Origin of the sequence: Enterococcus dispar ATCC 51266, assembly GCF_000406945.1 — a bacterium.
Lineage (GTDB): Bacteria > Bacillota > Bacilli > Lactobacillales > Enterococcaceae > Enterococcus_C > Enterococcus_C dispar.
In genome coordinates, this window is sequence record NZ_KE136354.1 from 654,064 (window position 1) to 711,734 (window position 57,671).

The following is a 57,671-nucleotide window of genomic DNA, read 5'->3' on the forward strand; positions in this document are numbered from 1 at the left end:
AATAAATAAAAAAATTCTTTTCAATTTTTATTTATGGTATGACATAAATAAAGTAAAGTTATTCTTCTAGGTTAATCTTATTAATGCAAGGCAAGACATTTGGTAATTGAAGAATAACAAGCAAAAAAATAGCAGTCAGGTCTCTTGACAAAGTATAGTTGCTATTCTTTTTTTAGGCCCTACTTTAATGAAATTTTTGTTTGGAGGGAACGACTTCATTCCTTTGATTATTTCAGTTGAATTTAATAGAGAAGCCTGGCGTCTATTAAGAAATACTTTTCTTGATGAGCGTCAATTTTTTTAACGGAAATCTATCCTATACTAAATTCAGTAAAGAAAAAGGAGGAATCAAAGAAAGCTATTTTAAACAAACCAAAATTATAGGAGGAATAAATTATGACTGAAAATAAAGCTACTCAAGAAAGAACACCCCAAGAAAGATTGCAAGAAGAACAAGAACACAAGGAACATGTTCATCATACGAAAATTAATGCAGCGGCCATTGCGGATCATCTTTTAGGCAATATGCATACATTACATGTGAAACTGCACCAATATCACTGGTATGTAAAAGGAGCCAATTTCTTTACGTTGCATGAAAAATTTGAAGAGTTGTATAACGAAAATGAAAAATGGTTCGACAAACTTGCGGAGCGTCTAATTACTTCTGGGCATAAACCTGCTTCGACAACGGTTGAATTTGAAAAATATTCGATGCTTTCGGAAGATGCAGTTAATAAATACGCTAAAGCAGAAGACATGGTTGAAAATATTATCGAGGACTTCAGAAGCACTCGTGACCTAACTATTCGCGCGATTCGTTTAGCTCAAGACGAGGGTGACGATGCTTTAGAAGATACATTGATTGCTTTTAAAAATGACTTAGATAAAAACATTTGGATGCTGCAAGCGTTCATTGGCAAAGAGGCATTGGAAGACGACGATGCGTTTGATGAGGATGAAGATTAGGTTTTTCGTAAACATACATTTAAAAATTAAAGATTTTGGGGTTGGGACTCTTTCCAGCTCCTATTTTTTTGCCGTTAAAAAGACTTTTCTTGATGAGAGTCAATTTTTTTGAGGTAGGGGGCCTTTATACTAAATATAGGAAAGTTAAAAAAAGGACAATAAACTGATAAAGGGGAAGAACGAATTGACTCAATACACCCAACCACATGCAGCAGGAGACCACTCAGCTTGTATCCGCTTAGTCCCGATATTCAATCATTTGGAGGAAAGCTCGATGGATCGCATTGCTGGAAAAGCTCACACGAAGCACTATCAAAAAGGGGAGTTTCTGTTTCGCTCGCAAGAAAAAGATGATGCCTTGTATATTGTGAATCGCGGAAAAGTCCGCATCTATCGCTTGTCTGATTCTGGCAAAGAGCAACTAGTGCGTATTTTGAATCCGGGTAACTTTACGGGAGAATGGACGTTGTTCAATCCTGATGTTGTGCACGAGGAATACGCAGAAGCTACTCGAGATACGTCTGTCTGCATGATTCAACAACATGATGTACAAGAGTTTCTAAAAGAGTATCCTGCAATTTCGTTAAAGCTGCTAGGAGAGATGTCGCAGCGGTTAGAAAGATCCGCACGTCAAACCGCACAAGTAGCCGTGGAGAGTGTCATTACCCGTTTAGTTTTGTTTTTAGCAGAAAATGTGGAACCTGAAATGGGCAACTCTCCCACCATCACCCTGCCGATGGCAAAAAAGGACATTGCTTCCTATTTAGGAACGACACCTGAGACCATCAGTCGCAAATTTGGAGAATTGGAGAACGAGGGATTGATTCAACAGCTGTCTGGGAAAAGGATCAAGATTCAGGATTTAGATGATTTATTGCTTTACAGCGAATAATCGGACACGGAAAAGTGGCGTATTACGAAGCGAGTGACCAGGGAGCTAAAAGTGTATTCATTGTTTGGTTTCCATGGAGCTTAGCCGGAATCTTGTTCAGCATCACCATGACTAGAATGACGCGAAAAATTGAAGAAATGGAGCAAATGGTACCTACTACCATCCGACTTTTTTATACGAGTCATTGTGGAGTTTGTTGGGCTTTGTCCTCATCGTCACTATACGGAACCGAAAAATAGCTTTTGCGTCAAGAAGAAGTCGCTTTGAGTTACGTTTTGTGGTACTCAGTGGGTCGGTTCTTCATTGAAGGTATGCGAACGAACAGTTTATGGATTGGCGAGTGGATCCGCGTTTCGCAAGCCTTGTCTCTGGCCCTGTTTATTGGCGCGATTGTAGTATGGTTTATACGCAGACAAGATTATCCACCAATTTCTTATTATTCTGATGGCAATAAGGGGCAGAAAAAGACTATTAAGATGGTGAATTGAGCAAAAAGATAAAAAGAAGTACCGAACTTGATATGCGTCAATTTTCGTTTGCTAAAAGTGAGCTATACTACAGTTGTAAAGAGGAAAAGGCAGTGTTCATTAATCTGCTGCCGATAAAATAAAAACACATAAAGGAGATAGGAATTATGGAAAAAGCTATATTGCAATTAGAAACGTTGTCTTGTCCAAGTTGTATGCAAAAAATTGAAGGTGCCGTGAAATCAGTTAACGGTATTGATAAAGACAGCATTAAAGTATTATTCAACTCCAGCAAAGTCAAAACCAATTTTGATTCAGCTGTCACTTCGATTGAAGAGATTCAAAAAGCTATCGAAAACGTAGGCTATCCGGTCCTTAAAGCAAAAGTCAAGGCCGCTTAACAGATTAAATGAACTAGGCAATTCTGGAAGAAAAGCTATTTTTCCAGGATTGCTTTTTTTGTTGCAATCCGATTCGAGGTGCTTAGAAACGATAAAAGAGAACTTTCTAAACTTGATAGCCGTCAATTAATTACTTAGGCAATTATCTTATACTGTGTTTATCAATAAAAGAGAAATTAAATTTGGAGGGAAAAAGCATGCAACAATATATATTAAGCAAGAAAAATGTTATCACCGTCATCAGTGGATTGTTAATCGCACTCGGTTTCTTCAGTCATTTTGTTTTAGAAAATGTAGGACTTTCAGAGTGGTCTTTGATCATCGCCTCTGTCTTTGGGATTACGCCAATTGCCATTCAAGCGTTTCAAGCAATGAAAGTCAAAGTCATCAGTATTGATGTCTTAGTCAGTATTGCAGCGATTGGTGCGCTTTTTATTCAAAATTATGAAGAATCGGCTATTGTCACGTTCTTATTCTTATTCGGACACTACTTGGAACAACGAACATTGAACCAAACGCGATCTGCTATCAAAGAATTGACTGAAATGGCACCCGAAAGCGCCTTGAAACAAATGGATAATGGCGAATTTGAAGAAGTAGAAGTGGATGATGTAGATGAAGGGGATATCTTGCTCGTTAAAACGGGTGCGAAAGTTCCAGTAGATGGTACAGTCCTTACGGGTGAAGGGCATATCAATGAAGCTAGCATTACAGGTGAAGCTGTTCCGGTCAACAAGCTAGCTGATGCAGAAGTTTTTGCAGGAACCATTTTAGAAAACGGAACGATTCAAATCAGAGCTGACCGAGTTGGTGAGGACACCACATTTGGAAAAATTATTGAACTCGTGGAAGAAGCACAAGATTCTAAATCCGAAGCGGAACGGTTCATTGATCGCTTTTCTAAATACTACACACCAGCTGTCTTGGTTCTGGCAATTGTTGTATGGGCGTTCAGTCAAAATATTGAGTTAGCAATCACCATCTTGGTTCTAGGTTGCCCAGGCGCATTAGTTATCGGAGTGCCTGTCTCAAACGTTGCCGGTATTGGGAATGGTGCTCGTAACGGTGTTCTTTTAAAAGGGAGTGAAGTCATTCAAGACTTCAGCAATGTGGATACAATTGTATTTGATAAGACAGGTACTTTAACTGTCGGAAACCCAACCGTTGCAGCGACTGAACTGTATGAAAAAGATTCTGCTGAAACGCTTGGCTATCTGGCCAGTGTGGAACGGGAATCAGATCATCCATTAGCAAAAGCGGTCTTAAATCAAATTGGAGAAACAAACTTTTATCCTGTTGAAGAAACTGAAGTCGTGAAAGGCGGCGGAATCGTTTCAAGTGTAGCTGGACATAGAGTGGCTGTTGGGAATGTGGCCTTGATGGAAAAAGAAAATGTTACTCTCAGCAAAAATGTGCAAAAAGATGTCAAACGGTTTGAACAACAAGGGAATTCTCTCGTTTTGACAGCGGTCGACGGTGAATTAAAAGTACTGATGGGCATTCGCGATCAAGTCCGTCCGGGTGTGAAAGCTAATTTACAGGAATTAAAAGACTTGGGCGTGAAAAATCTAGTCGTTCTTTCAGGAGATAACCAAGGAACCGTTGATGTGGTCGCCGGCGAACTTGGTTTGACCGAAGCTCACGGCCACATGTTGCCGGAAGACAAATCGGCTTATATCGGAAAACTTCAACAACGTGGTCAAATTGTAGCCTTTGTTGGAGATGGCGTTAACGATAGTCCGTCCTTAGCTTTAGCAGACATTGGAATCGCAATGGGAAGCGGAACGGACGTAGCGATTGAAACATCCGATGTCGTTTTAATGAACTCGAACTTCAGCAACTTGCCTCACGCATTAGGATTAGTAAAAGCCACCGCAAATAATATGAAACAAAATATCGTGATTTCAATTGGAGTAGTGTTGGTCTTGTTGACCAGCGTCTTCTTCAGCGAATGGATGAATATGTCTATCGGAATGTTGGTTCATGAAGGTAGTATCTTGGTGGTAATTTTCAATGGCATGAGATTAATGAAGTATAAGTTGAAAGGTCGAAAAGAACAAAAAGAAGTATCAGCACCTGCAGAGAAAGTAAAAATATCTTAAGAATAAATTAGAAGAGGCTGAGACAATAGTCCATCCTTGAAATGACAAAAGCGGAAACTCAGATTTTTAAATCTGGGATTTTCCGCTTTTTTGAGTTCTTAAAAAAAAAATAAAAGTATAGAGTATGTTCTTTATAAAATTAATTTTCGTGAAAATGATTAAAAAATTTAATAATAAAATTTAAATTCCTATTAAGTTGTAACACATGAAATTGCTTATAATAGTGTATTGGAATTAAGATAGATTGACAAAAGAGTGATCAAATAGGTATAATTCATTCAAATAATCGTTTGAATGTGAGGTGAGATGAATGGGAAACGTTTGCCAAGTGGCTATCGTACATAAAGAAAAAGTAGCTAGTGTTAAAAACAATTTAAAAGATAAAGACCTTTCAACTTTACTTATATTAGGAAAATGTTTTAGCGATTCTTCTAGGATTAAAATTTTTTATACTTTAGAAACTTATAAGGAGATGTGCGTTTGTGATTTAGCGGCGATACTTAATGCTAGTATTGCTACAACGTCACACCATTTACGTTTTTTGAAAAAGAACGAAATAGCAAAATCACGTCAAGATGGAAAAGTAGTTTATTATTCTTTAGCGAATGAAGAGATACTTTCCGCTGTGCAGGATTTTCTAAAGTTGTCAGAAAATATATCTATGAAAATTTAGTTTGGAGGAAGTTATTTTGTTACAAAGTATTTTATCAGCTCTCGCTGTTTACGTTTCTACCAGCATTGATTATTTATTTATCTTGCTGATTATTTTTTCTCAAAGTCATACAAAAAAAGGGCTCCGTCAGATTTTTTGGGGTCAATATCTAGGAACAGGTATCTTAGTAGCCGTAAGTTTATTTGCAGCATATGTGCTGAATTTCATTCCGCAAGATTGGATCATTGGGCTTCTCGGTCTAATTCCGATTTTCTTAGGAATCAGAGTGGCATTGGTTGGCGAAGAGGAGGAAGAAGAAGAGGAAGTCGTTGAAAAGCTTGAATCAAGAGGAACAAACCGCTTCTTTTGGACCGTTGCCTTAATAACAATTGCTTCTGGTGGCGATAACTTAGGGATTTATATTCCTTACTTTGCCTCGTTATCTTTTTCAGAGATTGTCACCGCTCTAATCGTATTTGCTATTTCTGTTGCGGTTCTTTGCTATATCAGTTACAAATTAGCCAAGATTTCTTTTGTTTCCGAAACCTTAGAAAAATATGAACGAATCCTTGTTCCTATAGTGTTTATTGGCTTAGGAATTTATATTTTGATAGAAAATGGGACGATTCAAACACTATTAAATTTTATATAAACAACTACGATAGTGAAGTTCAAATAAAAAAAGACAGCGAGATTTTAACTCGCTGTCTTTTTTTATTTGAACTAATGAATTGTAAAATCATTTTAACCTTGTAGTTTGTCTTTATTTTTCTTTTTCTTGTTCTTCGATATGAGTTGAAACTTGCTCAAGAATACTAAAAATATGAAGATCGTCAAGGCTATAAATCATATTTTTACCAGCTCTTTTTGATTTTACTAATCTTGAAGTCTTTAAAGTTTTTAACTGGTGAGAAATTGCTGATTGTTCCATACTCAAAGAATGCGCAATAGCTCCAACGCTAAGTTCTTCTTTCTGCAGAAGAAATAAAATTGAAAGTCGGGTAGGGTCACTGATCATTTTAAATATTTTACTTACCTCTTGGATAGATTCATTTTTTAATGGAGAAGTTGATAATGAATTCATAAGAATTTCTCTCCTTCATATGTTTGTTTATTCACATTTAGATTATCATAATATTTTTATAAAGCAAGATTTTTTGTATAAGGGTAGCTATTTTAGAGTCCTATTTTTTTTATCACCTAAATAAGATAACTATTTTTTTGACAAATTAGATAGAGCGATATAAAATGAATGTATAGACATATGAATGTTCGTTCAAACGTAATTCGTAAGCATTACGATTTCTAAAAAAAAGTTTTATTAAGAAAGGTGATAGAAATGAAAGAGATTCAAGAGCAACACTCACACGAAAATAATAGTCACGATCATGGGAAAATGCCAATTATTTTGTACTTTATTGGTTTAGCATTGTCGCTCATTGCGTTATTTGTAAACGGAGAAAATAATTTAATCCAAAACACTTTGTTTTCAATTGCTTCAATTAGTGCTGGTTATCATGTCATTATTCTTGAAGGAATTGGAGAAACGATTGAAAACTCAAAAAGACAACACAAATTTACCCCTAATTCTCATATTTTAATGGGAATAGCTGCAATAGGTGCTTCTCTGATAGGAAATTTTTGGGAAGGAACGTTATTGGTTCTTATTTTCTCTGGAGCACATTTTCTTGAAGATTATGCTGAAGGAAGAAGTAAAAGAGAAATTACCAAGTTATTAGAAATGAATCCAACAACAGCTAGGCTAATCATGCAAGATGGCAATACAACAATCGTTAATGTTAGTGAGTTGAAAGTAGGAGATCAACTTCAAGTGTTAAACGGTGACCAAGTACCGATTGACGGAGTAATAGTATCAGGCTCTACTTCGATTGACGAATCTTCTATTAATGGTGAGAGTATACCTAAAGAGAAATCAAAGGGAGACGGAGTTTTTGGGAGTACAATTAATGGAACGGGTACCTTTACTATGGAAGTCACAAAAGAAACTAACGATACTGTCTTTTCAAAGATTTTACAACTAGTGAATCAAAATCAAGAGAATCAAACAAAAGCGTCTAGTATTATCCAAAAGTTTGAGCCTAAGTATGTTAAATTTGTTTTAATTGCAATCCCACTCTTCATTTTACTTGCTCCTATGCTGTTTGATTTGACATGGTCACAAAGTATTTATAGAGGATTAGTCCTTTTAGTCGCAGCTTCTCCGTGTGCTTTAGCAGCAGCTACCGTATCCGTAACATTGTCAGCCACTTCTAATCTAGCAAAAAGAGGCGTACTTTCAAAAGGAAGTGCCTATTTGTCCCAATTAGCGGATATTCAAGCCATTGCCTTTGATAAAACAGGAACATTAACTAAAGGGAAACCGGAAGTAACCAATTATTACTTTTCTGATTCTGTGAACGAGGAAAATATGATTGATATCGTAGTGGCTCTTGAAAAAGAATCAAATCACCCGTTAGCAAGTGCTATTTTAGACAAGTTTGAACCAAAAAATAAACTAGCTATTGAAGTGGAAAATCAGATTGGAAAAGGTTTAATAGGCGATTATAACGAAAACACTTATCGTATAGGTAAACCAACTTCTTTTGAGGCTGTATCGGATGACTATACACGTTTGAATAAAGAATGGGCTTCAGAAGGTAATACGGTTGTATATGTATCAGAAAATGAAAAAGTAATCGGCCTGATAGCATTAATGGATATTCCAAGTGAACATGCGAAAGCAACTATAGATTACTTTAAGAAGTGTGGTATCCATACCACTTTAATTACTGGGGATTCTGAAATGACAGGGCAAGCTGTTGGTAAACAATTAGGAGTAGATCAAGTAATTGCAAACGTCATGCCAGAAGATAAATCTAACATTATCAATGAACAAAAAGAAACCTATGGTATAACCGCTATGGTGGGAGATGGTATAAACGACGCACCTGCTCTTGTGAAGGCAGATGTTGGAATTGCTATGGGAGAGGGTACGGATGTTGCAGTAGATGTATCTGATCTAGTATTAATGAAAAATGATTTGTCTAAATTGGTAAAAGCTCATGAAATTTCTTTAAAAATGAATCGAGTTATTTGGCAAAATATTATTTTCTCAATGGTAGTTGTCGCTTTTCTAATTACCGTAAGCTTAGTAGGATTAACGGATATAGCCATTAGTGTGATTGTTCATGAAGGAAGTACCTTAGTCGTGATATTAAATGGTCTTCGATTATTAAAGTCTAAATAAATACATGAAATTGGATAAAATCATGTATAAAGAACCCTACACCCATAGGGTTCTTTTTTATGACCGCCAGAAATAAACGATTATATACCATAATCGGATAAAATCATGTATCGAAAATAGAAGCCTACGTTTTTTCTTTAATTATGTCTAATTTGGGTGTACCCAAAGCAGACACATGTAAAACATTGATTTTATTGGATGTCATTTTTATATTTAATTGGCACAGTTTTTTCTAATTATTTGTCATATTCATAGTCAACTATAGCTACAAAAGCAACTAATTTTGGAGATAGATTGAGATATTTAAAAATCTATCATGAAAAATTAGTTGCTTTTGTCACTTAGCGCTGAAAATTTATGCCATTTATCTAAAAAAATGACAGAGTATTGACTATAGTTTTCAGTTCCAGTAAAATCAAGGGGTTCAGAGGTGTCAGAACTAATGGTCAAAAGTAAAATAGGAAAAGAGGTTGAAAAACATGAAATATGGCTATGCACGGGTGAGTACACGTCACCAAGATTTGGAAGGGCAGATGCGACAGCTGGAAGAGGAACGGTGTGATAAAATTTTCTTCGAAAAAATAACAGGGACAAAAAGTGATAGACCAGAATTCCAAAAAATGCTTCAGAGGATTCAACCTGGCGATGCGTTAGTAGTCACAAAATTAGATCGGTTTGCGCGAAGTACACAAGATGCCTTAAATACGATTAAGTATCTTTTTGAAAAGGGCGTTCAGATTAATGTCCTTAATCTAGGTATAATTGAGAACACTTCGACGGGAAGATTAATTTTTACAATCTTTAGTGCATTTGCTGATTTTGAACGGGACTTAATTGTGGAAAGGACACAGGAAGGAAAGGCGATTGCGAAGCAACGTCCCGGATTTAAGGAAGGGCGACCAAAAAAATATTCAAAACAACAGTTATCTTTGGCAATGCAGCTACTTGAAGAAAATTCTTATACAGAAGTAGAAAAAATGACTGGTATTAGTAAAAGTACTTTGACACGCTATAAGAGAAAATACATGTCACAACACTAGCGATTTTTATATAAATTTCGTTTGTCAAATTGAAAAATCTCACTCCTACATCTCGTTATGCGATAGCGGTCTTTAATCAGTGCACAAAAAAATATCGATTCAGTCAAAGAAGAACGTCTGATTTATGAGAAAGAACGCATCCATTTATGATTCTCTCGATGTACTTTTGAATAAGTCTTTAGCCACTTCATTGAGCTGTTTATTCTCTCTGTTTTAACTTTACTTTATAAAGGACTGATATGATTGATAATGGATAGATTAAATGATGTAATAAATTCCTATAAAAAAAATTCGACATTCTATATATTGAGTTTATTCTTTCAAGAACATATTCACGAGATTCCTTATATTACAATGGATGAGGTTGCTAGTAGAACCTTTGTATCAAAAAGCCAAATTTCTAAATATGTCAGATATTTAGACTATAAAACTTACATTGAGTTTAAAGACGCTTGCGTAGAATACCTCGAATCCTTAGAGAGACGCCGTCACGATTCGAAAGCATCTAACAATATGAAAGATAATAGTTTAATCTTTGCAGGTACTATGATTCATTTTCTTAACTCTTTAACAAGTTCGTTAGATTATAATCAACTGGAGTTATTAACTGAACAGCTTACTTCCGCAAATACTATATTTGTCTTTGCTCAAGGCGATGCGCGCTATCTCTGCCATCAGATCCAAACAGAACTACAAGTGATTAACATGAATGTTATTATTTGCGATGTTGGTTTTCAACATTCCTACGATATTAACGACAATGATTTATTATTAGTACTCAGTATTGACGGCAATACTTTCAAGTACGACAAACGAGTAGTGAAGAGACTCGAAAAAATGAATGGAACAAAATGGCTTATAAGTTGTCAAAGTAATATAAAATTCAAAGGGTAACAGTTACATGTTCCCATACAATATGGAAAGTTCAATGCCTACTTCTTCAAATATGTTATTGATTTATTAATCCTCAATTTAAAGCAAACCTATTAAGCTTATTCGTCAAGGAAGTTTCTTTTAAAGAAACTTCCTTTTTGATTAGCAACATATACCTTATACTTTGTGATAAGAACAAGGAGGAATATACATGTCATTTCCAAAGAATTTTTTATGGGGCGGAGCAACTGCTGCGAATCAAACAGAAGGGGCTTACAATATTGATGGACGAGGTCCTTCAAATCTAGATTATATGCCTTACGGGGATTTACGTTTTCAAGTAGGTACAGGAAATTTGGACCCTAAATCTTTACCAGAGGATACTTTTTTTCCATCAAGAGTCGCCATTGATCATTATCACCATTACAAAGAGGATATTGCACTGATGGCCCAAATGGGATTTAAAGTCTATCGATTGTCAATCTCTTGGTCAAGGATTTATCCTAAAGGAGATGAATCACAACCTAACCAGTTAGGTTTGGACCACTATTTGAATGTCTTTAAAGAGTGTCGAAAGCATAATATTGAACCCTTAGTAACCATCAATCACTTCGATATCCCTATGTATTTGGTTAATGAATATGGGGGTTGGAAGAATCGTCAAACTATTGATTTTTATTTAAAATTTACCGAAACATTATTTAATCATTATAAAGACTATGTCAAATATTGGCTCACTTTTAATGAAATCAATATGGTCTTACATTTTCCTTTTGTAGCAGCAGGCCTAACTTTCAAGCCAGAGGATGATAGAGAGCAGATCGTAACTGATGTGATTCATCACCAATTAGTCGCCAGCTCGAAAGCGACCCAAATTGCTAAAGAAATAAACCCAAATTTTCACATTGGATGTATGTTGGCTGCTGGAAGCTACTATGCACAGACACCACATCCAGAAGATGTCTGGAAATCTATCCAAGATTCCCGTGAAAGCTATATGTTTTCAGATGTCCAAGTAAGAGGATACTACCCTAATTATTACTTAAAACAAATCGAACAACGCGGTCTCACTCTTCCTGTTAAAAAAGGCGATATTGAAGCTTTAAGAGATCACACTGTAGATTTTATTAGCTTTTCTTACTACTCTTCAAGAGTAAGCAGTGCCCAACCTGATGCTGCGAATCAAACCGAAAGTAATATCTTCGCTTCAGAAATTAATCCTTATTTGGAAACTAGCGAATGGGGTTGGCAGATTGATCCATTGGGGTTTCGCATTACAATCAATGAAATTTATGATCGTTACAACAAACCCATGTTTGTTGTCGAGAATGGTTTAGGGGCTGTCGATAATTTAACAGAAAATGGTGAGATTCATGATGATTATAGAATTAAGTACCATAAAGAACATATCAAAGCCATGTCGGACGCAATCACTCTAGATGGTGTCGAATTAATCGGTTATACATCATGGGCGTGTATTGATTCTATTTCTAACGGAACCGGTGAAATGGCTAAGCGCTATGGTTTTATTTATGTTGACCGAGATGATTCCGGGAAGGGAACATTCCGGCGTATTCCGAAAAAATCTTTTTATTGGTATCAAGAAGTAATTAAGAATAACGGTGAAAATTTAAATGATAAATAAATTTAATCTAACCTCATTATTCCGTTTATTTCTTCTTTTATTCGGATCTTTAGTTATGGGCTTAGGAGTTTCATTATCCATATCAACAGGTTATGGGAGTGATTCTCTTTCTTGGGTCTGGCAGGGTATTTCACTTCATACTAATTTAACTTTAAATCAATCCAATATGATTATCACTTTACTAATGCTGATTCCACCTTTAATTTATGACCGCGCTCAATTAGGTATTGGGAGTATTCTCCAACCTTATATTGTTGGAGCAACTGCCGAATATATATTAAATCAAGGACTCAGTAATCCGGGCAACTTTCTTTTCTTAATTATGGGTATTTTATTACTTGGGATTGGAGCCGGTATCTATACAAGTGCAAATTTAGGGAAAATGCCTTATGATGCATGTGTTTTTTGGATTAGTAAGGTCACGAAGCGATCAATTGGGTTGATTAGAAGTTTAGGGGATCTGTGTCTCTTTATTATTGCTTTGTTGCTTAATCAGCATCTTATTATTGGTCCTTTAATCTCCGTATTTCTGATTGGTTACATTCTAAACACTACGTATAATCTAATTAATAAGTTTATATTAAAAAAAAGTTGTCTCTAAAGCACAATTTTAGGAGGAATCGGAATGAGTAAACATACACAACTCGCTGAGAACATAATTAAACTAGTGGGTGGTCAAAAAAATATTAAAAGCTTACGTCATTGTATTACGCGCTTGCGATTTGAATTATATGATGAATTAAATGCAGATACTGACGCTATTAATTCGCTAGATGGAGTAATCACTGTCGTTAAGGCGAGCGGCCAATACCAAGTGGTCATAGGTAACGAAGTTGCTGATGTGTACGAAGAAATTAATAATCAACTAAAAAGCAACAAAGTCGTCGAGCATGAAGATTATGAAGATAGTACGAAAGGTAATAAAGTAAATATTCTAGACAAATTTATTAACTTTATTTCAAGTCTATTTCAACCATTTTTAGGTGCACTAGCTGCAGCTGGGATGATCAAAGGACTTGTTGCTATTTTTGGATCTTTTGGACTAAATGTTGATAATAGTGGTTTAGTCGCCATATTGAATATTGCTGGAGACGGATTTTTTCAGTTTCTCCCTATTATGCTAGCAGTCACTGCAGCGAGGTCATTAAAACTTAATGTTTTCAGTGCATTAGCGATTGCTAGTGCGCTTCTATACCCAACTATTGATAGCTTAGCCAGTGGAAATTCAGCTTTTATTTTATTTGAAAATACAATATTCCAGTCTGACGTCTATCAGACTTTCCTAGGGCTCCCGATTATTTTACCACCTGGTGGATATTATGCAACAATTATACCGATCATCATCGCAATTTGGTTCGGAGCTAAGATAGAAAAAATAGCAAAAAAAACTATCCCTAAGTCTGTTCAAACATTTTTCGTACCATTTGCTGTACTGTTAATTGCTATTCCAATTTCTATACTAATTATTGGTCCAGCCGCTTCATGGTCATCAGACTTGGTTGGAGCCCTATTTAAATATTTATACGAATTGAATACAATTCTTTTTGGTGTATTAATTGGAGGACTTTGGCAGCTACTTGTTATGTTTGGTTTACATTGGGGACTGATTCCAATTGCTATATTACAAGTTGTTGAACAAGGATACTCTCCTATATTTGGTGCTAGTGATGTTGCTTGGGCGGGAGTTATGGGTGTATTGTTGGCTGTATTTTTTAAAGCAAAAGATACACAAACTAAAGAAATTACCTTACCTGCTACACTTTCATCTTTCTTTGGTATTACTGAGCCTGGAGTATATGGTACTTTACTGCCTCAGAAGCATTTATTTATCATTGCATTAATTGCAAGTGGGATTGGCGGGGGCTATTCAGGTTATTTTGATGTTGTTCCATATCGTATGGGTGGGCTTGGTATTTTCAGTCTAGCAAGTTATATACCTGATAGCGGAGAAATTACCATGAATGTATGGCATCGACTCATATCTTATATTCTAACATTCATCATTGCTTTCATCATTACTCTAGTCTATGAGCAGCGTAGAGAATTGAAAGCTGAAAAAAATATTCGCCCAGTGGAAGATGGAACAAGAACAAGTGGAAATGGTTGAATCATTAGCTCATGATTTAGAAAAACCCCTCTTTCCATTATAAGAGGATATTTCGAGGCAATACTAGAATCTAATATTGATGACAATGAAAAATTGCATAGATACTTAACAGTTATAAAAGTAAACTTAGAGAAAATCAGATAGAAATATCGGTTCTATGTTAACTTGGGTGGACAATTTTAGTCCCTTATTTAATTAAAAAATTTGAACACTTTTCATGGTAGTTATTAAACTGCTATGAAAAGTGTTTTTTCGTTATTTTAACTTTTGCAAAGTCATTACATCACCTTCGTTTATTCTCTTTATACTTTTACTTCTAATTCTTATTTATCGATATAATTATATATAAATAATTATTGGTTCGTAATTTCTAACACTTGGAGAGTGTAAAATATTTTGTGTAAATAGAAAAAAGGAAGTCCCTTCTGTAGAATAGAGTTACCACAACACATTCACAGAAAAGAGGACTTCCATATGAACGATTTTACTACAGAAATTCTAAAGACTCTAGCGAACAAAGGCGATTTGAATGAATTATTCCGTGTCCATTTGGAAAAAGCTGTCAATACGCTTCTCAAAACGGAGTTAACGGCTTTCCTCGATTACGAAAAGTACGATCGCATTGGTTTTAACACGGGTAATTCTCGTAACGGCTCCTATGACCGTACGGTCAAGACCGAGTACGGGGAACTTCATCTCCAGATTCCGCGCGACCGCAACGGCGAGTTCAAGCAACAGACTGTTCCTGCTTATAGACGGACGAATGATACCTTAGAGGAGACCGTCATTCACCTCTTCCGAAAAGGTATTACCATGTCGGAAATCGCAGACTTGATTGAGAAAATGTATGGGCATCACTACACGCCCCAAACCATGTCCAATATGACTAAATCATTTACGGAAGAAGTCACTTCATTTAAGGAACGTGAGCTTCATGACCGTTATGCCGCTATTTATATGGACGCAACCTATATCCCTTTAAAGCGGAAAACCGTCGCCAAGGAAGCCATTCATATCGCAGTTGGCATTCGCCCGGACGGTTCAAAGGAAGTGTTGAGCTATGCAATTGCACCAACTGAATCTATCACGATTTGGGAAGAGATTTTAATAGACCTCCATGAACGTGGCGTGAAAAACGTCCTCCTTTTCATCACGGATGGCTTAAAGGGGATGGCAGGGGCCGTGCAGCGGTTCTACCCCAAAGCCCGTTTTCAACATTGCTGTGTGCACGTTTCCCGTAATATCAGTCACAAAGTGCGTGTCGATGATCGTAAGGAAGTCTGTGATGATTTTAAAATGGTGTATCAAGCGTCATCTAAAAAGGCGGCATTGGAAGCACGTGGTGCTTTTGCGGAAAAATGGAAAATCAGCTATCCAAAAATGGTGGAATCAATTCTTTCGAACGATTACCTGCTCACTTTCTATGATTTCCCATTAGCCATACGCAAGAGTATTTACTCTACGAACTTGATTGAATCCTTTAATAAGCAAATCAAGAAATACAGCCACCGCAAGGAACAGTTCCAAAATGAAGAGTCGATGGAACGTTTCTTAGTCTCGTCTTTTGATACTCACAACCAAAAATTCCTAGGTCGCAGTCATAAAGGTTTCCAACAGGCCGAAGGCGAGCTCGAACAAATGCTGAGTCAACCGATGGAGAATTAGAAACAATCTACAGTAGGGAAGAACCATTTACACAAAATTATTGACGCTCCCCAGTCTTATGGCTATAGGCTATGTGATGGTTATATCAAAGCAGGGGAGCTTGGTGGTGAACCGAAGCATTATTTACCTCGGAATCATGATTTTTTTTGAGAGTTGTATAAAAGTTACTATTCGCTTATTATCTTTTATATATTGGCATTTTTCGTCTATAATTTGTAGATTGCATTTGTTTTAAACAGAATTCTTTATTAAACAGAAACCTACTATATCCTATTTCAACATATTAGATTAACAAGACAATGAATATGATCCTTAAATTTAAAAGTTATATCTTGTTTGATAGTATCTATACGATTTGTGTTTAACTGATACTATTGCTTCAAATAATTGAACGATAATAAAGTTTTTGTTACCTGAGTATTGTAAAAATTGGATTAAAAGTAATTTGAGTTTGAGTAAAAAATTATCAGTTGGAGCAAGTATAAATAAATATAAAGCATTCACAATGTTTATCAAAATGCTTATCAAAATGCTTATCAAAATGCTTATCAAAATGTTTATGGCTATAATAATTTCTCACAAAAGCAACTTTCTTTCAAAGAGAGTTGCTTTTTTTGTATCCTCAAATGTCTTTATTAGTGTAAAGAAAAATGACCTTTGAAAATTGAATACAAAATCTATCAGTACTTTCCATTTGCAAGAAGCATTTCTCAATTACGCCATGATGAGTAACCGGAGCGATAAATAATTGAGAGAAGAATTGTCGAATTCGAGCCATGATTTGCAAATGTAATAATGATACTTCCGTAATCAAATTGGCTCGCCATCACTGGGGAGAGGTGAAAATCCTATGTGCTTTTTGACATGAGCAGCTGGTAGATAAATAAATGTTTTTATAATTTGTAACTTATGTTTTTTCGTGAGGCGCTGACGTAGGAAAGAGAAGGCGGTAGAATGAAGACAGCCACTCGGCAAGATATTATCAAGTTGGGATTTTCACGGTATTACGCTGACAAGATCTTCAGGGAATGCAAAGCTCTTTTGGTCACTAATGGGTATTCTTTTTATCGCAATAGTAAGATTAAAAGGATACCTGTGAGTGTCATTGAAGAGGTCTTACACATTTCTTGGGAGGATGAATACTGATGAGAAGAGTTGCAAATGTGTACAAAGACGAGAAGAGAGGAACGTGGTATTTTTCATTAACTTTGGGTTATGATCGTTTCGGAAAGAGAATTCAACCCACTAGAAGAGGATTTAAATCACAAAAAGAAGCAAAAGATGCGATGGAGGAATTGAAAAAGAATTATTCTGATTCTCAAGAAATTTATTTACAAGGGATTACTTTTCGTGAGTTTTATAAGAAGTACTTTTTTCCATGGTATAAACTTGGGACGATTGAGAAAACTTACGTAAAAACCGATAAGACTTTAAAACGTGCTTTAGCTTATTTTGGAAACATGCAAATGGAAAAAATTCGGCCAATTCATATTCAAGAGTTTCAACAATTTCTTGTTCAAGAATGTTCTGTCACGAATAAAGAAGGAAAAATACGTCCGCTTTCGAACAATTATATTAAACAGATTTTTAATAAGTTACGGATTATTTTTAAACGTGCGGTAGTTTTGGAAGTCATTGATGAGAATCCGGTAGATACTATTGGGAAAATCAGAACCCAGCGATCGGTTGTGGCATTTTGGACTGTTGATGAATTTAAGAAAGTATACAATTGTTCATATCGATGTGATTTCCAAGAAGCCTTTTATAAACGAATGATGCGCTTTTTATTCGTGACTGGACTTAGAAGTGAAGAACTTTTTGCGTTACAGTGGCCAGATATTGATTTTCGTAAAGGAACTTGTAGTGTGAGTAAGTCACTCTATATCCGAACAAGAACGGATTATGATTTCTCAGATACTAAAAATACTTCAAGTATCCGAACGATTACCCTAGACAAGCAAACGATAGAAGACTTAAGGGAATGGAAAGAATCTCAAAAAACGATTGGGGATGACTTGGGCTTCATTTTTACCTTTGATGGTTTGCCGCCATCTCCAAAGACATTTTTAGGTCGAGTAAAAAAATTAGCTGAAGTTGCTGGTGTCAAACCGATTCACTTACATGGATTACGTCATTCTCATGTGGCATTTTTGATTGAGCATAATAACAATATCTATGCCGTTTCAAAGCGCTTGGGGCATTCTTCTGTTAAGACAACTTTAGATAAGTATGGGCATCTTTATCCCGATACCAATCAAACTTTAGCAGATGAATTTACCAAATTTGAAGTGTAATTTTTTTTGCGATTTACTGCTGTCAAATTACTGTCACGAGCCGTTTTTAGCCGATTTTTGAATTTCCGATGTTGATATACCGGTCTTTAGAGGCTAGTTGTCGGAATCGAAAATGGACGACGATGATGAACCTAAGAAATAGCAAGGGATTCTTGAAAACAAGTGAAAGGAATAGGCCGTTTTCATCAAGACTTCCGCCCAATCACCGCCCAGAAAAAAATTAGGGCGGAGATTTTTTATGAAAACATCATTTCTAAATGACCTGTATTTTTCTGATTTGCCTACGATTTGCCGACGTAAAAATTCATGATTTGGCAAATAAATTTTCGTAATAGTTGGGCAAAAAAAGTAAAAAATTCCATTATCAAATAAGTAAGCCCCCTAAAACTTGCCAATGGTAGTTAGTTTTAGGGGTCTTTTTCATTTTGAGACATATTATTTGAAAGCAAAAGATTCAAATAGGAGATTTTTATTAAATATTTTTGAGCAGAACACATGAAATAAAAAAACATAAGTATTATGCTATTAATGTATGGTAAAGGAAGCTAGTTTTACCATTAAAAGGAAGGGGAGAACAATATGAGTAAAAGCAAGGTTATTATCGTAGGTGCTTCACACGGTGGACACCAATCCATCCTTGAATTATTGTCAAGATATGAAGACGATGTCGAAATTACATTATTTGAAGCAGGTGATTATATCTCATTTATGTCATGTGGGATGGAATTGTATTTAGAAAACCAGGTTACTGACGTCAATGATGTGCGTAACTTTAGACCTGAAAATTTCCCAGAATCTAATGTGCATATTTTAAATAATCAACTTGTTCAATCCATTAATGCCGATAATAAAACAGTAACAGTTAAAAATAAATTAGACGATACCACAGCAGACTATGAATATGATAAATTGATTTTAAGTTCAGGGGTTACACCAAATTCACTTCCTGTCCCTGGTACAGAATTAGAAAATGTCTATTTAATGCGGGGATATGATTGGGCGACAAAAATTAAAGACAAGTTAACCAACCCTGAAATAAAGAAAGTAGCCGTGATCGGTGCGGGTTATATTGGGATTGAAGCTGCCGAAGCTTTTCAAAAAGCAGGTAAAGAAGTCATTTTGTTAGATATGATTGATCGGCCTTTAGGAACTTACCTTGATAAAGAAATGACCGATATATTAGCCACCCACCTGACCGAAAATGGGATTAAAGTAATGACTGGGGCAAAGATTGAAGCGTTTTTAGGGGATCAAAAAGTTTCAGCTATTCAAGTAAACAACGAAGAAATTTCGGTGGATTTAATTATCCAAGCAGCAGGGGTGAAACCTAATACAGAATGGCTAAAAGGCACTGTCGATTTGGATGACCGCGGCTGGATTATGACCAATGAATATTTACAAACCAATTTACCAGATGTTTATGCAGTCGGGGATGCAACTTTGGCTTATTCTGTTCCTGCTAATGCCAAAATGCCGATTGCGCTAGCGACAGTGGCTAGAAGAGAAGCGAGATATGTTGTGAAACATCTATTTGAAAAAGTACCAAGTAAACCATTTGGTGGCGTTGTAGGTTCTTCTGCATTGAGTGTCTTTGATTATCATTTTGCGGCTAGTGGCTTAAATAGTTTTACAGCGCAAAAAGCAGGTAAAAACCTTTACACTTCTTATTACGAAGATACGTTACGACCTAAATATGTGCCAGAAAAATTTGGCAATAAAAAAGTTTCAGTCCAACTCTTCTTTGATCCAATCACGCATCAAATCTTAGGGGGAGCAGTTTTATCTACCTATGATATTACTGCCCAAGGAAATGTTTTAGCATTGGCGATTCAAAATAAAATGACCATTGAAGACTTGGCAGAAGCTGATTTCTTCTTCCAACCAGGCTTTGACCGTCAATGGAGCTTGTTAAACTTAGCGGCACAACATGCATTGGGCGAAAAAGAATTTATTGAATAGCCACTAAAAATGATTTTTTAGAGTAAACTAATTTTTAAAGGGAATTTTTGTAATGCAATTCAGACGCGTATATTGTTAGCAGAATTTTAAAAATGATTAGCAGTGTTAGGCGTGCATTTTTGAAGATTGCAATGAATAATTAAAAAGAGAATCTGGTTTACAGGTAGACGAATTATATAGTCACCTGTAAGCCTTTTTTATTTGCCTAAAAGCCAAAAAGGCCTTAAAAAGCTGGTACCGATGAATGAGTGAGCGCTAACGATGATGTTAGTTTCTTTAGTAAGAATCCAGTAAGAAAACAACTTACCATATTCTTACGTTACTTGCTTTAAAGATTATCTTTGCTATGGTGGAGAAGTAGTTGTTCCTTTATTTGGGATTAGAGGAGGTGATAGTCTTGCAAGATGAAAGTACGACGGTGGGCTATTGCCGTCTTAACAAAATAATCAAATATTAAGGAGCAAAACAAAATGTACATGATTTACGGAAAACAACGGAAAATTACTCAAGTTTGGACGCATATTAAGCGGCAACATACCGGAGAAAAAATTGCAGTGGTGGGATTTCCTAAAAAGCTACCAGAAAATTATTTACGTAATAAACAAATCATTTTTTATGAAAGTTTGACAATTAAAGATAAATGGCTCGCGCAAGCAAATCAGTTTTTAGCAAAATTTGAAGACGAATACGATGGTATCATCTTTTATGTTGATTGTACCTCAGAAGAAGCAAATGAAATGAAAAAAATTGCTGCAAAATATCGTAGTCTCGTCACACTAACAGTAGCCAGTGACTCGCCAATTTCTATTGAACATCATCCTTTAAAGCAGGTGGCATAAGTGTGGCGTCCTGTTATTTCCGAAAAAGTAATTAAAAGTGGTATCTTAATCAGCGGGTTGCGTTTAATGCAAAATCCAGCTTGGCGCTCTAACAAAGAAAAAAGGGAATTAATGATTTTAGGAAATCAAATTTCTGATATTATGGCTTTGCATATGATTTCAGACGAATTAATTGTGGGGGTTCCATTAAACCGAGTGGAAGTGAAGCTTTTAGAAGTGCCACGCTATGAAAATGATCAAGGATTTCATGTTTTAAGCCAAATTAGTGAATCAATTGAGGGCTATTTTATTCGTATTGAAAAAATTGCTTAGATAGTCAAAATTTTAACTTTTTTATTTGTACGTCAGGTGGAAATGTTATAAGCGGCAAAAATCACTTTTTTTGCGGTTAATGGTTTGAGTGGTTAGAAAAATAATGACGTTATATTCTAAATCATTTAAATTAGATACGAAAAAAGTTACTAAAAGAGAGTTGTGGACACAACTCTCCTTTAGTTTGTTTTATTGAATTTAAAAATAAAGTTTTTGCCTTAACTTGTAATTCCTGCAAAGTATTAGTTACGATCAAATGGATGATTTATTGGCAGTAAGCCAAAGTTGAAGCAGGAACTTTTCCTAATCGCTTCGTTTATTTTTCCAATTCTTTAATTAAAGTTTTCATTTCGTCAATTTCTTTTTCCTGGGCTTCAATAATACTTTCTGCTAGCTTTTTAACTTCTGGATCGGTCAAATCTGCTCTTTTACTCGTTAAAATTGCAATAGAATGATGGGGAATCATCGCCTTCATCCATGCAACATCATCAACTGCGGTTTGGCTACGGACCATAAAGAGAGAGCCCAAAAACAGACAAATACTCGTAATTAAGATTGCTATATTTATTTTTTTATTGGTATACATTTTCCACATAAACAGCAACATTACAATAGCCATCGCAGCCCCCATCATAATAGCCATGAAAACTCGGGTTTGGCTAAAGAAAATATGGTCGATTTTATATACATTCAAATACATCATACCAAACATCAAAATTGTAGAAACCCCGATCATCACTAAAAATTTTACATACTTTTTCATTCTTACTACCCCTTTCTTTTATCAGATGTCAAATAACGTAAAAATTTTCTTATATAATTAGTATAACGAAAAAGGTAAATTACGAACAATTTTATAACTTTCCAACGGAGAAGAATATTTTTATTACTTAAAAAAGAAGATTAAATCCCTATTTAAAAAGCTGCTCAAAATAGAAAATCCCCATTTTTACAAGTCTAATAGATTAAAAATCTTCCCCTGTTAAAGATGTATTTTGGTATAAGGAGAGGGTTCAAATTTGCACTGACGCTGATTATTCTTTACTCTAAGATTAAGAATGTTCTTTTTACAAATTTCGATGGCGATTTTAAAGAGGACTGGAAATCTTTTTTACTAGAAAAGATATAAGGAGAAAGACGATGAAAAAAATTGCGATTATTGGCGCAGGACCATTTGGATTAATTGCACTAGCCAGTTTAGTTAAAAAAGCTAGGAATGTTAATGAAGAAACAGAGATTCTAATCTTTGATCCTTATGGGCCGGGAGGAAGTGTATGGCGGAGTAATCAAAGCGGCGATGTGATAATGAATACGGTTTTGCAACATGTGACTTTGTTTTCAGAAGATGAAGGACCAAATCTAGCAGAGTGGAGTCAAAATCATGCTTTAGCTTTTTTAAATTCACTACCGATAGAGGAGCAAAAAAAGTTTATCGCAGAAACGAAGTTAGTAAGAAACGACTATTGTTCCCGTCGATATTATGGTGTTTATCAACGATGGTTTTTTAATGAAATTGCAAAAAACTTACCTAAAAAAATCCATTTACAACTTATTCGAGAAAAAGTGACTGATTTAACTTACGAAAATGAAAAAATTATGGTGAGAGCTTCAAAAGAATATTTCGTCACCGACGTTATTTTAGCTACCGGCCACTCACAAAATGAAGCGAGCGAGGTAGAAAAAGAGAATGGGGCTTTTGCAAAAAAGAATCATTTATTTTATCAACGTCCCAGTAACCCCGCAGATGCTCCCCTGGAAAAATTAGTGGAAGGACCAATTATTATTCGCGGATTGGGTTTGAGTTTTTATGACTATCTACCATTGTTAATTAATCAATGGGGCGGAAAATTTCTGCAAAAAGAGGAAGAAATGATTTACATACCGTCAGGAAAAGAAGAAAAAATCATTGTGGGTTCGGGAAGAGGATTACCCTATCATGCGCGCCCAACCAATCAAAAAATGCCAGGTGAAGACGCCCAGCCACAAATTTTGACCAAAAAATTTATGACCCAATTTCAAGGATCTGTTAAAGAACTCGTTGCGTTATTAAAAAAAGAAGCAGAATTAGTTTATTATCAAATTGCTTTAGCGAATGTTAATTTGAATTTGTCGGCTTTTTTGGCAGAGTATCGTGAAAAAGATGCCAATAGTGTATTGGAAAAATATCATATTCCTAAAGCTGTTCAACTTGATTGGAACAAACTTTTAAAGCCAGCTCAAAATGTTTTGGCAACAGATTTTCCTACTTTCATTTCTGATTATCTGAAAGAAGATATTGCGCAAGCAAAATTAGGAAATAAAAAGGGTGCAATCGCAGCGGCAATTGATACATTTAAAGAGCTGCAGGCACCTTTTGATTATATGTTGGATCAGGAAAAATTTTCACCTAAAGAATACTACCAAGATTTTTGGGGTGATTTTAACCGGAGCTATAGTTTTTTAACAATTGGGGCTCCTGTAATTCGACAAAAACAACTATTAGCCCTCTTTAAAGCTGGATTTGTAACGTTTTTAGCACCAGATATGGTGGTAGAGCAAAAAAATAATGAGTTTATAGCCTATAGTAAGCAAGATAAACAGCGAATTTTTAAAGGAAAGAATTTAATTGAAGCACGGCTACCAGGAACAAATTTGTCTAAAACGAAAAATCCCCTCCTGCGTCAAATGAAAAACAAGGGCTATTTGACACCACATACAGTGACATTTGAAGGAGAAAAACATGAAACCGGTGCGCTACTGGTGAATCGCAAAACCCATCAGGTGATAGACAGTAGGGAAAACCTTCAGTCTCATCTCTTTTGTTATGGGATTCCCCTAGAAGGCTTAGACTGGCTTAATGCAGCCTCCCCACGGCCTAAAAGTGATGACCGCGTCTTTTATTTGGCCAATCAAATCAGTGAAACTATTTACAAAAAAAATCCATAAGTTGCTGCTTTTTTGAAATACTAAACAGCTATCTATATAGGTTGGATACAAAAAAACGCCTAAACGTGTTTAGGCGGATAAAGACTGCTTTCAAATTCTATTACAATTTGTGGTTTTCCCAGCACGCTATATTTTTTTACAACAAATTGTTTGCGTGTATTGTAGCCCCCAGCGAGACTAACAGTACTGCCGATTGTAACATCCGCTAAAAATTTTAAAGCATGGTTAGCAATTAAACAATGAACATTATCCAAACGGAAGTAGACAAGAGGATGTTCGGATAGATGGACAACTTTGATTTTTTGAATGGTTCCTTTTAAATTCATCATTGTTACTCCTCCAATGCAGACCATTTTGCAATATTAATGCATGCAACATGGCGAATTTCATCGTAATCAATTTTTTGATTATCAACATATATACCGCGAGAATCGTAGCCTTGGATTTTGCCTACAATATCAGGCGAGTATTGTCCCTCTTCGTTTACTTCTTCTTTTTGGATAGCGATATTGTAGTCTTTTAAACGCGCTTCATATAAAATTCGCTCAATCTCATCGTAATCCATAGCAATTTTGGCGGGCCAGACATAAGCTTTTTCTGCTTTCTTCGCGTTCATTTGGCGGGTATGTTCGGATAAATAAAAACCTTTCCACTTTAATAATTTACGATCTTGATAAGGTGGTGGGGTACGCATATCATCACTTCCAACTTTTTGATAATTCTATTATACGAACGTATGTTTGTTTTGTAAAGAGAGAAGTGAGAATTTGGTGTAAAATGGACAATAGCCCTCTCTATTACTAGAGAAGGCTATCTGACTAATCAATATTATTATTTAAGGTTGGATCAAGACTATTACTAAAATTCATGTTATTTCTCGTTTAAACAATGTATTCCCTAACCTCTAATACATCTCTGTAACTCTGTAGTTACGCCAAATGGATTAAATTCAACGAAATAAATCAATCTATCGCATAACAATATTTTTCGCGTAGCATTAAGTATAACAGATAGATGACCATAAAGACGGATAAAATATCAACTTATCAAAAACTTAATTTTTATCAAAAAGAGGAAAAAATCAAATTATTGGCACCTATAAAGTTTAAAAGATAAAGAAAAAAGACAATTGCATTCATAAAAAAAGAAAAAAGGATAATCGCAAAATGGATAGTAAGATAAGAATAACCTTTAGGTCGATAGTTGGAATAACGCTTGCCGTGATAAACAATGACTAATAATAATAGACAAATCGTCAGGATACCTTGCAAGATTAATCCAATAAAACGCCAAGTATGATTATCAGTATGTAACTGTAAAAAATAGGCTCCAAAAGTCAAAGCATCAATTAAAATCGCGATAAATGGCATAAAAGTCTCCTTACGGGTGGGTTTACTACTAGCGAGAACGCTTCTTCCAAGTGTATAAAAACAAGTTATCCTTTTCATTGTAAAATGCGGAGTAAGGGATTTGAACCCTCACGTCCGTAATGGACATATGCGCCTGAAGCATACGTGTCTGCCGTTCCACCAACTCCGCTTAAAAAGAAACCACGATTTATTCTAAGCCAAGGTTATTTTTATTTCAAGAAAAAGGACTGATGAAAAGAGAATTGGTGTCAGATGAAAGGCTACATAAATGTTTCTGTTTGTTTTCAAGACGACCATTTGCTAGGGTATAAGGTGAAATAAATTTACAGAAAAGAAGGAAATAGATGGATACTGTTTTAATATTAGGTGGTTTATTGGGCGTAATTATTGGGATTATTACCTTGATACAAGCCACTACTAAGCAACGTAAAAAAAAGCCTAGTTTCGTGTTAATTGTCGCCTCGATAATGGCCTTATTATCTGGAAGCGGCGTAATCAATACTCAAAATCAGCAGACAATATCAAAGAAGCGGCAAACTACCACAAGTTTTAGTAGTCAATCTGAAGCTTCTGAAAAGAATATGGAGGAGAACAAAACAGGTAGTGGCAGCCTTCAGCAGAGTCCTAAAAAATTGCAAGCTTTGAAAAATGAGTTGGCCCAACTAAATTATGCTGGAAAACAAACAATTGAAATTAATCATGGCCAACCTACTTTTTCAAAATCTGAGCTGAGTACTAAAAGTGGCGCATGGGAAAAATATTACCCATTGGATACATTAAATCGGGCTACTGGCGCTGAAGCTTTGCTAAACCAGAGTTTGATGCCTACAGAAAAACGGGGTAGTATTTCAAAAGTGACTCCTACTGGCTGGCGTAATAAAAAAATCGGAGGCAGCTATTTATACAATCGTTCCCATTTGATTGGTTTTGCATTAGCTGGGGAAAATGCTAACTGGCAAAATTTAATCACAGGTACCCGCCAATTGAATAATCCAGAGATGTTACGTTTTGAAATGGATATTAAATATTATTTGGAGCAGGATAAAAAACATTTTGTTCGCTATGAAGTGACGCCCATATTTCGTAGTGATGAACTTTTGGCTCGGGGGGTCCACCTGATGGCCCAATCGATTGGTAGTAATGCGATAAAAATGAATGTATATATCTTTAATGTACAAGATGGTGTGAAGTTAAACTATGCAGATGGTACGAGTCAAATCCTAAATACTAAAAATTCAACTTCAAAATAAACAACGATTAAAAAATACCCAAACTATCAGACTTCTGACTGCCTATTATTCAGTCAGTAAAAGATAGCTTGGGTATTTTTAGTTTAAAGCGAGTAAATTATTTGCTTTTTGATAGTGATTTAATTGCTTATCGACCTTATCCAAACGGCGAGTGATGCGTTGCAGTAATTCTTTTGGTGCATGATTTTTTTCCTGTGCTCTTTTGGCTAGGAGTAAAATACACCGTTCTTTATCTAAGCGACTTTGTGTGCGATATAATGTAGCGACACGTTCAATATACTCATAGCGCTGGTAACTGGTTACTTCACAAAGATAAATGAATAAATCTTCAGCTTGATCATATCTTTTTAAATAAAAGTAATTTAATGCTTCTCGATAAAGTTTTAATTCAAAATCTTCTTTTGTATCGTTAAAAGGATGGTTTTCTAGCCACTCTTTGACAGAAACTTTTCGTAAAACGTGGCCACTATCATCTTTAACAATAATCACGGGTTGTTGTTTTTGTTGGCTTTTTTCTATTGGCATATTTTCACCTCCTAATTCCTGGATAACAAAGGTATTATAAAGGAAAAAAATTAGAAAAAGCGCCCAAATTTTTTAAAAAGATTGTCATAATTGAAACTTTAAACATTTCTTAAACGGAAGAAATCCATTAGACGAGAGATACCCAAAATTACCAACAGTCCGCCAAAAATTTGAAAAACAAGTAATACGCTGCGGAATGGGTTAAATAATAATAAAGCCCCAGCAATAATTAATAAGATGCTAAAAACAAACCAGCCAGTCCGCGCTGCGTTTTCTTTTTTCAATTGCAATTCTTGCACCAATTGGGTAATGCCACTAATTAAAATAAAGACACCTAAGAAAATTGGGATAATAGAGACAAGAGCTTTTGCAAAAATCAAAATTAGAAAAGCAGCTACTAAAAGTAAAATACCAGTTGTTAACTGTGAACCAGAATACCCACGTTTTTGTGCGCGATAATTGTTAATCAAATTAATCACACCCATGATCCCAAAGAAAGCTGCAAAAATGTAGACAATCACATTGAAAAAGGGTTCAGGTTTAATTAAAATTAAAATCCCTAAAATGCCATAAGCGATACCACTTAATAATAAATTTTCACGAAATGTTTTAAAAAAGTTATCCATAATAAAAACTCCTCTATTTTTTTCTATCTTCTTTTTTATTGTAACGAAAATTGACGAATAAAGAAAATAGTAGGTTCATTTTTGTAGATAAGGTAAAGATACTGGCAATTTGGCTGATAGCGTTTTTATGGTAAGATAAAAAAGAGAGGGGGAGAACATTTGACACCATTTACTGTCTTAATGTTGATTTTTGTCATTGTATTATTTGCATATTTATTGCTAATCGAAAGAGAGCTTATTTTTAAATCTCGCCGTAAGTCGACCAGCTTTTATCTTATTTTGTTTTTGGGATTGGGCACAATTGGCATGGTTTTAATAAATCCAACTACTTTAGATGAAAATGTTCGGGGGGTATTAGCGGGTATGATTATCTTAAGTTTTCTAATGGATGCCAAAGGGTTTACGGAAAGTCATATTAGTGTTAATGCAATGGATAAAAAAGGAATTCCTTATGGTGAAGTTGATCGCATTGTTTTGTTAAAAACGAAAAACCAAGTAAAGGTCAATTTTTTTCGGCGGGGAATGCGAGGGCCATTGTTTGTTTTAAATGAACCTCTAGAAGAAATCGTGGAATTTTTGGCGAATCATTTAAAAGAAGGTACTCCAATGGATATTTTGTTAGATGAAAAAAAATAGACTAGTACTAAACAGAATGTTTAGATGCTAGTCTATTTTTGTTTACAAATTATTTAAAAGTTAGGAAACGTTCGTCATCGCTTAAGAAGTCTTTTTCACCAGCTTCAGCTTCTTTAGAACCAAATACTAATTGTGAGCGTAATTGCCAGTTGGCAGGAATATTCCATTCTTTGGCAACAGCTTCATCAATAACTGGATTGTAGTGTTGTAAGTTAGCGCCAAGTCCAGCTTCTTCTAAAGCAGTCCAGGCATTCGCAGTGGCAATACCGTTTGATTGTTCTGCCCAATCAGGGAAGTTGTCAGCATACAATGCAAATTCTTCTTGTAAGTTTTTAACTGTATCTGTGTTTTTAAAGAACAAAACAGTACCAAGGCCGGCTTTAAACCCAGCTAATTTGGCTTGTGTATTTGGAAATGCTTCTGCAGGAGTTAAAGGTTTTAATGCTTCTTCAGTCATTTCCCATAATTTTTCATGAGCTTGTCCAAATAAGATGACAACCCGAGGTGATTGTGCGTTAAAAGCTGTTGGGCTATATTTAACTGCTTCTTTAATAATTTCTTCAATTTCTGTTTCCTTAAGGTTAACGTTACGTCCTAAAGCATAGATTGAACGACGATTTTTGATTGTTTCTAAAAAGTTTGACATATAATAACCACCTTTGTTTAATTAAGTAACAACGTTAGTATACATACTTACATTTAGTTAGTAAACTAATATGCTCACTTAAGTTTTTCTTATTAATAGTCGTAATAGTCGCAAATTTTGGTGAAAAAAAGACTCTATGGTAAAATTAAAGTACGAAAATTGAGGAAGAAGGATAAGACGCTTGAAAAATAAGAATTATGAATGGCTGAAGTCGGCATTGTTTTTAATCGGCTTAGTGGTCATTTTAGTAGCGGTACGATTATTTATTTTTACCCCAGTAGTGGTAAAAGGTGATTCAATGGATCCCACTTTACAAGATGGCGAACGGGTCATTGCATTATTAAATACCAAGGTAAAACGTTTTGATATCGTTACTTTTCCGGCTCCTGATGAACCAGATAAGTACTATATTAAACGGGTCATTGGTTTGCCAGGAGACGAGGTAAGCTACCAAAACGACCAACTTTTCATTAATGGTAAAAAAGTAGCGGAACCCTATTTGGCGGAATATAAAAAGCAATTAAACGATGGTATGCCATTGACTTTGAGCCCCAATCAAGAACCAAACTTTAATTTTGAAAAAGTACCAGCAGGTAAAATTTTAGTTCTAGGGGATAACCGTCGTATTTCAAAAGATACCCGTTCGATTGGTTTTATTGATGAAAATACCGTTTCGGGCGATGTGAAGTTTATTTTTTGGCCTTTAAAAGAAATTGGATTTATTAACAAATAAGTAAAGTGATGAAAGCAAAATAAAAGTTGACTATTGAACGTACTCGTTCAAATTGTCGACTTTTTTTTGTTATACTATGCTAGTAACACGATAACTTCAAATGCTTTAGGCAAGAAAGGGAGTTTGATATGACTTTACAATTTTTAATTGGCAATGGTGCTTTAGATCATCGCCAAACTTATATAAAAAAAGCGCAGGAATGGCTTAATCAAGATGAAGAAAATAACGTTTTTTTTCTTGTGCCTAACTATAATAAATTTGAACAAGAGCAAGAAATTTTAAAAGCATTAAAACCTGCGGAGACAGTTTCTTTTTCGACTATTCGCGCGCAAGTTTTTAGTTTTTACCGCTTGGCGTGGTTTTATCTGCAAAAAACTGGGCAACTGGCCAATCAAACATTGTCTGAGGCAGGGAGACTCATGCTTTTACAAAAAGTATTGGAAGAAAGCCAGTCAGAACTATTACTGTATCGCGGCGAAGTTGAAAAAAAAGGATTTTCTGCCAAATTATTGGGGCTGTACCAAGAGCTAAAAGTTGGTAATCTCGCCCCAGAAGATTTAGTCGCTACGTTATCTGAACCAGGAGCAAATGCAGATCAAAGTTTAAAATTTGCGGAATTAAGCTTAGTTTTAAGCCGTTATGAGCAGGAATTAATGAAACGCCAATTACAAGTAGTCGACCCTTTAGCTTTATTGACGAGCTATTTAAAAGGAGAAAACACTGGCAGTCTGTTTGCGCCGCCTAATTTAAGTAAGACCTTATTTATCGCAACTGATTTTCAAGAACTATACGCCCAAGAACGCTGTTTATTAACCACTTTAGCCCAAAAAGGTCATGTATTGCTGGATTTGGTTTTGGATAAAGCTTATGTAGAAAATCCTCCTGAAGCACTAGACCTCTTCCATGATACTGGTAAAATTTATTACCAACTGTTACAAAGTGCGCGGGAAAATGGTACGAAAATTTTAGTAGATGTAAAAGCTGCTCCTTTGACAAAAGCTCCTTTGCAAGAAGCGGTTGAAAGCTTTTGGCGCCACACACAAAATGATAACAGTAAAACACTTCCTGCTTTGCCAAAAGAAAGTATTCATCTTTGGCAAGCTTTAAAGCCTACTGATGAAGTCAATCGACTGGCCTTTGAAATCCGTAAATTGGTAGCCTCAGGTCACTATCGTTACCAAGATATTCAAATTCTGACGAATGATCTGGAAACATATGGGCACTTAATTCCACCAGTGTTTCATGAATTAGAGATTCCTTTTTATTTGGATCAGCAAGTTTCAATGGCTCAGCATCCGCTGGTTGAATTTTTGCAAGCTCTATTTGCACTCGGAGAATATCACTATCGGTTAAATGATATTATGCGATTATTGAAAACGGAGCTATTTATTCCGGATTACTTTTTTGAAAATACGCAAACAGGGTTACAAGATTACCGTGATGTAGTCGATCAGACAGAGAATGTAGCTTTAAAATTTAATTTTCAAGGCCATTTTTGGACACGCTCAGAAGACTGGCAAATTGTTCAATATGATTTTGAAAATGAGTCCCAAGAAGACGCGGATGAATTAACTAAAAATAGCAATCGCTTGCGGCAAGCTTTTGCCAAACAGATTGCAGAATTTTTGCAGCGGCTGCAAAAAAGTAGAACAGCTAAAGAAGCCGTGGCACGCTTATATCAGTTTCTAATGGCTATTAAAGCCGATGAGCGTATTAAAGAATGGCGGGAAAAAGATATTGCAGCAGGTGACTTGGAATTAGCCCGTAATCACGAACAAACGTGGTCAGCATTAATGGCGCTAATGGATGATTATGTTGAAATTTATGGCGAAGATACTTTCAATTTGACCAATTTTAGCCTGCTTTTTACAACGGGATTAGACAGCACATTTTATGGTAAAGTGCCTTCTGCCATTGATCAAGTTCAGTTAAATCAATTGGGATTAGCACGAATTGGTCAAGCCAAAATTACTTTTGCTATCGGTTTAAATGATAAAAATTTTCCCGCGCCGGTTTCTGATGATAGCTTGTTAACAATTGAAGATAGGGAAGTTTTAAATACAGCGTTAAATGATGAAAAACAGTTACGGGACTTAAGAACAGAAAGTGTGGCAAAAGCGCCGTTTATAGCCTATAAAGTCTTTTTATCCGCTTGTGATGAACTGTTTTTGAGCTACGCTGCCAATCATGATACCGAGCAAAACTTAAGGATTTCACCGTACTTACAACGCTTTGTTAGTCGCGGTTCGATAAAAATGGTGTTATTAGAGGAATTATCTCTCACTAGTGAACCCGATAATTTTGTAACAACTTATCGTAATCTAGTCGGCCAATTAAATTTATTGTACCGTCAAGCAAAAGACGAGAAATTACACTTAAACACAAAATGGCGTACCTTAGAAAATCTGCTGTTGGAATCTTCTTATCGCAATTTGGCGCAACGCGCTTTTGAAAGCCGTGATTATGTAAATACGCCAGTAACACTACCAAAAGAAGTGGCAGAAAAACTATATGGAAAAGACTTATATTCTTCTATTTCCCAGATGGAGAGCTTTTATCAGTGCGGCTATCGCTATTTTGCCAATTATGGGTTGCGCCTAAAGGAAAGAGAACTGTTTGGTTTAGATTCACTAACAACTGGGACACTTTTTCATGATGCTCTGGATCAATTTTTACAGGCTGTTTTTGCCAAACAAAAATTATTAGTAGAATTGGATGAACATGAGGCACAACAGCTTATTGATACGGTTTTACAACAAATATTTGCAGAACCTCGTTTTATGATTTTACAAAGTTCAGCGCGGATGCATTATTTACGTTATCGTTTAGGGAAGACGATTAAAAAAGTAATTTGGGTGTTACACAAACAAAGTCAACGCACGAAAATGACACCACTGGCAACTGAAATTGTCTTTGGACAACTAGCTGGTACAAAGGGTATCAAAGGAATTGAAGCTCCCTTGTCAACAGGGGGTAAACTAGCAGTGCGGGGTAAAATCGATCGTTTGGATATAGCGCGTACCAATGCGCATACTTGGCTAGGCGTAGTAGATTATAAATCTGGCGCAAAAGACTTTAATTTGCCTGATGCGTACTTTGGGCTTGCGATGCAGTTATTAACTTATTTAGATGTGGCGTTAGTCAATGCGGCCGAGTTAGTAGGAAATACTGATGTTAAAGCAGCCGGGGCATACTACATGCGAATTCAAGATCCAGTGTTAAAAGCAGAAGAAGCCAGCTTAGCTGAAGTTTTAAAAGCTTATAAATATAAGGGTATCTTTACTGAAGACAGTGAATTATATCCATTGTTGGATGATACATTAGAGGTAAAAGAACGCTCGGTTATTTATCCGGTATTAAGCAATAAAGACGGCTTGTTAAACAAAGAAAGTAATTCAAAGTCTTTTTACAAAGAAGATGAGTTGGAACTATTGCGCCGTCATAATCGCAATTTAATGAAAAATGCAGCTGAAAATATTGTTACCGGCAATATTACGTTGAATCCTTATAAAAAAAGCAGTGGTGAAAAAGCTTGTACCTTTTGCCTATTTCGTAGCTTATGCACTTTTGATGTCATGCTAGCGCAAAATGAGTATCACGAGATTCCGACGCTATCCAAAGAAGAAATTTTAAATGAAATCAAGGAGGAAAACAGCGATGTCTAAAACTCACCCAGTTATTCCGATTAGACCAGAAAATGAACGCTTCACAGATCGTCAGTGGCAAGCTGTTTTTGATGGCGGCGAGAACTTATTAGTGTCAGCTTCAGCCGGTTCAGGTAAAACCACTGTTTTAGTGAGACGTGTGATTGAAAAACTAAAAAGTGGCAGTGATATTGATCGTTTACTTATCGTAACGTTTACCGAAGCGGCGGCTAGTGAAATGAAAGAGCGGATTGAAAAAGCGCTACGCCAAAGTATCAATGAAGAAGGCAATAGTAATTTGCGTGCGCACTATCTTAAACAACTTGTCCTTTTGCCGCAAGCCAATATTTCTACGCTGCATGCTTTTTGCATGACCGTTATTAAACGTTTTTATTATTTGATTGACTTAGACCCCGTCTTTCGGCTTTTAAGTGATGAAACAGAAAAACTGTTATTACAAGAAGAGGTGTGGACTCAGTTAAGAGAAGAATACTATGCCAGTGATGATGAAGTATTTTTTAAATTAACGGAAAATTTTGGGAATGATCGTTCTGATGAAGGACTGACCGATTTAGTCATGCGTTTGTATCAATTTGCGTGTGCCGCCCCTAATCCTACTGAATGGCTCGAAAAATTGTCGGAAAATTATCAAGCAAACGAAGGTTTTCAAAATACCACGTTGTATCAAGAAGGAATTAAACCTGCTGTATTGGCAGAGCTGGAATTGGCACTGGAAAACTACGCTAAAGCAGTCGCTCTTAGTCAAAATGAAGCCAAGTTTGTAAAAGATGTGGAACTGTTGACAGGACAGTTAAATCAAGTGAAGCGGCTCCAAGAAGCAATTTTAAAAGATGACATGGCAATGCTTTTTGCTCAGATCGAAGGATTGGACTTAAAAACGAACGTTCGCAAAAAAAGAGGGGAATTAGCCGACCTTTCTGCCAGTATTAAAGAATTTCAAAGCACTGCAAAAGAAAGTGTCGCACAAGTCGCCACCTATTTTCCTTATTCAGAAGCTACGATGAATGATTTGCTAACGGAATCGTATGAATTAGTAGAAAAAATGAGCGAAGTGACTAAAGCTTTTAGTCTGGCTTATACGCAAAAAAAATTAGCCAAAGGGGTATTAGACTTTAATGATTTGGAACATTATACTTTGGCAATTTTATCAGCTCCAGAAAGCCCGGCGGCAAACTATTACCAAGAGAAGTTTACAGAAGTAATGGTCGATGAATATCAAGATATCAATCGCTTACAAGAAGCAATTTTGCGTTATGTCAGAGACAATACAGAAGATGCAGGTAATATGTTTATGGTTGGCGATGTGAAGCAGTCTATTTATGCTTTTCGTTTAGCAGATCCAACTTTATTTATTGAAAAATACAATGACTACCAACTTAAAAAAAATGGCCGAAGAATTGTTTTAGCAGAAAATTTCCGTTCCCGTAAAGAAGTCCTCGATTTCACCAATTTGGTTTTTGAGCAATTGATGGATGAACGGGTAGGCCAAATTAATTATGATGAGGCGGCTACTTTAATAGCAGGTTTTCCTAATTTTCCTGCCAGTGATTCTTTTCAAACAGAATTACTTTTATTTGAAAAAGGTGGCAAAGAAGATGTCAAACATTTTGAAACGCGTCAAGCTGGTGAGATTCAGTTAACAGCTTTGAAAATAAAAGAATTAATCACCCAATCTTTTGAAATTTATGATAAAGAAAAACAAATGATGCGCCCACTTCAATATGGCGACATTGTTTTATTAACGCCAACTAAAGGCAATAACCAAATTATTGTAGATACTTTTTATGACCTCGGGATTCCACTGGAAATCACAGATGCAGAAAGCTATTTTCAAACTACCGAAATTCAAACGATAATTAGCTTATTGAAAATTATCGATAATCCTTATAACGATATTCCCTTAGCTTCTGTTTTGCGTTCTCCTATTGTTGGGTTATTAGAAGATGAGCTAGCACAAATTCGTTTGCAAGATAAAAATAGTTTTTATTTTGAAGCTTTACGAGATTATGGCGTTTATGGTTCAGACGAACAATTAAAAGAAAAAATACAAATTTTTTTAAGACAGCTGGAAAGCTGGCGCGCTTTTTCAAAGCGAAATGCTTTGCCCGATTTAATTTGGCGACTTTATGAGGAAACGGCGTATTTGGATTATTGTTTAGGATTACCCAATGGCATTCAGCGCCATGCTAATTTAATCGCATTGGTTGAACGGGCAAAAAATTATGAAAAGAGTAATTTTCGCGGATTGTATCAATTCATTCGTCTAATTGAAAAAATGCAGGAAAAAGATTTAGACTTAGCCGAACCAGCTACAAAATCGGTAGAAAATGCGGTACGGGTCATGACAATCCATGGGAGTAAAGGGTTGGAATTTCCTATTGTCTTTTTGTTAGATATGGCACGCGATATTAATCGTCTTGATTTTAATCGCAATTATATTTTTGAAGAACATTTAGGTGCGGGTATTAAATATATTGATCAAACCCGACAAGTAAGTTATGAAACGATGCCTTACCAAGGAATAAAACAAGTGCGCCTCAATAAAGCTTTTTCAGAAGAAATGCGCAAACTATATGTGGCCTTAACGCGAGCAGAACAAAAGTTATATTTAGTGGGATCTTATGAAAGTAAAGAGAAAGCACTGCAAGCATGGCAAGTCGCACTAACACAAGAAAAGAAAATCTTGAACTCAGCCCTGCGCTTAAAAGGTAGCCATGTGCTACTCAATTGGGTAGGAATGACACTAATGCGTCATCCCGATATGGAAGCTGTTTTTAGTGAAGCAAAAGATCGTAGTTATACCGTGGCAAGTCCGGCTCATTTTACAATTCAGTGGTTCAACCAAGAAAAAGTAAAAAATTGGCGGGAGAGTTATACCAGTCTGGCAACGGATGAGGCAGTAGTAGAGACACAAGTAAATATTCAGCCGGATTTAATGCGCGTAAAGGAGCGTTTAGATTTTGTTTATCCGTACGAAAAAGCGACAATGACCACCAGTTATCAATCTGTCACAGAAATCAAACGGGTATTTGAAGATCCAGATAATACGCAAGAAAACCGGTTAGATTGGCAAAGTAGCTTGGAAAAACAGCAGACAGTTAATCGTTATACAAATGAAAATCTAGCAATACCTAAATTTATTGCTGAAACAAAATTAGATGCGGCAAGTGTTGGAACGGCTACTCATATGGTGTTACAATTATTACCGCTAAAAAAAGCACCCACTGAAGCAGAATTGGCGCAGTTTATTGCGCAACTTGTCGCAGAAGGAAGTTTAACAACAGAATTGGCAGGAGAAGTCTCTATTCCCGATATTCTTTGGTTTTTTGCGACAGCATTAGGGCAACAATTGATTGTACAACAGGAGAAAGTACATCGGGAAGAACCGTTTGCCATGTTGCAAAAAACAACAAGTATTTTTAATGATTATGATAATGAATCAGATGAATTGCTTATTCACGGAATTATCGATGGCTACGTATTAGATGATGAAATTTTACTTTATGATTTTAAAACGGACCATCTGTGGGAAGGTAATGAAGCCGAATTGGTAAAACGTTATCAAGGACAAATCAATCTTTATCGTCAGGCGCTGACAGAAACTTATAACCGTCCTGTTACACAGAGTTATCTGGTTTTTTTAAAGGGGCGTAAAATAATTTCGCTTTTGTAATCTTTTGTGCTTACAAAATGTAAGAAGCGTGCTATAATGTGTCAAAAGAGGTGACCGAAAGTGGAACAAGTTGTAGAAACTGAATTTTGTTTGTGTCCGAAATTTGAAAAAGCTTTTTCAATTTTGGGAAAAAAATGGAACGGTTTGATTCTCGATGTATTATTAGAAGACGGGGCCCAACGCTTTGTCGATTTAGCTAATAAAATTCCGGAAGTAAGCGATCGGGTATTAGTGGAACGCTTACGAGAACTAGGTGCTGAGGGTATCGTGGAAAAAGAAGATAACCTATATCAGTTGACCAAAAAAGGACATGATTTGGAAGCAAGCCTGATTGCTGTCAAAGATTGGGGTAATAAATGGATTGATGCTTCAGAATGCAGTTGATTTTCTGACAAAAGTTTTGTACACTAGATACAATTGAATAAGAAGCAATGATGGAAACGAGTAATTTGGTTGATGCGAAAAAAGGGAGTCCTGTCACAGACTGAAAGCAGGGATCGTCATCGAAAAATGAAATTCACTTCCTAGCTTGCTTAGTGAAAACTAAGCCGGTTGTCTAGCAATCGTTATTAAAATTAAGTGCGTTGAATTTTAACGAATTAGGATGGTATCGCGAGACCTCGTTCCTTTAAGGACGAGGTCTCTTTTTTATTTGCTAAAGTCAAGATACAACCTCACTTTTTTGGATGAAGAGGCTAAATTCATGTGAGAGAATATCTTTAATTAAGGAGGAACAAAGATGTCGTTACAAGCCAAATTGGAATCGTTGAAAAATGAAACCATGGAAAAAATTGACAACGTCAGTGATTTACAGGCGTTAAATCAAATTCGAGTGGAAATATTAGGAAAAAAAGGTCCTATTACAGAAGTTTTGCGCGGTATGAAAGATTTATCAGCAGAAGAGCGTCCTAAAGTTGGGAGTTTTGCCAATGAAATTCGCGATGAATTGACAAAAGCTATTGAAGCGCGTAAACAAATATTAGAAGAGGCTGCTTTAACGGCTGCTCTAGCAGAAGAAAGTATTGATGTAACATTACCCGGACAACAAATAAATAAAGGAAATCGCCATGTTTTAACCCAAATTATGGAAGAAATTGAAGATATCTTTGTCGGTATGGGCTATCAAGTTGTCGAAGGCTATGAAGTTGAAAGTGACCATTACAACTTTGAACGGATGAATTTACCAAAAGATCACCCGGCTAGAGATATGCAAGATACTTTTTACATTTCAGAAGATATCTTAATCAGAACTCACACTTCACCTGTTCAAGCTCGGACAATGGAAAAACACGATTTTTCTAAGGGGCCATTACGGATGATCTCACCAGGAAAAGTTTTTCGCCGCGATACAGATGATGCAACCCATAGTCATCAATTCCATCAAATTGAAGGTCTAGTTGTCGATAAACACGTCACGATGGGGGACTTAAAGGGAACTTTAGAAGTGATGATGCAAAAAATGTTTGGGGAAGATCGCAAAATTCGCTTACGTCCAAGTTATTTTCCTTTTACCGAACCATCTGTTGAAGTGGATGTGAGCTGCTTCAAATGTGGTGGTGCTGGTTGTAATGTTTGTAAATATACCGGTTGGATTGAAATACTAGGCGCAGGAATGGTTCATCCAAACGTTTTAGCAATGTCTGGGATAAATCCAGAAGAATACGCTGGTTTTGCTTTTGGGATTGGACCAGATCGGGTTGCGATGTTGCGCTATGGTGTTAACGATATTCGTAACTTCTATCAAAATGACCTGCGCTTTTTAAGTCAATTCAAAGGAGAGTAAAAATTTATGTTAGTTTCTTATAAATGGTTAAATGAATATTTAGACCTTACTCAAATTTCTCCGCAAGAATTAGGAGATAAAATGTCTGTCACAGGCATTGAGGTAGAAGGTATTGAAGTCCCAGCAGAAGGGCTAAAGAAAATTGTCGTAGGAAAAGTTGAAAAATGTGTACCTCATCCAAATTCTGATCACTTATCGATTTGCCAAGTCGATATCGGAGCAGAAGAATTATCCCAAATCGTCTGTGGTGCCCCTAATGTTAAAGAAGGAATTAAAGTGATTGTAGCCTTGCCAGGTGCACGCATTGCCGATAACGTAAAAATTAAAAAAGGCAAAATGCGTGGCGAAGTTTCAAACGGTATGATTTGCTCTTTACAAGAACTAGGTATTTCCGAAAATGTTGTACCAAAAGAATTTGCCGATGGTATTTATTATTTGCCACAAGATGCCGTTGCAGGAGAATCTGTTTTTCCTTATTTAGATTTAGATGATAGTATTATTGAATTATCTATCACACCCAATCGCGCGGATGCCTTATCCATGCGAGGCGTGGCCTATGAAGTCGGTGCGATTTACAATCAAAAGCCTCATTTTAAAGATGAAAAAGTAGTTGAAAGTGATGAAGTAGCTCGTGATAAAATTAAAGTCAGCGTAGCAGATGAAAAAGATGCGCCATCTTATCAAATTCGCATTATTGAAAACGTGAAAATTGCCCCTTCACCACAATGGTTGCAAAATCGCTTAATGAACGAAGGAATTCGTCCAATCAATAATGTAGTCGATATCACCAATTATATTTTATTATTATTTGGGCAACCATTACATGCTTTTGATTACGCTAAATTAGGTAGTCAAGAAATTTTAGTTCGTCGTGCGAATGCAGGGGAAACTCTTATTACCTTAGATGATGAAAAAAGAAATTTAACTCCAGAAAATATTGTGATTACTAACGGAGATAAACCGGTAGCTTTAGCCGGTGTAATGGGTGGCTTGGATTCTGAAATTACAGATACGACGACAATAGTTGCGTTAGAAGCTGCTTTGTTTGACCCATTGTCTATTCGTTTAACCTCAAAACAATTCAATTTGCGAAGTGAATCATCAGCGCGTTTTGAAAAAGGCATTAACAAAGGTGCAATTAATCAAGCCTGCGAAGTAGCTGCGGCTATGATTGCAAAACTTGCTGGCGGTACAGTTTTAAAAGGTGCGGTAGTGGGCTCTGCTGTTGAAGTTAAAAATGAAGAGGTTAGTATTACTTTAGCTAAAATCAATCGTTCTCTTGGAACAAATCTTTCTGTAGCAGAAGTAGGTGAAGTTTTTGAAGCCTTGCAATTTTCGTATACAGAAAGTGATGGATACTTTACTGTGACGATTCCACCTCGTCGTTGGGATATTCACATTGAAGCAGATATCATTGAAGAAGTGGCTCGTATTTACGGCTATGATAAAATTCCAAGTACTTTACCTAGCGGAGAAACTGGTGCGGGTTCTTTGACAAATGAACAATTAAAAACTCGTGAAGTTCGTAGCGCTTTAGAAGGTGCAGGCGTAACAGAAGCGATTAGTTATGCTTTAACCACAGAAGAAAAATCTCGTCAATTTATGATGCGCAAAAGTAATGTAACCCGCTTGGATTGGCCGATGACAGAAGAGCGTGCTGTTTTACGTATGAATCTGGTTAGTGGTTTATTAGATGATGTGGCGTATAATGTTGCACGCAAAAATGAGGCGATCGCACTTTATGAAATTGGTCGTGTCTTTTACCAAGATACCGATCCATTGAAAAATTTGCCATTAGAAGAAACCCATGTCGCTTTTGCTTTATCGGGTTTATGGCAAACAAAAGATTGGCAGCAATCCGGTAAAAAAGTTGACTTTTTCTTAGCTAAAGGAATTGTTGAAACACTTTTAACAACTCTAGGTGCAAAAGACATTTCTTATATCAAAACGACAGAAATGAAAGAAATGCATCCGGGACAAACTGCTGAAATTTACTTAGGCAGTGAAAAAATTGGTTTTGTGGGTCAAGTACATCCGACAGTAACTAAAGCTTATGATATCGGTGCAACTTTTGTGGCTGAATTAAACTTAGCCGCATTATTGACAGCTCAAAAAACACCTTTAGTTTATCAAGCTGTTTCTAAATTCCCAGCTGTAAGTCGTGATATTGCGATGCTAGTTAAAGAAGATGTTGCCAATCAAGAGATTGTGGCCGTAATCAAAGAAGCAGCTGGAAAATTCTTAAATAAAGTTAGTTTGTTTGATGTGTATCAAGGAGCTAATATTGAAAATGGCTATAAGTCACTTGCCTACAGCTTGACCTTTGTAAATCCAGAAGCTACATTAACCGATGAAGAAATCAATAAAGCAATGGAAAAAGTAACAAAAAATCTAACTGAAAAATTAACCGCAGAAATTCGGTAGTTAAAAAAGCTTTTATCAGCGTGATTGTAACGCTGATAAAAGCTTTTTAATGTTTTTCTTTAGTGAAATGAAGAATGAACAAAGGAATTAGTAAGATGATAGCAGAAAGAATAATTGTGGCAAACCCTAAAACGTTTGCGAATAAACTACTTAGGGTAGCGCCACAGACAAAACTAAAAATGATAATGGCCGTATCTTTGAACTTCGCGCTAGCTTTTTGATCGTGATGAATAAAAGCATCCCAAGTTGTTTCACCTAGTGTCCGTAAATTTCCAGTCATCATTAAGGAAGTAAAAGGACCCGCGTGAAGCTTGCGAAACTCTTGCAATTGGGCAGCCGCCGCTAACGACAGAAGAGCACTCGCTAATTTATCAGAAATATAAGGCGAGAGAAGCGCCACGACGACCATCAAGCTAATTTCTAGTATTAAAACAATTTTCTGACGGTTTCTTTGACTGGTATCATCTGCTAATTGATGTTGCAGAAAACGTGTTGCCGCACTCCCAATGAAAAAGGCTGTGATTGGCACAAGATAGCGTAAAATAGCCGCAAAATCACCTTGTCCTAAATTTAATCCTAATAAAATGAAGTTCCCCGTTTGCAAACCAGCAAATACTTCGCCGTGAAAAAGATAAGTATACGCATCTAAACCGCCAGCTGCAGCGGCTAAAAATACACCAATAATTAGCCTTTCATGTAGAGGATATTCTTTATCTTTCAATATTTTCACCTCACCAACTTTTCTTACTTTTAATCTAGCCGTAAGAAAAGATTTTGACAACTATTTTGTCTTTGTAAAAAAACGTGATTTAAGGAAACATTATCCTTAAATCACGCTTGGGTATAGGAATTACACTAAAAAAGTGGGCGAATTAGTTAAAATAGGCAATTCCCATAGCAGATTTTACTTCCACTAGGGTTTTAGCAGCAACTTCTTCTGCTTCTTTGGAGCCTTTTTGCAAGATTGCCATAACGGCAGCTGGATCTTTTGCTAACTCTTCACGACGAGCACGAATAGGCGCAAATTCAGCTTCTAACACGTCGATTAAATAGCGCTTGATTTTAACATCTCCTAAACCACCACGACGATAATGATCTTTTAACTCCGCGATGTATTCTTTATCGGTTCCAAAAACATCCAAATAAGTGAAAACCATATTGCCTTCTACTTGTCCAGGATCCTCGACGTGAATATGATTGGGATCGGTATACATACTCATAACTTTCTTTTTAACAATATCAGCAGAATCTGCAATATAAATACCATTTCCTAAAGATTTGCTCATTTTGCCGTTACCATCAATTCCAGGTAAGCGGCCCATACCTTTAGGCGGCAGCACAGCTTTTGGTTCAACCAACACAGGACTGTAAGTATTATTAAAACTATGCACGATTTCTTGAGTCTGTTCTAGCATTGGTTTTTGATCTTCGCCGACAGGCACAAGGTTTGCCTTGAAGGCAGTGATATCCGCAGCTTGAGAAACTGGATAGATAAAAAAGCCAGTTGGTACGCCTTCACCAAAGTTTTTTTGTTCGATTTCACTTTTTACGGTCGGATTGCGACGTACGCGTCCAACGGAAACTAAATTTAAAAAGTACATGGTTAATTCAGCCAGTTGGGGAATTTGAGATTGGATGAATAATGTCGATTTGCTTGGATCAAGGCCGACAGCTAGATAATCTAAAGCGACTTCTAACACATTTGAAGAAACTTTTTCAGGATTTTTAGCATTGTCAGTTAATGCTTGCATATCTGCAATCATAATATAAAGTTTGTTGTTGGGATCAGCTTGCATTTCCACCCGTTTTTTTAAAGAGCCGACATAGTGTCCTAAGTGCAGTCGGCCAGTGGGGCGATCCCCTGTTAAAATGGTATTTTTCAAGAGTTTTCACCTTTTCTAATTTCTATTCTCACATATGTCAGTGTACCTTTTTTTAAACTTTCCGGCAACTGCCAAAAAGGCAAATAACTGGAAAATAAGATAAGAAACTGGGAAAATAAGTTACTGTCAAAAAAGCAAAGAATTATTTGTGTAAACGAATACAAGTGACATTATGATGTTAAGAAAGCTATCAAAAAAACGCGTTATTATTGTCAGAAAAGTTCGTCAATTTTGATCTTTTTTTACGAAAAAACTTTACAAACGTTTTTTAATTTGCTTATAATACTACTTAAACCAAACATCAATAGAATTTAAATTTAAAACAGGAGTGACGCCAATGTCTATGATCGAATTTCAAAACGTGGAAAAATACTATGGTAAATTTCACGCGCTAAAAAATATTAATTTAAATTTTGAAAAAGGGGAAGTAGTCGTAGTTATTGGACCTTCCGGCTCAGGAAAAAGTACCATGTTGCGTTGTATCAACGGTTTAGAGCGGATTTCTTCAGGACATTTATTAATTAATGACCAAGATCTTTATAGTAAAAACGTTAAATTAACCGAGATGCGTAAGAACATCGGGATGGTCTTTCAACACTTTAATTTATATCCCAACAAAACAGTGTTAGAAAACATTACATTAGCGCCAATTAAAGTTTTAAAACAAAATGAACAAGAAGCTATTGCTTTAGCGGAACGTTTGTTAGATCGGGTTGGAATGCTGGATAAAAAAGATTCTTATCCTTCGATGCTTTCAGGCGGACAACAACAACGGGTAGCTATTGCCCGCGGATTAGCAATGCAACCACAAATGCTATTATTTGACGAACCCACTTCTGCTTTAGACCCAGAAATGATTGGAGACGTTTTAAATGTTATGAAAAAAATTGCCAAAGATGGAATGTCGATGATTGTGGTGACACATGAAATGGGTTTTGCTAAAGAAGTAGCCGATCGCGTTGTCTTTATGGCTGATGGTGAAGTAGTGGAAGAAAGTCGCGATGTCGAAAATTTCTTCAATAATCCTAAAACTGATCGCGCGAAACAATTTATTAGTAAAGTAATTAATCACTAAGATGACAGTCAGTTGTTTGGCGCAATAAAAGTGATTGGAGGAAAGTTGATGAAAAAAGTCTTTTCAGCGGTTTTTGCATTTGCAGCCGGACTGCTCTTAATGAGTGGTTGCGGTAAAAGTGTTGCAGATCAAGATATCGCCAAAGTGAGTAAAGAAAATAATCAAATTATTTGGGGAGTAAAATACGATACCCGTTTATTTGGGATGATGGATGTTACAACCAACGAAGTGAAAGGTTTTGATATTGATATTGCCCGCGGTATTACTGAAAAAATCTTAGGTAGAGATGGCAATGCCATTTTTGTGGAAGTTACTTCCAAAACACGAATTCCATTGCTAAAAAATGGGAATATCGATGCTATTATCGCTACGATGACTATTACAGAAGAACGTAAAAAGCAAGTTAATTTCTCGCAAGTTTACTTTGATGCTGGCCAGTCATTACTTGTGCCAAAAGACAGTAAAATTACTGGCGTAGATAGTTTAACTGCGGATGATACTGTTCTAGCAGTTAAAGGTTCCACTTCTGCGGTGAATATTCGTAAACATGCACCGGATGCTAAAATCTTAGAACTGGAAAATTATGCAGAAGCTTTTACCGCTTTACAGTCAGGACAAGGGGATGCTATGACGACTGATAATGCTATCTTGTTGGGAATGGCTTCGGAAAATATGAACTATAAACTAACGGGTAAAGCATTTACAGAAGAGCCATATGGTATTGCTATCAATAAAGGCCAAGATAATTTCTTAAAAGAAGTCAACAAAGCTTTAGATGAAATGCATGCAGATGGTACTTATGATGAGATTTATAACAAGTGGTTCCCAGATGACAATACTGGGAAAGTAAAATAAAGGAGGCCAGTTATGCTGACACTATTTCAAGAATACAGTGGTATGTTTTTTGAAGGGTTTAAATTTACAATATATTCCAGTATAATTGCCCTTTTCTTTAGTTTGATTATCGGAACATTAATGGCAATTTTACAACTTTCTAGTAATCGGGTTATCAAGTTTTTAGCCCAAGCTTATGTGGAATTTTTCCGTAATATCCCCTTATTGATTATCGCGATGTTCTTTTTTGTCGTTGTGCCCTTATACTGGGTTCAAATCGACGGATTTCAAGCTGGAACGATTGGCTTAGTCATTTATACTTCGGCCTTTATTGCCGAAACAGTGCGCTCGGGGATTCAGACAGTACCAAAAGGACAGACCGAAGCCGGACTTTCTCAAGGGTTAACTTATAGTCAAACCATGCGCTACATTATTTTACCTCAGGCGTTCAAAATTGTTGTGCCACCATTAGGCAATCAATTTATCAATTTAGTTAAAAATTCATCTGTACTAGCCATGGTGGCAGGCCTTGATTTAATGTATCAAGGAGATTTAATTGCAAGTACAACCTTTAATACTTTTGATACGTATATTATCGTCGCTTTGTTTTACTTAGTTTTAACATTGCCACTTTCTTATTTAATGAATCATTTAGAGAAAAAATGGGCCGTAACTGGCTAGAAAGGAGCGGATTAAATGAATTTCTTTGATGCATTTTCTTTTGTCAACTTGCGATTTTTAGTTGATGGCCTGCGGGTAACAGTGGAAGTATCCGTTCTGTCTATTATTTTTAGTTTTATTATTGGTGGTTTCGTGGGCGTGATTCGCTTTAGTAATATTCCTTTTTTATCAAAGATTTTAGGAATTGTGATCGATGTTATCCGTAACTTACCATTACTATTAATCATTTTCTTCACTTATTTTGCTTTACCACAAATCGGGATCCGCTTTGATATTTTCTGGTCTGCTGTGGTGGCATTAACAATTTTTGAATCGGCAATGTTATCAGAAGTCTTTCGGGCGGGGTTAAATGCTGTGCCAAAAGGTCAGATGGAAGCAGGTCTTTCAACTGGTTTGACATATGCGGAAACAATGCGTTCGATTGTCATTCCACAGGCTTTTAAATCGATGATTCCAGCAATTGTTAGCCAATTAATTTCTTTAATTAAGGACACTTCATTGGCTGTAATTATCTCGTTGCCGGAACTAACCCATAATGCAAAAATTATTTATGGTCAAAATGAAAATTATGTATTGCCGATGTTTTTAGCAATGACAGTTGCTTACTTTATCGTTTGCTATGCCTTATCTTTAGTCTCAAAATATTTAGAAACAAAACAATACAACTATTAAGCAATAACAGCAATCTTTTGCAGTGTGACAGTTTGACACCTAAAAAGATTGCTGTCTTTTTTATTGTAAATGAAACCTTTAGCCAATTTAGCTATCAAAGCAGGATTGGTCTAAAGATAGTCAGCAAGACTTGAAAAAAAAGGAAAAAAAGGCGAAAATAGAGACATTAGTGGAATAAATTCGCTTTAATGTTACATTAAAGCTTCAAAGGATGAAGTATATGGGAAATAAGCACGCAATCGGTTTAATCGATTCGGGTGTGGGCGGATTGACCGTTTTAAAAGAAGCGCTAAAACAACTACCAAATGAAAATCTAATTTATTTAGGTGATACAGCCCGGTGTCCCTATGGTCCAAGACCCGCTGAACAAGTAATTGAATTTACCCGTCAAATGACGCATTTCTTAATTCAAAAAGAAATTAAGCTCTTGGTGATTGCTTGCAATACCGCAACAGCAGTCGCGCTGGATGTGATTCGACAAGAAATTGACATTCCTGTTGTAGGCGTTATTTTACCAGGTACACGTGCTGCGGTTAAGGCAACCAATAATCATAAAGTTGGTGTGATTGGAACACAAGGAACGATCAAAAGTGCATCTTATCAAAAAGCACTACAAGAAAAGACACCAAATATGCAAGTGTTCAGTTTGGCTTGTCCTAAATTTGTTCCATTGGTGGAAAGTAATCAATTTTTATCGCCCGTAGCCAAGAAAACTGTAGCAGAAACATTGGTACCTCTGCAATATAGTGGCATGGATACTTTGATTTTGGGATGTACGCATTATCCGTTATTGCGACCGATTATTCAAAACGTAGTGGGTAGCCAAGTGCAACTCATTGATTCTGGCGCGGAAACGGTCGGAGAAGTAAGTGTATTGTTGGATTATTTTGAAATTGCAAATAGCAGTGAAAATAAAAAACCGCGTTATGAATTTTATACAACAGGATCAACAAAAATGTTTAATGAAATTGCTAATGAATGGCTGAATAATATCTCAGTTTGGTCTAAACACGTAAACTTAGAAGGGAATTAGAAAAATGAGACATGATGGCCGCGCCGTACAGCAGATTCGTCCGGTGACAATTAAGACAAATGTTTTTAAGCATCCAGAAGGATCAGTAATGATTTCTTTTGGGGATACACAAGTAGTATGTTCGGCTACAATTGAAAATCGCGTCCCCCGTTTTTTAAAAGACAGTGGTAAAGGATGGGTGAGCGCGGAATATAGCATGCTCCCCCGGGCGACTAGTTCTCGTAACCAAAGAGAAAGCACCAAAGGAAAATTATCGGGACGAACAATGGAGATTCAACGTTTGATTGCACGGTCTTTACGAGCTGTGGTCGATTTGGAAAAATTGGGAGAAAAAAGCATCATCGTAGACTGTGATGTTTTACAAGCTGATGGTGGAACCAGAACGGCAAGTATTACAGGAGCTTTTGTCGCATTGCGTTTGGCTGTTAATAAGTTATTACAACAAAACGAATTAGCCAAAGACCCTATTAAAGAGCATTTAGCAGCAATTAGTGTGGGCATTTTACCCGATGGAACTTGTGTAACGGATTTGGATTATACCGAAGACTTTTCCGCTTTAGTAGATATGAATGTAGTTATGACAGAAAGTGGTCAGTTTGTGGAATTACAAGGGACAGGAGAAGAAAGTACATTTAGTGGAGAAGAGTTAAACGAGATGTTGATCTACGCTAAACATGCCGTTAATGACTTAGTGGCTTTTCAAAAAGAAGCGCTTTTAGGTAAAGAGGAGCTGGGTAATGAAATAGAAGCGGATGCGCAAACAATCGTCATCGCAACTAAAAATCCTGGTAAAGCCAAAGAGTTTGCCGAGATGTTCGGCCAAGCGGGTTATCGAATTAAAACATTATTAGATTACCCAACAATTCCCGAAGTGGAAGAAACCGGGCATACATTTGAAGAAAATGCGCGGCTAAAGGCAGAAACGATCGCCCAAATATTACAGCGCCCGGTTTTAGCAGATGATTCTGGCCTTGCCGTAGATGTTTTAAATGGGATGCCTGGTGTTTACTCTGCCCGCTTTGCTGGAGAAGCAAAAAGTGATGCCGCCAACAACGCCAAATTACTTCACGAGTTAACGAATATTCCGGATGAAGATCGTACTGCCCATTTTCATTGTACATTGGTATTTGCGGCACCTTCAAAAGAAAGTTTAGTTGTTTCAGCAGATTGGCCGGGAAGAATTGGTCGTATTCCACGCGGTGATCACGGTTTTGGCTATGATCCTTTATTTATTCCGACGGGCATGGAAAAGTCTGCAGCAGAATTATCCGGTTCTGAAAAAAATGCCATCAGTCATCGTGGTCAAGCATTGAAAAAATTACAGAAAAGTTGGCAAACTTGGTTAGAGGGATAAGACAATTTTTATGAAAATGAGATAGGTAAAGGAGCAAATTATGAAGTATTTAGTAGTTAGTGATAACCATGGTGATCGTGAAATCCTTGTCGATATACTAAATCGTCGTCAAAATGAAGTTGATTACTTTTTCCACTGTGGGGATTCAGAATTAGCTAGTAATGATACGTTATTTCAAAGCTACAATGTTGTAGGGGGTAATTGCGATTTTGATCCGGGATTTAAAAATCGTTTGGTCATAAAGACAAAAGAAGATACTATTTATATGACTCATGGCCATTTGTCAAATGTTCGTTTTGGTTTAACCCAAATTTCTTTAGAGGCAAAAGAAGAGAATGCGACTATTTGCCTATTTGGGCATACGCATCAAATTGGGTGTGAAGCCGTAAAAGGATGTTTATATTTAAATCCTGGGAGTATTTCCCAACCAAGAGGCCCAATTCAAATTCAAAGCTATGCTATTATTGAAAGCACGAAAAATAATTGGGATGTGCAATACTATGATCGGATGCATACGGCAGTAACGGACTTGCATTTCACTTATAAAAAATAAACTGTAAGTTTTTTATAAGGCTTGCAAGTCAAGATGTTTCCCCTTACAATTTTTTGTACAATAAGGTTGTATGTTGGGTGGAAATGGAGGCAATCAATTTGATAGGAACCACTGTCCAAGAACTTTTATTAGAAGATCAAGATAATTTTTTAGTACCCGCAGAAAACGTTGCATCTTTAATGTATTCCAATCCATTAGATCATGCGTTGTTAGTTTTATCAAAAGTCGGATATTCTAAAATTCCGGTATTAGATAAAGATGATCGTTTTGTAGGATTAATCGGTTTAAATGACATCGTAGGAAAGATGATTGATTTAAGAAAAATTGATACCGATAATTTAGCAGGGCTAACTGTTGCCGATGTGATGGAAATTGGTGTTGACTATGCCAAAGAAGATGCGCAATTAGAGGATATTTTACACCTATTAGTTAATAATGCTTTTTTACCTATTGTTAATAGCGAGCGTATTTTTTTAGGGATTATTACCAGAAAAGAAGTACTAAAAGCTACCAATCATTTGGTACATGAAATGGAAAAGCGCTATGAACTGGTTGAAAAAGCAGAAAAAAAGAAAGATAAGCTATTTGTTATTTAAGTAGTTAAAGATAAGTAGCATATGAAGGTTTAAAAATAAAAAACGAGCAGTATTCCTATTGAAAGGCAATACTGCTCGTTTTTTCGTATCCATTTAATCTTTTGCTACTTTTTAGGTGGTTGGTAATATCGGTGTTGAAGGAATCGATAAATTTGCTTTATTTAATTCGGTAATGGAGGCTGCTAATAAATCTTCTTTAATTTTGAATTGTTGGCCATTTAAAACATAAAAGGTAGTACGAATTGCATAATTGCTATTGCCCAAGTCAACAAGCCCAAAAATAGTTGGATCAGTTTGGACTTCATCTTTGTAGCTTGAAGCAATCTGGTCATTTGCGGTTTTGATAGCGGCTTTTATTTTATCTAAACCTTCATTTGGATCAATTCTCACGTCTACGATTACTTGCATATTAGAACGTGAATTATTGCTAATCGTCGTAATATTGCGATTGGGAATAAAATGGACAGTACCATTTGCCGAGCGTAATTCAAGGGTTCTGATGCCGACAGAAGTGACGGTGCCTTCGATGGTAAGATTGTTTAAAATCACATAATCTCCGACATCGATTTGTTGTTCCATAATAATAAAGAAGCCTGTGATAATATCATTCATAAAACCCTGCGCCCCAAGACCAATGGCCAAGCCGGCAATTCCTGCTCCAGCTAACAGTGAACCAACTGGAACACCCAAAGTTGAAAGAAGAGAATAGATGAAAAAGAAACCTAACGTGTAGTGGATGACATTGCGAATCAAAGTATTTAATGTATTCATCCGACTTTCGCTGAATTTTTGTCTTTTTTGGTAAGACTGATAACTGCGTTCTACTAAAAAATCACAAACACGTAATAAAACGCTAAATAGAAAAATCAGAAAAAGAATCATTAAACCTTTGGAAATTAATAGGCCTGTGACTTTTTCCCAATCAATTGTGTCCCACCAGCGTTGGAAAGCGTTTAATTGGCGTACAGCCGGTTCTGTAAAGGCAGAACCGGTCGAATCTGTTGTTTGTGCTGCAATGTGTAACATGAAAGTCCTCCCTTATACTCAATAATTTAGTTTAAGATAGTGTTAATAGATTTCCAATATTTATCTTAACAAAAAGAGTAAAAAAAAACTGCCAAATTGTTGGCAGTTTTTACTTTTTTTAAATTAGTCATTCAATTGCTGAGGATATGCCGCTGGTGTTTTAAAGCCATAGACATTTCCTAAGATATATTTGGCAATGTGAAGAGTACGATCACTACTACGCTCCAAATTTGAGCTGATATCAATAAATAAGACGCTGTCAGCAGCACGGCCGGCACCTTTACCCATGAGACGGAAATATTTTCGTCTCAGTAAGTCCACCAGTTCATTGACTTCTTTTTCCCGTGAAAGAATTTTTGTGGCCAAATCATGATCATCTGTCTCTAAAATAGATAAAGCATCACGAATGTTTTTTATTACCTTATCAAATAGCAAAACTAAATCATCATCATATAAAAGTAAGGTGGTACGTCCCTGATTTGAATTATTCCCATTACGTTTTTCTTTGTTGCGTTGTTTTTGTTCTAATTCACAGGCTTCTTCCACGAAACCGACGATATTTTTACAATGATCCCCAATTCTTTCAAAATCTTTGGTAAACTCCAACAACATCGCTTGTTCTTGACTTTCGGTTTGTGATAATTCAACTGTAGCAATTTTTGCCAGATATTCCGTCAATTCCACATCAAAGCGATTGATGGCTTCTTCATATTGGAAAACATCATCTTTTGTATCTTCGGCGGGTTTGGCGTAGAAATCTTTTGTGGCAGAAAGAGCGCGCAACGCATAATTTCCCATTTGGATAACTTCATTTGAAGCCTGACGCAATGCAATACTTGGTGAAGTATAAAGAAAATCTTCATTTAATTCAACCGTGCGGATGTCCAAAGATTTTTCTGTGCCGGGAATGATTTTTTTGACCAATGTTTCAATTTGTGGAATGAACCAAAATTGAATGGCCAAGTTTGAGATATTAAAAAGACCATGAGCAAAGGCAATTTGCATACTTGGGTTCAAATGAAAAACGTCGGTCATTGCTATCACAATATGAGTAAATGGCGTTAATAACAATGTAAAAATAATGGCACCGACTAAGTTAAAAATAACGTGTGCTCCAGCAGTTCTCTTTGCCGCCACGCTTGCTCCTAAAGCAGCAATTACCGCTGTAATCGTCGTTCCTATATTATCACCAAATAAAATCGGCAATGCAGCACCTAGAGCAAGGCTATTTTGTGTATATAATTGTTGTAAGATTCCGATTGTAGCGCTGGAGCTTTGTAAAACCATGGTGAGCATGGTTCCAATTCCAACTCCTAAAACGGGATGATGGGAAACACTAATCATTAAATCGTTAAATTGCGGTAAATCTTTTAGTGGTTCCATACTAGTACCCATCAACTTTAAGCCAAAAAATAAACAACCAAAGCCAAATAAGATTTGTCCGCTATTTTGAAATAGTTTTCGCTTGGTGAAAAATAAAAGAATAGCCCCTACGCCAATAATCGGTAAGGCATAAGCACTTAAATTAAAACCAATAATAAATGCTGTAACTGTTGTTCCGACATTTGCTCCCATAATGACGCCAATCGCTTGACGTAAAGACATGAAACCAGCACTGACCAATCCAACTGTCAGCACAGTTGTACCCGAACTGCTTTGAATGAGTCCGGTCACAATAATCCCTGCTAATACAGCGCGTAATGGGGTAGAGGTGAATTTATTTAATACTTCTCGTAGGCGATCACCCGCAGCTTTTTGCAAACCATCTCCCATATATTTAATACCAAATAAGAAAATTCCTAGACCACCTAAAAAGCTAAAAAACATATCTTGATACGACATAAAACTTCCTCCAGCCATAAATTTAACCAATTACTGCTAATATAGCGAAAAGAGAGGCAGTTGTAAACGTTTTTTGAAAAAAGCTTCTTTCTTATAGCCATAGAAGTGCATATATTCTAAATTATTACGCTGAAACTCTAAAATAATCTCTCTGTTTATTTTTAAAATTTGGCATAGATAAAAAAGACTGCATCTATGCGCAGTCTTTTTTATAGGTAAAGAGATTATATGATTTTCATAAAGAATAGGGCTCATATAAAGATTATTGCTGTCTGGCAACACGAACGAACTTTCGATGGCAAAAAAATCAAAATCTTAAGAAAGTGAAAGCAATTCATCAAAATTTGGTCTTATTGCTTGAAAGTTGCACGAGTTTATTCAGATTTTTTATTAATAATTTTGGTTAAGATAAATGAACACCTTTGTCAACAAAGATGACTTCGCCAATAATTCCACTAGAGGCAGGACTAATCAGAAAGGCACAGGTATTGCCAACTTCTTCAATAGTTACCCCGACATGGTCTGGTGTTCTTTCTTCTGAAAGTTGAATTAATTTTTGATAATCTTTCACGCCGGTTACCGCTAATGTTTTGATGGCACCCGCGGAGATACCATTTACCCGAATTCCTGTTGGTGATAATTCTGCTGCTAAGTAACGAACTTCAGCTTCTAAGGCAGCTTTAGCAATCCCCATCATGTTATAATTTGGCACGGCTCTTTGTGAACCTAAGTAACTCATAGTCACTATGCCACTATTTTTGGCTAAATATTTTTTAGCATACCGGGTGACTGCGATTAATGAATAAGCACTAATCTCTTGAGCCAATGCAAAACCATCACGAGTAATATCTACAACACTACCAGCTAAATCTTCTTTATTTGCATATGCAACTGCATGAACGACACCATGAATTTCTCCCGCATAAGTGCCGATTTTTGCAAAACATTCTTTAATACTTTCATCACTAGCAACATCGCATTCTACTTTGAAGGCATCACTACCGATTAATTTTTCCAATTGTTTTGCCATACGGTCATTTTGGTAGGTATAAATAACTTCTGCACCTTGATCACTTAATGCTTTGGCACAGCCCCAGGCAATTGAACGTTTATTTGCAACGCCCATAACGACAATTTTTTTTCCAGTTAATAAACTCATGTGTACACTCCTTGAATAATTAAAATAAATAAATGCAATGTTTTATCTGTATGATTTCTTATTATTAGATAAAATTGTTTGATTGTCAAACTATTTTTTTTCGCTAAGATGAGATATTTGCATGAAATTTGTGGTTGTGATACTTTGATAATCAAAATAGATTATTTCAATTGCTATTTTGATAAGTAAAAACAAGGAGGGGTTCATATGAGCCAAACACTAACAGTTGCACAAGTGAAGGAGTTGATTCCCAATCGCTTTCCAATTTTATATATTGATAAAGTAACTTCTCTAGAATTCGGTCAAGAGATTATTGCGCAAAAGCAAATTACCTATAACGAAGATTTCTGCCAGAGTCAGCCTGAAAATCCACATATGCTAGGTACACTTGTGTTAGAAACATTGGCCCAGGCTGGTTCGATTTTAATTTTGAAAACGCCAGAATTTTTAGGGAAAACTGCTTATATCGGCGGGATTAACGACGCGCATTTTTATGAATTTGTCCGCCCGGGGGATACTTTAGAATTGCGTTTTTCAATCACAAGGATGAAAGGCAACGTAGGAACTGCAGATGCAGTAGCTACTGTAGGTGAAAAAAAAGTTGCAGATTGCGTCTTTACTTTTATTGTAGGGGCCAAATAAAAGCAAAACAGACTTGCTGTCATTTAGCAGCAAGTCTGTTTTGTTGTTATGATTTAGCTTCTTGTAAAATTTTGATTGTTTTGATTTTTACTGGGGTTTCGGGTTTGTCATTGGTGTCGGTTTTAACAGCTGCAATTTTATCTACGACATCCATACCTTCAATCACTTGACCAAAGACAGTGTAACTGCCATCCAAAGAAGGATAGCCGCCCTTTTTATAAGCGTCAATGATTTTATCTGGGACCCAGCCTTTTAAAAGGCCGTCACTCATATCGTCTTTATTTTGTACGATATAAAATTGACTGCCAATACTATTAGGTTGTTGGGATTGTGCCATGGCTAATGCACCACGAATATGATAAAGCTGGTTTGAAGGTTCAGCTGCAAACCCTTCGCCCCAAATACTTTCACCACCTGTTCCATCTCCTTTCGGATCACCACCTTGAATCATAAAATCGTTAATAACGCGGTGGAATGTCAAACCATCATAATACCCTTTTTTAGCGTGGGTTATAAAATTTTCGACCGCTTTTGGAGCGATATCAGGAAAGAGTTTCATTTTGATATTGCCTTTATCAGTTTGAAGTTCTACTAAATCTTCGTTTGGTTTAATCTCTGGATCTAATTGGGGTAAATCCAGTTTGTTAACGTCAACTTTTGCAGAAGTTTCGGTTGTTTTTTTTGTGCTGGAAGAAGTAGTGGAAGTTGTATTTGTATTACAGCCGGCAATAAAAAGCGCAACTGAAAATAAAAGTGCAACTCCTAAAATACGTTTTTTGATCATTCCTGTATCTCCTTTATTTAAGATAGTTCAAGAATAACAAATATAAAAAAATTTGACTAGTCATGAAAAAGATAAGATTTCCTTTTAATAAGGTAAAGGTGTAGACCAATTAAAGCGCTTTTGCTATAATGAAAGAGCATTCAAAGTTAGAATCTACGAGGAGGAAATTAGTAATGGGAAAATTAGGTATTTCAGTCTATCCAGAACGTTCGACTTTTGAAAAGGATAAAGCATATTTGGATTTAGCACATAAATATGGTTTTAAACGTGTTTTTACGAGTCTCTTAGAAATTGATGGTGATAAAGACCAAGTTTTATCAGGTTTTAAAAAAGTCGTCGATTACGCTAATAGTCTCGATATGGAAGTTATGGTAGATATTAATCCAGGTCTTTTTGAACAACTGGGTATTTCTTATGAGGATCTTTCTTTTTTTGATGAAATGGGGGCTTATGGGGTCCGTTTAGACCTAGGATTTACTGGGGCAGAAGAAGCGAAGATGACGCGTAATCCATATGGTATTAAAATTGAGATTAACATGAGTCAAGGAACTAACTATGTCGATAATATTATGAGCTATTCCCCAAATACAAATAACTTACTGGGTTCTCATAATTTCTACCCCCATCGTTATTCTGGTCTAAGTTATGATCACTTTGTTTTTTGTTCAAAAAAATTCCGCAAGTATAATTTAAACACCATGGCTTTTGTGAATTCCCATGCAGCAACATTTGGACCTTGGCCTACCCAAGACGGTTTGTGTACATTAGAAGATCATCGTGATTTGGAAATTGCTACACAAGTCAAACATTTCATGCTAACTGGGTTGATTGATGATATCTCAGTTGGCAATGCTTACGCTTCAGAAGCTGAGTTAAAAGCAACGGCAGCAGCGTTCTTTGCTGAATATCCAAGTTTGAAGGTAGATCCTGCGGCTGACATCACAGAAGATGAACGTATCTGTTTGTTTGATAATTTACACAGTTATCGGGGGGATCGCTCCGAATATATTTTACGCTCAACAATGACACGGGTCTATTATAAAGACAAGCCATTCCCTGCACATAACACAAAAGATATGAAGCATGGCGATGTCTTGATTGATAATGTTGGTTACGGCCAATATAAAGGGGAAACCCAAATCGCTTTAAAGGAAATGAAAAATGATGGTCGAGTGAATGTCGTCGGACGGATTAGTGATGACGAGCTATTCTTACTAGATTTTTTGAAACCGTGGTCAAGTTTTAAACTAATTGAAAATAAATAATTTGTAATTTCTCTTTTAAAATGTTAATTAGAAGTACTCAAATAAAACAAGGTGTGGTTTATTGGTTTTTTCAGGATATTTATTTTGACAAAAAACCATAATCTTGTTTTATTTGAGTCTTTTTTTATTCTTTTTGATTTTGTTGTCCCTTTATTTTTTTGTATAATGATAAAGTTGGAGGTGTAAAGATGAAAAAAATCTCGCTCTTTTGTTAAATGAATTACAAGGGATAGGTCAGTCGGGAAAAAAATATGGTCATGACATTTTTGATCAGGAGCGATATGATCAATTATTAGTGGTGACAGGAGAATTAATGGCGCTTTTGACGGATTGGGATCAAGCACAAATTGCACATTATCTTTATACGGATGATGGGTATGCCACACCCAAAGTAGATATTCGAGGCGTTGTCTTTGTTGCGGATAAACTCTTACTTGTACGAGAAAAAAGTGATAATAAATGGGCACTCCCGGGTGGATGGGGTGATGTCGGTTTTTCTCCTTTTGAAATTGCAGCCAAAGAAATTTACGAAGAAGCTGGCATTATGGTTAA

52 protein-coding genes, 1 tRNA gene and 1 pseudogene (1 of these 54 running past the window's edge) are annotated in these 57,671 nt (G+C 36.2%); 39 read left to right on the forward strand and 15 right to left on the reverse strand.

The genetic code is table 11. The features are described 5' to 3' along the window. Positions 1-396: 396 nt before the first annotated feature. The 7 genes and pseudogenes from RK01_RS03185 (at position 397) to RK01_RS03215 (ending at position 6,135) form a co-directional block, all read left to right on the forward strand. Positions 397-969, forward strand: a complete 573-nt coding sequence (locus RK01_RS03185) for a Dps family protein (RefSeq protein ID WP_002307615.1) — start codon at positions 397-399, stop codon at positions 967-969. Between the two features lie 184 nt (positions 970-1,153). Then, a complete protein-coding gene (locus tag RK01_RS03190; RefSeq protein ID WP_140444184.1) occupies positions 1,154-1,861 on the forward strand; it encodes a Crp/Fnr family transcriptional regulator in 708 nt (235 codons plus the stop codon). A 145-nt stretch (positions 1,862-2,006) separates the two neighbouring features. Continuing rightward, positions 2,007-2,349 (forward strand): annotated as a pseudogene (locus RK01_RS03195) (prolipoprotein diacylglyceryl transferase family protein); the annotation flags it as partial. A 146-nt stretch (positions 2,350-2,495) separates the two neighbouring features. After that, entirely contained in the window at positions 2,496-2,729 is a 234-nt protein-coding gene (locus tag RK01_RS03200) for a heavy-metal-associated domain-containing protein (RefSeq protein ID WP_003103602.1), read from the forward strand. Positions 2,730-2,926: 197 nt separating this feature from the next. Continuing rightward, positions 2,927-4,831 (forward strand): heavy metal translocating P-type ATPase, encoded by a 1,905-nt coding sequence (locus RK01_RS03205; RefSeq protein ID WP_016171841.1) that lies wholly within the window; start codon positions 2,927-2,929, stop codon positions 4,829-4,831. 310 nt (positions 4,832-5,141) lie between these two features. Then, the gene (locus RK01_RS03210) at positions 5,142-5,504 is read left to right on the forward strand and encodes an ArsR/SmtB family transcription factor (protein WP_016171842.1); all 363 of its coding nucleotides are present in this window, start codon (positions 5,142-5,144) and stop codon (positions 5,502-5,504) included. A 16-nt stretch (positions 5,505-5,520) separates the two neighbouring features. Then, positions 5,521-6,135, forward strand: a complete 615-nt coding sequence (locus RK01_RS03215; RefSeq protein WP_010620830.1) for a CadD family cadmium resistance transporter — start codon at positions 5,521-5,523, stop codon at positions 6,133-6,135. 111 nt (positions 6,136-6,246) lie between these two features. On the opposite strand, the gene RK01_RS03220 is transcribed toward RK01_RS03215, so the two are convergent. Beyond that, complete coding sequence (locus RK01_RS03220; protein WP_002301366.1) at positions 6,247-6,567, reverse strand: ArsR/SmtB family transcription factor; 321 nt, start codon at positions 6,565-6,567, stop codon at positions 6,247-6,249. A 255-nt stretch (positions 6,568-6,822) separates the two neighbouring features. Here RK01_RS03220 and RK01_RS03225 point away from each other — a divergent pair, with 255 nt between their 5' ends. The 12 genes from RK01_RS03225 (at position 6,823) to RK01_RS03285 (ending at position 21,464) form a co-directional block, all read left to right on the forward strand. Beyond that, positions 6,823-8,730 (forward strand): heavy metal translocating P-type ATPase, encoded by a 1,908-nt coding sequence (locus tag RK01_RS03225; protein ID WP_002301365.1) that lies wholly within the window; start codon positions 6,823-6,825, stop codon positions 8,728-8,730. Positions 8,731-9,209: 479 nt separating this feature from the next. Beyond that, positions 9,210-9,770 carry a recombinase family protein gene (locus tag RK01_RS03230; RefSeq protein ID WP_016171843.1) on the forward strand — a complete coding sequence of 187 codons (561 nt, stop codon included), beginning with the start codon at positions 9,210-9,212 and terminating at the stop codon, positions 9,768-9,770. Between the two features lie 354 nt (positions 9,771-10,124). Beyond that, the gene (locus RK01_RS03235) at positions 10,125-10,664 is read left to right on the forward strand and encodes a MurR/RpiR family transcriptional regulator (protein WP_244874949.1); all 540 of its coding nucleotides are present in this window, start codon (positions 10,125-10,127) and stop codon (positions 10,662-10,664) included. A gap of 190 nt (positions 10,665-10,854) precedes the next feature. After that, complete coding sequence (locus tag RK01_RS03240; protein WP_016171845.1) at positions 10,855-12,288, forward strand: 6-phospho-beta-glucosidase; 1,434 nt, start codon at positions 10,855-10,857, stop codon at positions 12,286-12,288. Further along, positions 12,278-12,889 carry a YczE/YyaS/YitT family protein gene (locus RK01_RS03245; RefSeq protein WP_430604980.1) on the forward strand — a complete coding sequence of 204 codons (612 nt, stop codon included), beginning with the start codon at positions 12,278-12,280 and terminating at the stop codon, positions 12,887-12,889. The genes RK01_RS03240 and RK01_RS03245 overlap by 11 nt, the downstream gene beginning before the upstream one ends. 24 nt (positions 12,890-12,913) lie before the next feature. Next, complete coding sequence (locus RK01_RS03250; RefSeq protein WP_016171847.1) at positions 12,914-14,395, forward strand: PTS transporter subunit EIIC; 1,482 nt, start codon at positions 12,914-12,916, stop codon at positions 14,393-14,395. A gap of 474 nt (positions 14,396-14,869) precedes the next feature. Beyond that, positions 14,870-16,060, forward strand: a complete 1,191-nt coding sequence (locus tag RK01_RS03255) for an IS256 family transposase (protein WP_016171848.1) — start codon at positions 14,870-14,872, stop codon at positions 16,058-16,060. 954 nt (positions 16,061-17,014) lie between these two features. Next, the gene (locus RK01_RS03265) at positions 17,015-17,206 is read left to right on the forward strand and encodes a DUF3173 domain-containing protein (protein WP_016171849.1); all 192 of its coding nucleotides are present in this window, start codon (positions 17,015-17,017) and stop codon (positions 17,204-17,206) included. Next, the gene (locus RK01_RS03270; protein ID WP_016171850.1) at positions 17,206-18,354 is read left to right on the forward strand and encodes a site-specific integrase; all 1,149 of its coding nucleotides are present in this window, start codon (positions 17,206-17,208) and stop codon (positions 18,352-18,354) included. The genes RK01_RS03265 and RK01_RS03270 overlap by 1 nt, the downstream gene beginning before the upstream one ends. A 579-nt stretch (positions 18,355-18,933) precedes the next feature. Next, the gene (locus tag RK01_RS03275; protein WP_016171851.1) at positions 18,934-20,313 is read left to right on the forward strand and encodes an FAD-dependent oxidoreductase; all 1,380 of its coding nucleotides are present in this window, start codon (positions 18,934-18,936) and stop codon (positions 20,311-20,313) included. Between the two features lie 470 nt (positions 20,314-20,783). Continuing rightward, positions 20,784-21,152: a hypothetical protein gene (locus RK01_RS03280; protein WP_016171852.1), complete on the forward strand. Its 369-nt coding sequence runs from the start codon at positions 20,784-20,786 to the stop codon at positions 21,150-21,152. Next, positions 21,153-21,464 carry a hypothetical protein gene (locus RK01_RS03285; protein ID WP_016171853.1) on the forward strand — a complete coding sequence of 104 codons (312 nt, stop codon included), beginning with the start codon at positions 21,153-21,155 and terminating at the stop codon, positions 21,462-21,464. 316 nt (positions 21,465-21,780) lie between these two features. Here RK01_RS03285 and RK01_RS03290 read toward each other — a convergent pair whose 3' ends face one another. Beyond that, on the reverse strand, positions 21,781-22,227 hold the full coding sequence (locus RK01_RS03290; RefSeq protein WP_016171854.1) for a DUF305 domain-containing protein: 447 nt from the start codon (positions 22,225-22,227) through the stop codon (positions 21,781-21,783). Between the two features lie 377 nt (positions 22,228-22,604). On the opposite strand from RK01_RS03290, the gene RK01_RS03295 reads away from it, so the two are divergent. Next, a complete protein-coding gene (locus RK01_RS03295; protein ID WP_016171855.1) occupies positions 22,605-24,389 on the forward strand; it encodes an FAD/NAD(P)-binding protein in 1,785 nt (594 codons plus the stop codon). Between the two features lie 59 nt (positions 24,390-24,448). Here RK01_RS03295 and RK01_RS03300 read toward each other — a convergent pair whose 3' ends face one another. From RK01_RS03300 to RK01_RS03315, 4 genes are all read right to left on the reverse strand, one after another. After that, positions 24,449-24,718 carry a hypothetical protein gene (locus tag RK01_RS03300; protein WP_016171856.1) on the reverse strand — a complete coding sequence of 90 codons (270 nt, stop codon included), beginning with the start codon at positions 24,716-24,718 and terminating at the stop codon, positions 24,449-24,451. 2 nt (positions 24,719-24,720) lie between these two features. Continuing rightward, on the reverse strand, positions 24,721-25,083 hold the full coding sequence (locus RK01_RS03305) for a hypothetical protein (protein ID WP_016171857.1): 363 nt from the start codon (positions 25,081-25,083) through the stop codon (positions 24,721-24,723). 370 nt (positions 25,084-25,453) lie between these two features. Next, a complete protein-coding gene (locus RK01_RS03310; RefSeq protein WP_016171858.1) occupies positions 25,454-25,759 on the reverse strand; it encodes a hypothetical protein in 306 nt (101 codons plus the stop codon). Between the two features lie 85 nt (positions 25,760-25,844). Further along, a tRNA-Leu gene (locus RK01_RS03315) sits at positions 25,845-25,928 on the reverse strand. 175 nt (positions 25,929-26,103) lie between these two features. Between RK01_RS03315 and RK01_RS03320 the strand changes: the two genes are divergently transcribed. Further along, positions 26,104-27,009 carry a DNA/RNA non-specific endonuclease gene (locus RK01_RS03320; RefSeq protein WP_016171859.1) on the forward strand — a complete coding sequence of 302 codons (906 nt, stop codon included), beginning with the start codon at positions 26,104-26,106 and terminating at the stop codon, positions 27,007-27,009. A gap of 78 nt (positions 27,010-27,087) precedes the next feature. On the opposite strand, the gene RK01_RS03325 is transcribed toward RK01_RS03320, so the two are convergent. After that, on the reverse strand, positions 27,088-27,534 hold the full coding sequence (locus RK01_RS03325) for a hypothetical protein (protein WP_016171860.1): 447 nt from the start codon (positions 27,532-27,534) through the stop codon (positions 27,088-27,090). Between the two features lie 98 nt (positions 27,535-27,632). Then, positions 27,633-28,160 (reverse strand): HdeD family acid-resistance protein, encoded by a 528-nt coding sequence (locus RK01_RS03330; RefSeq protein WP_016171861.1) that lies wholly within the window; start codon positions 28,158-28,160, stop codon positions 27,633-27,635. 159 nt (positions 28,161-28,319) lie between these two features. Between RK01_RS03330 and RK01_RS03335 the strand changes: the two genes are divergently transcribed. Continuing rightward, positions 28,320-28,796, forward strand: a complete 477-nt coding sequence (locus RK01_RS03335) for a hypothetical protein (RefSeq protein ID WP_016171862.1) — start codon at positions 28,320-28,322, stop codon at positions 28,794-28,796. 49 nt (positions 28,797-28,845) lie between these two features. Here RK01_RS03335 and RK01_RS03340 read toward each other — a convergent pair whose 3' ends face one another. Continuing rightward, positions 28,846-29,442: a nitroreductase family protein gene (locus tag RK01_RS03340; protein ID WP_016171863.1), complete on the reverse strand. Its 597-nt coding sequence runs from the start codon at positions 29,440-29,442 to the stop codon at positions 28,846-28,848. Positions 29,443-29,623: 181 nt separating this feature from the next. On the opposite strand from RK01_RS03340, the gene lepB reads away from it, so the two are divergent. The 6 genes from lepB to pheT all read left to right on the forward strand — a co-directional run bounded on the left by lepB (position 29,624) and on the right by pheT (position 41,720). Further along, positions 29,624-30,175 (forward strand): signal peptidase I, encoded by a 552-nt coding sequence (lepB, locus tag RK01_RS03345; RefSeq protein WP_016171864.1) that lies wholly within the window; start codon positions 29,624-29,626, stop codon positions 30,173-30,175. Positions 30,176-30,303: 128 nt separating this feature from the next. After that, positions 30,304-33,840: a PD-(D/E)XK nuclease family protein gene (locus tag RK01_RS03350; protein WP_016171865.1), complete on the forward strand. Its 3,537-nt coding sequence runs from the start codon at positions 30,304-30,306 to the stop codon at positions 33,838-33,840. After that, positions 33,833-37,513, forward strand: coding sequence for a helicase-exonuclease AddAB subunit AddA (gene addA / locus RK01_RS03355; RefSeq protein ID WP_016171866.1), 3,681 nt, complete (start codon positions 33,833-33,835; stop codon positions 37,511-37,513). Before RK01_RS03350 ends, addA begins: the two co-directional genes overlap by 8 nt. Before the next feature lie 60 nt (positions 37,514-37,573). Further along, a complete protein-coding gene (locus RK01_RS03360) occupies positions 37,574-37,897 on the forward strand; it encodes a winged helix-turn-helix transcriptional regulator (RefSeq protein WP_016171867.1) in 324 nt (107 codons plus the stop codon). A gap of 355 nt (positions 37,898-38,252) precedes the next feature. Further along, positions 38,253-39,296, forward strand: coding sequence for a phenylalanine--tRNA ligase subunit alpha (pheS, locus tag RK01_RS03365; RefSeq protein ID WP_016171868.1), 1,044 nt, complete (start codon positions 38,253-38,255; stop codon positions 39,294-39,296). Between the two features lie 6 nt (positions 39,297-39,302). After that, on the forward strand, positions 39,303-41,720 hold the full coding sequence (gene pheT / locus RK01_RS03370) for a phenylalanine--tRNA ligase subunit beta (protein ID WP_016171869.1): 2,418 nt from the start codon (positions 39,303-39,305) through the stop codon (positions 41,718-41,720). A gap of 46 nt (positions 41,721-41,766) precedes the next feature. On the opposite strand, the gene RK01_RS03375 is transcribed toward pheT, so the two are convergent. Together RK01_RS03375 and trpS are read right to left on the reverse strand one after the other, a co-directional pair. After that, the gene (locus RK01_RS03375; protein ID WP_016171870.1) at positions 41,767-42,441 is read right to left on the reverse strand and encodes a YoaK family protein; all 675 of its coding nucleotides are present in this window, start codon (positions 42,439-42,441) and stop codon (positions 41,767-41,769) included. A gap of 151 nt (positions 42,442-42,592) precedes the next feature. Beyond that, positions 42,593-43,603, reverse strand: coding sequence for a tryptophan--tRNA ligase (trpS, locus tag RK01_RS03380; protein ID WP_016171871.1), 1,011 nt, complete (start codon positions 43,601-43,603; stop codon positions 42,593-42,595). A 337-nt stretch (positions 43,604-43,940) separates the two neighbouring features. On the opposite strand from trpS, the gene RK01_RS03385 reads away from it, so the two are divergent. From RK01_RS03385 to cbpB, 8 genes are all read left to right on the forward strand, one after another. Beyond that, complete coding sequence (locus tag RK01_RS03385) at positions 43,941-44,678, forward strand: amino acid ABC transporter ATP-binding protein (RefSeq protein ID WP_016171872.1); 738 nt, start codon at positions 43,941-43,943, stop codon at positions 44,676-44,678. A 48-nt stretch (positions 44,679-44,726) separates the two neighbouring features. Beyond that, complete coding sequence (locus tag RK01_RS03390; protein ID WP_016171873.1) at positions 44,727-45,533, forward strand: transporter substrate-binding domain-containing protein; 807 nt, start codon at positions 44,727-44,729, stop codon at positions 45,531-45,533. Between the two features lie 12 nt (positions 45,534-45,545). Continuing rightward, positions 45,546-46,193 (forward strand): amino acid ABC transporter permease, encoded by a 648-nt coding sequence (locus tag RK01_RS03395; RefSeq protein WP_016171874.1) that lies wholly within the window; start codon positions 45,546-45,548, stop codon positions 46,191-46,193. A gap of 15 nt (positions 46,194-46,208) precedes the next feature. Beyond that, positions 46,209-46,865: an amino acid ABC transporter permease gene (locus tag RK01_RS03400; RefSeq protein WP_016171875.1), complete on the forward strand. Its 657-nt coding sequence runs from the start codon at positions 46,209-46,211 to the stop codon at positions 46,863-46,865. 220 nt (positions 46,866-47,085) lie between these two features. After that, positions 47,086-47,898 carry a glutamate racemase gene (gene racE / locus RK01_RS03405; RefSeq protein ID WP_016171876.1) on the forward strand — a complete coding sequence of 271 codons (813 nt, stop codon included), beginning with the start codon at positions 47,086-47,088 and terminating at the stop codon, positions 47,896-47,898. Positions 47,899-47,902: 4 nt separating this feature from the next. Then, positions 47,903-49,252 carry a ribonuclease PH gene (rph, locus tag RK01_RS03410; protein ID WP_016171877.1) on the forward strand — a complete coding sequence of 450 codons (1,350 nt, stop codon included), beginning with the start codon at positions 47,903-47,905 and terminating at the stop codon, positions 49,250-49,252. A gap of 40 nt (positions 49,253-49,292) precedes the next feature. Next, positions 49,293-49,805, forward strand: a complete 513-nt coding sequence (locus RK01_RS03415) for a metallophosphoesterase (RefSeq protein WP_016171878.1) — start codon at positions 49,293-49,295, stop codon at positions 49,803-49,805. Between the two features lie 98 nt (positions 49,806-49,903). Then, positions 49,904-50,401: a cyclic-di-AMP-binding protein CbpB gene (cbpB, locus tag RK01_RS03420; protein WP_016171879.1), complete on the forward strand. Its 498-nt coding sequence runs from the start codon at positions 49,904-49,906 to the stop codon at positions 50,399-50,401. A gap of 111 nt (positions 50,402-50,512) precedes the next feature. Here the strand turns inward: cbpB and RK01_RS03425 are convergent, their stop codons facing one another. The 3 genes from RK01_RS03425 to fabI all read right to left on the reverse strand — a co-directional run bounded on the left by RK01_RS03425 (position 50,513) and on the right by fabI (position 54,428). After that, positions 50,513-51,427: a mechanosensitive ion channel family protein gene (locus tag RK01_RS03425; RefSeq protein WP_016171880.1), complete on the reverse strand. Its 915-nt coding sequence runs from the start codon at positions 51,425-51,427 to the stop codon at positions 50,513-50,515. Between the two features lie 123 nt (positions 51,428-51,550). Further along, a complete protein-coding gene (locus RK01_RS03430; RefSeq protein ID WP_016171881.1) occupies positions 51,551-53,269 on the reverse strand; it encodes a Na/Pi cotransporter family protein in 1,719 nt (572 codons plus the stop codon). A gap of 403 nt (positions 53,270-53,672) precedes the next feature. Then, a complete protein-coding gene (gene fabI, locus RK01_RS03435; protein ID WP_016171882.1) occupies positions 53,673-54,428 on the reverse strand; it encodes an enoyl-ACP reductase FabI in 756 nt (251 codons plus the stop codon). A gap of 207 nt (positions 54,429-54,635) precedes the next feature. Between fabI and RK01_RS03440 the strand changes: the two genes are divergently transcribed. After that, positions 54,636-55,070, forward strand: a complete 435-nt coding sequence (locus tag RK01_RS03440; RefSeq protein ID WP_016171883.1) for a 3-hydroxyacyl-ACP dehydratase FabZ family protein — start codon at positions 54,636-54,638, stop codon at positions 55,068-55,070. A gap of 46 nt (positions 55,071-55,116) precedes the next feature. Here the strand turns inward: RK01_RS03440 and RK01_RS03445 are convergent, their stop codons facing one another. Beyond that, entirely contained in the window at positions 55,117-55,854 is a 738-nt protein-coding gene (locus RK01_RS03445) for a peptidylprolyl isomerase (RefSeq protein ID WP_016171884.1), read from the reverse strand. Positions 55,855-56,027: 173 nt separating this feature from the next. Between RK01_RS03445 and RK01_RS03450 the strand changes: the two genes are divergently transcribed. Beyond that, positions 56,028-57,119, forward strand: coding sequence for a DUF871 domain-containing protein (locus tag RK01_RS03450; RefSeq protein WP_016171885.1), 1,092 nt, complete (start codon positions 56,028-56,030; stop codon positions 57,117-57,119). Positions 57,120-57,327: 208 nt separating this feature from the next. Further along, positions 57,328-57,671, forward strand: partial view of an NUDIX hydrolase N-terminal domain-containing protein gene (locus RK01_RS03455; RefSeq protein WP_016171886.1) — the 5' portion only. 256 nt of this gene lie beyond the right edge of the window; 344 of the gene's 600 nt are visible here — the first part of the coding sequence; it begins with the start codon at positions 57,328-57,330; its stop codon lies off the right edge, out of view.

What these genes read in the sequence shown, in the direction of transcription:
- RK01_RS03340 (WP_016171863.1), bottom strand. Translation starts at nt 29,442, where the DNA reads ATGTCAAACTTTTTAGAAACAATCAAAAATCGTCGTTCAATCTATGCT.
- RK01_RS03220 (WP_002301366.1), bottom strand. Translation starts at nt 6,567, where the DNA reads ATGAATTCATTATCAACTTCTCCATTAAAAAATGAATCTATCCAAGAG.
- RK01_RS03210 (WP_016171842.1), top strand. Translation starts at nt 5,142, where the DNA reads ATGGGAAACGTTTGCCAAGTGGCTATCGTACATAAAGAAAAAGTAGCT.
- RK01_RS03320 (WP_016171859.1), top strand. Translation starts at nt 26,104, where the DNA reads ATGGATACTGTTTTAATATTAGGTGGTTTATTGGGCGTAATTATTGGG.
- RK01_RS03430 (WP_016171881.1), bottom strand. Translation starts at nt 53,269, where the DNA reads ATGTCGTATCAAGATATGTTTTTTAGCTTTTTAGGTGGTCTAGGAATT.
- rph (WP_016171877.1), top strand. Translation starts at nt 47,903, where the DNA reads ATGAGACATGATGGCCGCGCCGTACAGCAGATTCGTCCGGTGACAATT.
- RK01_RS03230 (WP_016171843.1), top strand. Translation starts at nt 9,210, where the DNA reads ATGAAATATGGCTATGCACGGGTGAGTACACGTCACCAAGATTTGGAA.
- RK01_RS03280 (WP_016171852.1), top strand. Translation starts at nt 20,784, where the DNA reads ATGTACATGATTTACGGAAAACAACGGAAAATTACTCAAGTTTGGACG.
- RK01_RS03270 (WP_016171850.1), top strand. Translation starts at nt 17,206, where the DNA reads ATGAGAAGAGTTGCAAATGTGTACAAAGACGAGAAGAGAGGAACGTGG.
- RK01_RS03310 (WP_016171858.1), bottom strand. Translation starts at nt 25,759, where the DNA reads ATGCCATTTATCGCGATTTTAATTGATGCTTTGACTTTTGGAGCCTAT.
- RK01_RS03305 (WP_016171857.1), bottom strand. Translation starts at nt 25,083, where the DNA reads ATGCGTACCCCACCACCTTATCAAGATCGTAAATTATTAAAGTGGAAA.
- RK01_RS03185 (WP_002307615.1), top strand. Translation starts at nt 397, where the DNA reads ATGACTGAAAATAAAGCTACTCAAGAAAGAACACCCCAAGAAAGATTG.
- pheT (WP_016171869.1), top strand. Translation starts at nt 39,303, where the DNA reads ATGTTAGTTTCTTATAAATGGTTAAATGAATATTTAGACCTTACTCAA.
- pheS (WP_016171868.1), top strand. Translation starts at nt 38,253, where the DNA reads ATGTCGTTACAAGCCAAATTGGAATCGTTGAAAAATGAAACCATGGAA.
- RK01_RS03255 (WP_016171848.1), top strand. Translation starts at nt 14,870, where the DNA reads ATGAACGATTTTACTACAGAAATTCTAAAGACTCTAGCGAACAAAGGC.
- RK01_RS03400 (WP_016171875.1), top strand. Translation starts at nt 46,209, where the DNA reads ATGAATTTCTTTGATGCATTTTCTTTTGTCAACTTGCGATTTTTAGTT.
- racE (WP_016171876.1), top strand. Translation starts at nt 47,086, where the DNA reads ATGGGAAATAAGCACGCAATCGGTTTAATCGATTCGGGTGTGGGCGGA.
- RK01_RS03385 (WP_016171872.1), top strand. Translation starts at nt 43,941, where the DNA reads ATGTCTATGATCGAATTTCAAAACGTGGAAAAATACTATGGTAAATTT.
- RK01_RS03245 (WP_430604980.1), top strand. Translation starts at nt 12,278, where the DNA reads ATGATAAATAAATTTAATCTAACCTCATTATTCCGTTTATTTCTTCTT.
- RK01_RS03330 (WP_016171861.1), bottom strand. Translation starts at nt 28,160, where the DNA reads ATGGATAACTTTTTTAAAACATTTCGTGAAAATTTATTATTAAGTGGT.
- RK01_RS03450 (WP_016171885.1), top strand. Translation starts at nt 56,028, where the DNA reads ATGGGAAAATTAGGTATTTCAGTCTATCCAGAACGTTCGACTTTTGAA.
- RK01_RS03350 (WP_016171865.1), top strand. Translation starts at nt 30,304, where the DNA reads ATGACTTTACAATTTTTAATTGGCAATGGTGCTTTAGATCATCGCCAA.
- RK01_RS03225 (WP_002301365.1), top strand. Translation starts at nt 6,823, where the DNA reads ATGAAAGAGATTCAAGAGCAACACTCACACGAAAATAATAGTCACGAT.
- RK01_RS03265 (WP_016171849.1), top strand. Translation starts at nt 17,015, where the DNA reads ATGAAGACAGCCACTCGGCAAGATATTATCAAGTTGGGATTTTCACGG.
- RK01_RS03205 (WP_016171841.1), top strand. Translation starts at nt 2,927, where the DNA reads ATGCAACAATATATATTAAGCAAGAAAAATGTTATCACCGTCATCAGT.
- RK01_RS03295 (WP_016171855.1), top strand. Translation starts at nt 22,605, where the DNA reads ATGAAAAAAATTGCGATTATTGGCGCAGGACCATTTGGATTAATTGCA.
- RK01_RS03240 (WP_016171845.1), top strand. Translation starts at nt 10,855, where the DNA reads ATGTCATTTCCAAAGAATTTTTTATGGGGCGGAGCAACTGCTGCGAAT.
- RK01_RS03235 (WP_244874949.1), top strand. Translation starts at nt 10,125, where the DNA reads ATGGATGAGGTTGCTAGTAGAACCTTTGTATCAAAAAGCCAAATTTCT.
- RK01_RS03300 (WP_016171856.1), bottom strand. Translation starts at nt 24,718, where the DNA reads ATGATGAATTTAAAAGGAACCATTCAAAAAATCAAAGTTGTCCATCTA.
- fabI (WP_016171882.1), bottom strand. Translation starts at nt 54,428, where the DNA reads ATGAGTTTATTAACTGGAAAAAAAATTGTCGTTATGGGCGTTGCAAAT.
- RK01_RS03395 (WP_016171874.1), top strand. Translation starts at nt 45,546, where the DNA reads ATGCTGACACTATTTCAAGAATACAGTGGTATGTTTTTTGAAGGGTTT.
- addA (WP_016171866.1), top strand. Translation starts at nt 33,833, where the DNA reads ATGTCTAAAACTCACCCAGTTATTCCGATTAGACCAGAAAATGAACGC.
- RK01_RS03415 (WP_016171878.1), top strand. Translation starts at nt 49,293, where the DNA reads ATGAAGTATTTAGTAGTTAGTGATAACCATGGTGATCGTGAAATCCTT.
- RK01_RS03390 (WP_016171873.1), top strand. Translation starts at nt 44,727, where the DNA reads ATGAAAAAAGTCTTTTCAGCGGTTTTTGCATTTGCAGCCGGACTGCTC.
- RK01_RS03275 (WP_016171851.1), top strand. Translation starts at nt 18,934, where the DNA reads ATGAGTAAAAGCAAGGTTATTATCGTAGGTGCTTCACACGGTGGACAC.
- RK01_RS03290 (WP_016171854.1), bottom strand. Translation starts at nt 22,227, where the DNA reads ATGAAAAAGTATGTAAAATTTTTAGTGATGATCGGGGTTTCTACAATT.
- RK01_RS03425 (WP_016171880.1), bottom strand. Translation starts at nt 51,427, where the DNA reads ATGTTACACATTGCAGCACAAACAACAGATTCGACCGGTTCTGCCTTT.
- RK01_RS03200 (WP_003103602.1), top strand. Translation starts at nt 2,496, where the DNA reads ATGGAAAAAGCTATATTGCAATTAGAAACGTTGTCTTGTCCAAGTTGT.
- RK01_RS03445 (WP_016171884.1), bottom strand. Translation starts at nt 55,854, where the DNA reads ATGATCAAAAAACGTATTTTAGGAGTTGCACTTTTATTTTCAGTTGCG.
- RK01_RS03325 (WP_016171860.1), bottom strand. Translation starts at nt 27,534, where the DNA reads ATGCCAATAGAAAAAAGCCAACAAAAACAACAACCCGTGATTATTGTT.
- RK01_RS03440 (WP_016171883.1), top strand. Translation starts at nt 54,636, where the DNA reads ATGAGCCAAACACTAACAGTTGCACAAGTGAAGGAGTTGATTCCCAAT.
- RK01_RS03250 (WP_016171847.1), top strand. Translation starts at nt 12,914, where the DNA reads ATGAGTAAACATACACAACTCGCTGAGAACATAATTAAACTAGTGGGT.